The sequence below is a fragment of the Cupriavidus sp. KK10 genome, assembly GCF_018223725.1.
Classification (GTDB): domain Bacteria; phylum Pseudomonadota; class Gammaproteobacteria; order Burkholderiales; family Burkholderiaceae; genus Cupriavidus; species Cupriavidus necator.
Window position 1 is genome coordinate 333,610 of the sequence record NZ_CP073677.1, and the last position, 54,017, is coordinate 387,626.

At 65.1% G+C, this 54,017-nt stretch carries 62 protein-coding genes and 3 pseudogenes (2 of these 65 only partly in view); 37 read left to right on the forward strand and 28 right to left on the reverse strand.

The genetic code is table 11. From position 1 onward, the window contains the following. From KB879_RS01680 to KB879_RS01710, 7 genes are all read right to left on the reverse strand, one after another. Positions 1-363, reverse strand: the start of a protein-coding gene (locus KB879_RS01680; RefSeq protein ID WP_211980616.1) for a phage head-tail connector protein. The gene continues 486 nt to the left of window position 1, outside the view; only the first 363 of its 849 coding nucleotides appear in the window; it begins with the start codon at positions 361-363; the stop codon falls past the left edge of the window. 52 nt (positions 364-415) lie between these two features. Beyond that, a complete protein-coding gene (locus KB879_RS01685; RefSeq protein WP_211980617.1) occupies positions 416-850 on the reverse strand; it encodes a hypothetical protein in 435 nt (144 codons plus the stop codon). Between the two features lie 26 nt (positions 851-876). After that, entirely contained in the window at positions 877-2,169 is a 1,293-nt protein-coding gene (locus KB879_RS01690; protein ID WP_211980618.1) for a phage major capsid protein, read from the reverse strand. A gap of 104 nt (positions 2,170-2,273) precedes the next feature. Further along, on the reverse strand, positions 2,274-3,200 hold the full coding sequence (locus KB879_RS01695) for a S49 family peptidase (RefSeq protein ID WP_211980619.1): 927 nt from the start codon (positions 3,198-3,200) through the stop codon (positions 2,274-2,276). Further along, positions 3,197-4,744, reverse strand: coding sequence for a phage portal protein (locus KB879_RS01700; protein WP_211980620.1), 1,548 nt, complete (start codon positions 4,742-4,744; stop codon positions 3,197-3,199). The genes KB879_RS01695 and KB879_RS01700 overlap by 4 nt, the downstream gene beginning before the upstream one ends. A gap of 4 nt (positions 4,745-4,748) precedes the next feature. Then, positions 4,749-4,904: a hypothetical protein gene (locus KB879_RS01705; protein ID WP_172583286.1), complete on the reverse strand. Its 156-nt coding sequence runs from the start codon at positions 4,902-4,904 to the stop codon at positions 4,749-4,751. Continuing rightward, a complete protein-coding gene (locus KB879_RS01710; protein WP_211980621.1) occupies positions 4,901-6,604 on the reverse strand; it encodes a terminase large subunit in 1,704 nt (567 codons plus the stop codon). The genes KB879_RS01705 and KB879_RS01710 overlap by 4 nt, the downstream gene beginning before the upstream one ends. Positions 6,605-6,862: 258 nt before the next feature. Between KB879_RS01710 and KB879_RS01715 the strand changes: the two genes are divergently transcribed. Next, entirely contained in the window at positions 6,863-7,876 is a 1,014-nt protein-coding gene (locus tag KB879_RS01715) for a YaaC family protein (protein WP_211980622.1), read from the forward strand. 171 nt (positions 7,877-8,047) lie between these two features. Here the strand turns inward: KB879_RS01715 and KB879_RS01720 are convergent, their stop codons facing one another. The 11 genes from KB879_RS01720 to KB879_RS01770 all read right to left on the reverse strand — a co-directional run bounded on the left by KB879_RS01720 (position 8,048) and on the right by KB879_RS01770 (position 14,020). Then, complete coding sequence (locus KB879_RS01720) at positions 8,048-8,404, reverse strand: phage terminase small subunit P27 family (protein WP_249221238.1); 357 nt, start codon at positions 8,402-8,404, stop codon at positions 8,048-8,050. A gap of 138 nt (positions 8,405-8,542) precedes the next feature. Beyond that, on the reverse strand, positions 8,543-9,244 hold the full coding sequence (locus KB879_RS01725) for a protein Mom (protein ID WP_211980624.1): 702 nt from the start codon (positions 9,242-9,244) through the stop codon (positions 8,543-8,545). Next, complete coding sequence (locus KB879_RS01730) at positions 9,192-9,701, reverse strand: ParB N-terminal domain-containing protein (RefSeq protein ID WP_211980625.1); 510 nt, start codon at positions 9,699-9,701, stop codon at positions 9,192-9,194. Before KB879_RS01730 ends, KB879_RS01725 begins: the two co-directional genes overlap by 53 nt. 9 nt (positions 9,702-9,710) lie before the next feature. Next, complete coding sequence (locus tag KB879_RS01735) at positions 9,711-10,004, reverse strand: hypothetical protein (protein ID WP_211980626.1); 294 nt, start codon at positions 10,002-10,004, stop codon at positions 9,711-9,713. Between the two features lie 169 nt (positions 10,005-10,173). Next, on the reverse strand, positions 10,174-10,566 hold the full coding sequence (locus KB879_RS01740; RefSeq protein ID WP_211980627.1) for an HNH endonuclease signature motif containing protein: 393 nt from the start codon (positions 10,564-10,566) through the stop codon (positions 10,174-10,176). Between the two features lie 9 nt (positions 10,567-10,575). After that, positions 10,576-10,722 carry a hypothetical protein gene (locus tag KB879_RS01745; RefSeq protein WP_183282331.1) on the reverse strand — a complete coding sequence of 49 codons (147 nt, stop codon included), beginning with the start codon at positions 10,720-10,722 and terminating at the stop codon, positions 10,576-10,578. Positions 10,723-10,943: 221 nt separating this feature from the next. Then, positions 10,944-11,555 (reverse strand): hypothetical protein, encoded by a 612-nt coding sequence (locus KB879_RS01750; RefSeq protein WP_211980628.1) that lies wholly within the window; start codon positions 11,553-11,555, stop codon positions 10,944-10,946. Beyond that, a complete protein-coding gene (locus KB879_RS01755; protein WP_211980629.1) occupies positions 11,552-12,007 on the reverse strand; it encodes a RusA family crossover junction endodeoxyribonuclease in 456 nt (151 codons plus the stop codon). Before KB879_RS01755 ends, KB879_RS01750 begins: the two co-directional genes overlap by 4 nt. Further along, a complete protein-coding gene (locus tag KB879_RS01760) occupies positions 11,998-12,717 on the reverse strand; it encodes a replication protein P (protein WP_211980630.1) in 720 nt (239 codons plus the stop codon). Before KB879_RS01760 ends, KB879_RS01755 begins: the two co-directional genes overlap by 10 nt. Next, the gene (locus KB879_RS01765; RefSeq protein ID WP_211980631.1) at positions 12,714-13,595 is read right to left on the reverse strand and encodes a hypothetical protein; all 882 of its coding nucleotides are present in this window, start codon (positions 13,593-13,595) and stop codon (positions 12,714-12,716) included. The genes KB879_RS01760 and KB879_RS01765 overlap by 4 nt, the downstream gene beginning before the upstream one ends. Positions 13,596-13,729: 134 nt before the next feature. Continuing rightward, positions 13,730-14,020: a hypothetical protein gene (locus KB879_RS01770; RefSeq protein ID WP_211980632.1), complete on the reverse strand. Its 291-nt coding sequence runs from the start codon at positions 14,018-14,020 to the stop codon at positions 13,730-13,732. A gap of 330 nt (positions 14,021-14,350) precedes the next feature. Between KB879_RS01770 and KB879_RS01775 the strand changes: the two genes are divergently transcribed. From KB879_RS01775 to KB879_RS01830, 12 genes are all read left to right on the forward strand, one after another. Continuing rightward, positions 14,351-14,623, forward strand: coding sequence for a hypothetical protein (locus tag KB879_RS01775; protein WP_211980633.1), 273 nt, complete (start codon positions 14,351-14,353; stop codon positions 14,621-14,623). After that, positions 14,620-15,429, forward strand: coding sequence for a PD-(D/E)XK nuclease family protein (locus KB879_RS01780; RefSeq protein WP_211980634.1), 810 nt, complete (start codon positions 14,620-14,622; stop codon positions 15,427-15,429). The genes KB879_RS01775 and KB879_RS01780 overlap by 4 nt, the downstream gene beginning before the upstream one ends. Before the next feature lie 5 nt (positions 15,430-15,434). Further along, entirely contained in the window at positions 15,435-16,406 is a 972-nt protein-coding gene (recT, locus tag KB879_RS01785) for a recombination protein RecT (protein WP_211980635.1), read from the forward strand. A 159-nt stretch (positions 16,407-16,565) separates the two neighbouring features. Further along, positions 16,566-17,084 carry a hypothetical protein gene (locus KB879_RS01790; protein ID WP_211980636.1) on the forward strand — a complete coding sequence of 173 codons (519 nt, stop codon included), beginning with the start codon at positions 16,566-16,568 and terminating at the stop codon, positions 17,082-17,084. Between the two features lie 2 nt (positions 17,085-17,086). Beyond that, on the forward strand, positions 17,087-18,535 hold the full coding sequence (locus KB879_RS01795; protein WP_211980637.1) for an AAA family ATPase: 1,449 nt from the start codon (positions 17,087-17,089) through the stop codon (positions 18,533-18,535). Further along, positions 18,532-18,888, forward strand: a complete 357-nt coding sequence (locus KB879_RS01800) for a hypothetical protein (RefSeq protein WP_211980638.1) — start codon at positions 18,532-18,534, stop codon at positions 18,886-18,888. The genes KB879_RS01795 and KB879_RS01800 overlap by 4 nt, the downstream gene beginning before the upstream one ends. A 234-nt stretch (positions 18,889-19,122) precedes the next feature. Then, the gene (locus tag KB879_RS01805) at positions 19,123-20,520 is read left to right on the forward strand and encodes a hypothetical protein (RefSeq protein ID WP_211980639.1); all 1,398 of its coding nucleotides are present in this window, start codon (positions 19,123-19,125) and stop codon (positions 20,518-20,520) included. A gap of 502 nt (positions 20,521-21,022) precedes the next feature. Then, positions 21,023-21,406, forward strand: coding sequence for a hypothetical protein (locus KB879_RS01810; RefSeq protein WP_211980640.1), 384 nt, complete (start codon positions 21,023-21,025; stop codon positions 21,404-21,406). Continuing rightward, positions 21,406-21,615 (forward strand): hypothetical protein, encoded by a 210-nt coding sequence (locus KB879_RS01815; RefSeq protein WP_211980641.1) that lies wholly within the window; start codon positions 21,406-21,408, stop codon positions 21,613-21,615. The genes KB879_RS01810 and KB879_RS01815 overlap by 1 nt, the downstream gene beginning before the upstream one ends. Positions 21,616-21,651: 36 nt before the next feature. Beyond that, positions 21,652-21,885, forward strand: coding sequence for a hypothetical protein (locus KB879_RS01820; protein WP_211980642.1), 234 nt, complete (start codon positions 21,652-21,654; stop codon positions 21,883-21,885). A gap of 26 nt (positions 21,886-21,911) precedes the next feature. Continuing rightward, entirely contained in the window at positions 21,912-22,298 is a 387-nt protein-coding gene (locus KB879_RS01825) for a hypothetical protein (RefSeq protein ID WP_211980643.1), read from the forward strand. Positions 22,299-22,308: 10 nt separating this feature from the next. Further along, a complete protein-coding gene (locus KB879_RS01830) occupies positions 22,309-22,629 on the forward strand; it encodes an AlpA family transcriptional regulator (protein WP_211980644.1) in 321 nt (106 codons plus the stop codon). Between the two features lie 82 nt (positions 22,630-22,711). Here the strand turns inward: KB879_RS01830 and KB879_RS01835 are convergent, their stop codons facing one another. The 3 genes from KB879_RS01835 to KB879_RS01845 form a co-directional block, all read right to left on the reverse strand. Further along, positions 22,712-23,752, reverse strand: a complete 1,041-nt coding sequence (locus KB879_RS01835; protein ID WP_211980645.1) for a site-specific integrase — start codon at positions 23,750-23,752, stop codon at positions 22,712-22,714. 169 nt (positions 23,753-23,921) lie between these two features. Further along, positions 23,922-25,928, reverse strand: a complete 2,007-nt coding sequence (locus KB879_RS01840) for an ATP-binding protein (RefSeq protein ID WP_211980646.1) — start codon at positions 25,926-25,928, stop codon at positions 23,922-23,924. Between the two features lie 70 nt (positions 25,929-25,998). Further along, positions 25,999-27,294 (reverse strand): dicarboxylate/amino acid:cation symporter, encoded by a 1,296-nt coding sequence (locus tag KB879_RS01845; RefSeq protein WP_114133821.1) that lies wholly within the window; start codon positions 27,292-27,294, stop codon positions 25,999-26,001. 391 nt (positions 27,295-27,685) lie between these two features. On the opposite strand from KB879_RS01845, the gene KB879_RS01850 reads away from it, so the two are divergent. From KB879_RS01850 to KB879_RS40350, 7 genes and pseudogenes are all read left to right on the forward strand, one after another. Next, the gene (locus KB879_RS01850; RefSeq protein ID WP_010814863.1) at positions 27,686-28,006 is read left to right on the forward strand and encodes a ferredoxin; all 321 of its coding nucleotides are present in this window, start codon (positions 27,686-27,688) and stop codon (positions 28,004-28,006) included. A 147-nt stretch (positions 28,007-28,153) separates the two neighbouring features. Further along, complete coding sequence (locus tag KB879_RS01855; RefSeq protein ID WP_010814862.1) at positions 28,154-28,795, forward strand: alpha/beta hydrolase; 642 nt, start codon at positions 28,154-28,156, stop codon at positions 28,793-28,795. A 62-nt stretch (positions 28,796-28,857) separates the two neighbouring features. Further along, complete coding sequence (locus tag KB879_RS01860; protein WP_013955398.1) at positions 28,858-30,057, forward strand: D-alanyl-D-alanine carboxypeptidase family protein; 1,200 nt, start codon at positions 28,858-28,860, stop codon at positions 30,055-30,057. Between the two features lie 61 nt (positions 30,058-30,118). Beyond that, positions 30,119-30,427, forward strand: coding sequence for a YbeD family protein (locus KB879_RS01865; RefSeq protein ID WP_211980647.1), 309 nt, complete (start codon positions 30,119-30,121; stop codon positions 30,425-30,427). A gap of 210 nt (positions 30,428-30,637) precedes the next feature. Continuing rightward, entirely contained in the window at positions 30,638-31,834 is a 1,197-nt protein-coding gene (locus KB879_RS01870) for a class I SAM-dependent rRNA methyltransferase (protein WP_013955400.1), read from the forward strand. Between the two features lie 59 nt (positions 31,835-31,893). Then, positions 31,894-32,001, forward strand: a pseudogene (locus KB879_RS01875) (LysR family transcriptional regulator); the annotation flags it as partial. 160 nt (positions 32,002-32,161) lie between these two features. Further along, complete coding sequence (locus KB879_RS40350) at positions 32,162-32,581, forward strand: aldehyde dehydrogenase family protein (RefSeq protein WP_211980648.1); 420 nt, start codon at positions 32,162-32,164, stop codon at positions 32,579-32,581. Between the two features lie 9 nt (positions 32,582-32,590). Here the strand turns inward: KB879_RS40350 and KB879_RS01885 are convergent, their stop codons facing one another. The 3 genes from KB879_RS01885 to KB879_RS01895 form a co-directional block, all read right to left on the reverse strand. Beyond that, on the reverse strand, positions 32,591-34,690 hold the full coding sequence (locus tag KB879_RS01885; protein WP_211980649.1) for an ATP-dependent helicase: 2,100 nt from the start codon (positions 34,688-34,690) through the stop codon (positions 32,591-32,593). Between the two features lie 150 nt (positions 34,691-34,840). Beyond that, positions 34,841-35,377 carry a TlpA disulfide reductase family protein gene (locus KB879_RS01890; RefSeq protein WP_013955403.1) on the reverse strand — a complete coding sequence of 179 codons (537 nt, stop codon included), beginning with the start codon at positions 35,375-35,377 and terminating at the stop codon, positions 34,841-34,843. Positions 35,378-35,489: 112 nt separating this feature from the next. Further along, positions 35,490-35,996, reverse strand: coding sequence for a thioredoxin family protein (locus KB879_RS01895; RefSeq protein ID WP_211980650.1), 507 nt, complete (start codon positions 35,994-35,996; stop codon positions 35,490-35,492). Positions 35,997-36,144: 148 nt separating this feature from the next. On the opposite strand from KB879_RS01895, the gene KB879_RS01900 reads away from it, so the two are divergent. The 3 genes from KB879_RS01900 to KB879_RS01910 all read left to right on the forward strand — a co-directional run bounded on the left by KB879_RS01900 (position 36,145) and on the right by KB879_RS01910 (position 37,745). Next, positions 36,145-36,747 carry a hypothetical protein gene (locus KB879_RS01900; protein ID WP_211982099.1) on the forward strand — a complete coding sequence of 201 codons (603 nt, stop codon included), beginning with the start codon at positions 36,145-36,147 and terminating at the stop codon, positions 36,745-36,747. 83 nt (positions 36,748-36,830) lie between these two features. Then, on the forward strand, positions 36,831-37,478 hold the full coding sequence (locus KB879_RS01905; RefSeq protein ID WP_211980651.1) for a LysE family transporter: 648 nt from the start codon (positions 36,831-36,833) through the stop codon (positions 37,476-37,478). A gap of 78 nt (positions 37,479-37,556) precedes the next feature. Further along, the gene (locus KB879_RS01910) at positions 37,557-37,745 is read left to right on the forward strand and encodes a hypothetical protein (RefSeq protein WP_013955407.1); all 189 of its coding nucleotides are present in this window, start codon (positions 37,557-37,559) and stop codon (positions 37,743-37,745) included. Here the strand turns inward: KB879_RS01910 and KB879_RS39215 are convergent. Both KB879_RS39215 and KB879_RS39220 read right to left on the reverse strand, forming a co-directional pair. Continuing rightward, positions 37,727-38,140: a GntR family transcriptional regulator gene (locus KB879_RS39215; protein ID WP_249221239.1), complete on the reverse strand. Its 414-nt coding sequence runs from the start codon at positions 38,138-38,140 to the stop codon at positions 37,727-37,729. The two genes, KB879_RS01910 and KB879_RS39215, sit on opposite strands and share 19 nt — an antisense overlap. 52 nt (positions 38,141-38,192) lie before the next feature. Further along, positions 38,193-38,501: a GntR family transcriptional regulator gene (locus tag KB879_RS39220; RefSeq protein ID WP_249221240.1), complete on the reverse strand. Its 309-nt coding sequence runs from the start codon at positions 38,499-38,501 to the stop codon at positions 38,193-38,195. Positions 38,502-38,643: 142 nt separating this feature from the next. Here KB879_RS39220 and KB879_RS40160 point away from each other — a divergent pair, with 142 nt between their 5' ends. The 6 genes and pseudogenes from KB879_RS40160 to pgi all read left to right on the forward strand — a co-directional run bounded on the left by KB879_RS40160 (position 38,644) and on the right by pgi (position 44,899). Next, positions 38,644-39,090 (forward strand): porin, encoded by a 447-nt coding sequence (locus KB879_RS40160; RefSeq protein WP_256449281.1) that lies wholly within the window; start codon positions 38,644-38,646, stop codon positions 39,088-39,090. Beyond that, the gene (locus KB879_RS01920; protein WP_256449282.1) at positions 38,982-39,605 is read left to right on the forward strand and encodes a porin; all 624 of its coding nucleotides are present in this window, start codon (positions 38,982-38,984) and stop codon (positions 39,603-39,605) included. The genes KB879_RS40160 and KB879_RS01920 overlap by 109 nt, the downstream gene beginning before the upstream one ends. Further along, entirely contained in the window at positions 39,602-40,705 is a 1,104-nt protein-coding gene (gene nagA / locus KB879_RS01925) for an N-acetylglucosamine-6-phosphate deacetylase (protein WP_211980652.1), read from the forward strand. The genes KB879_RS01920 and nagA overlap by 4 nt, the downstream gene beginning before the upstream one ends. Then, positions 40,698-41,729: an SIS domain-containing protein gene (locus KB879_RS01930; RefSeq protein ID WP_211982101.1), complete on the forward strand. Its 1,032-nt coding sequence runs from the start codon at positions 40,698-40,700 to the stop codon at positions 41,727-41,729. Before nagA ends, KB879_RS01930 begins: the two co-directional genes overlap by 8 nt. Before the next feature lie 57 nt (positions 41,730-41,786). Beyond that, positions 41,787-43,274: a glucose-6-phosphate dehydrogenase gene (gene zwf / locus KB879_RS01935; protein ID WP_013955412.1), complete on the forward strand. Its 1,488-nt coding sequence runs from the start codon at positions 41,787-41,789 to the stop codon at positions 43,272-43,274. A 220-nt stretch (positions 43,275-43,494) separates the two neighbouring features. After that, a pseudogene (gene pgi / locus KB879_RS40355) lies at positions 43,495-44,899 on the forward strand (glucose-6-phosphate isomerase). Between the two features lie 10 nt (positions 44,900-44,909). Here pgi and KB879_RS01960 read toward each other — a convergent pair. Together KB879_RS01960 and KB879_RS01965 are read right to left on the reverse strand one after the other, a co-directional pair. Further along, positions 44,910-46,116 (reverse strand): annotated as a pseudogene (locus KB879_RS01960) (YifB family Mg chelatase-like AAA ATPase). 81 nt (positions 46,117-46,197) lie between these two features. Beyond that, the gene (locus KB879_RS01965; protein WP_013955417.1) at positions 46,198-46,476 is read right to left on the reverse strand and encodes an accessory factor UbiK family protein; all 279 of its coding nucleotides are present in this window, start codon (positions 46,474-46,476) and stop codon (positions 46,198-46,200) included. A 401-nt stretch (positions 46,477-46,877) separates the two neighbouring features. On the opposite strand from KB879_RS01965, the gene KB879_RS01970 reads away from it, so the two are divergent. From KB879_RS01970 to ptsP, 8 genes are all read left to right on the forward strand, one after another. Next, positions 46,878-47,675, forward strand: coding sequence for a TorF family putative porin (locus tag KB879_RS01970; protein WP_211980655.1), 798 nt, complete (start codon positions 46,878-46,880; stop codon positions 47,673-47,675). 49 nt (positions 47,676-47,724) lie between these two features. Further along, positions 47,725-48,063, forward strand: a complete 339-nt coding sequence (locus KB879_RS01975; RefSeq protein WP_010814843.1) for a P-II family nitrogen regulator — start codon at positions 47,725-47,727, stop codon at positions 48,061-48,063. A gap of 33 nt (positions 48,064-48,096) precedes the next feature. Next, a complete protein-coding gene (locus tag KB879_RS01980; RefSeq protein WP_211980656.1) occupies positions 48,097-49,662 on the forward strand; it encodes an ammonium transporter in 1,566 nt (521 codons plus the stop codon). A gap of 549 nt (positions 49,663-50,211) precedes the next feature. Next, complete coding sequence (gshA, locus tag KB879_RS01985; RefSeq protein ID WP_013955420.1) at positions 50,212-51,507, forward strand: glutamate--cysteine ligase; 1,296 nt, start codon at positions 50,212-50,214, stop codon at positions 51,505-51,507. An 8-nt stretch (positions 51,508-51,515) separates the two neighbouring features. After that, on the forward strand, positions 51,516-52,484 hold the full coding sequence (gshB, locus tag KB879_RS01990) for a glutathione synthase (RefSeq protein WP_211980657.1): 969 nt from the start codon (positions 51,516-51,518) through the stop codon (positions 52,482-52,484). A 67-nt stretch (positions 52,485-52,551) separates the two neighbouring features. Further along, positions 52,552-53,007, forward strand: coding sequence for a PTS sugar transporter subunit IIA (locus KB879_RS01995; protein ID WP_013955422.1), 456 nt, complete (start codon positions 52,552-52,554; stop codon positions 53,005-53,007). After that, entirely contained in the window at positions 52,976-53,245 is a 270-nt protein-coding gene (locus KB879_RS02000; protein WP_010814838.1) for an HPr family phosphocarrier protein, read from the forward strand. Before KB879_RS01995 ends, KB879_RS02000 begins: the two co-directional genes overlap by 32 nt. Positions 53,246-53,294: 49 nt before the next feature. Further along, positions 53,295-54,017: the 5' end (the start) of a phosphoenolpyruvate--protein phosphotransferase gene (gene ptsP, locus KB879_RS02005; RefSeq protein WP_153953190.1), read on the forward strand. Its footprint extends 1,050 nt past the window's final position; 723 of the gene's 1,773 nt are visible here — the first part of the coding sequence; the start codon lies at positions 53,295-53,297; its stop codon lies beyond the right edge, outside the window.

The window sequence follows — 54,017 nt, forward strand, 5'->3', positions numbered from 1 at the left end:
CATAGCGTTCTGGACTGTGTAGACACTCGCGTCGAGCGTTTGCAGCTCGCCGGCCATGTCGAGGTATTCGACTTTGACCACGTCGACCACAGGCGCGCGCGGCAGAACGATTGCGCTCGGCGGGATAGACACGACGCCACAAGCCGCCGGTGCCGCACCTGGAACGGGAAAGCGGTCAATGATGTACTGATAGCGCGCGTGTAAGAGCTGCTGCCGCGTCTTCTGTTCTGCTGCCTGACGAGCGCCGGCAAGCATGCTGCGGATAATCGCGTCTTGGCCGTCGTCTGTAACGCGCAAATGCAGCTTCGCGTCGGCGAGGTTGATCGGCTCGCCGCTTGGCGCTTGCACAAGGATTTCGGGCATACAAAAAAGCCGGGGCTTTTGGCCCCGGCCCTCTCTCTGCTGCGCTTCCGCGTTAAACGATCTGCGCGACGCTGGCCGCCGCGCTCGGCGGACCCTGACGCGCGCCGACACCCAGCAGCACGCCAGCAGTGAGCGACGCTGCGGTCCCCACGGTCACCGAAAGGCGAACGAAGGAGAAGCCGTTATTAACGTCGAGGTCTTGCGGCAGGAAGTTGATGAGCGCTTGGCGGTTGTTACCGCCGCCGGCTGCAAGCTGCGTGATGGACTTGCCGCTAACGTCCTTCGCGCCGGTGCCCGAACTGTCCTTCGCCTGCTGAATCTTGGCGTCGACGGTTGCGCTCGCACCGAATGCGCCGACCGCCACAAGCGCCAGAAAGGCGTGGTAGTCGTCGGCAGACACCCATGCGGTAGTGGCGGCGCCGGCGCCCTGCGAGGCAGGGTCAATCGTGCCGATAACCGCCTGATACTCGGTAGGTTTGGTAAACATGGCTGGTTTCTCCCAAATGAAGCGGGTTAGCGGGCGCCGAGCTGGATGAACGGCGAAAGCGTATTGCTACCCTTCGCCTGCACAATCGCTGCCGAAATCTTCGGCTGGCCGTCCACGCGGAACGTTGCGCGGAACGCGGTTGCGTCGGCGTCGAAGTAGAGATGCATCGACGTTGCCATCTGCACGCCGCCTGCTTTCGTGAGCGTCCGGTAGTAGCTCATATCAACCAGCGCGATATCGCCCTGCGAGCTGAACGCGGCGGCGTGCTGGCTCACAGTGATGGGGCGCCCCATGAGCGTGCCGTACGGCGAGCCTTGAGCGCCGGCAGACACCGGCAGATAGATCGGGTAATTGCCGAGCGTCAGACCGAACAGCGCCGGCAGCGCGTCGGGCGTGATGAGCCACAGCGATTTCGGGAAGCTACCAGGTGGAAGGCGGGCGATCATCTTCGTGATGTTCGCGAGCTGCACCGTCGACGCGGCCTGACCGGATTCCTTCGCCACGACCACAGCGGCAGAACCCGCGAACGCGCCTTGCGGCTGACCGGCACCGCTGCCGAAGAGAAGCGACTCGTTCGTCTTCCAGCGGATCGAGCGCGCCATCAGGCCGGGCAGGTACGACTGCAACGCGCTGGTGTCTTCCAGCAGCTCGTCAGTAACCGGCACCAGTGCCATGAGCTTATGCAGCCGCATGCTGTCGACACTGAATTTCGGTTTCGTCGCAGTCGCGACCGACGCTTCGGCTTGCCAGTAGGCTTGCACGCCGTCAGTGCCCCACGGCGTCGACTCGTCCTTCGGGAAAGTCATCCCGTTGCCCCGAACGTTGACATTGTCGGTCAGCGGCAGCAGGGCATCGTCTTCGAGCGACAGCGTAAAGATGCTGCTGGCGAATTCGGGAGGGATGAGATAGCCGCCATCGGCGCCGCTCGCTTCGTTCGCGTAGGTGCCGGGCGCTGCCGCGCCAATCAGCAGACGACGGTCGGGAATGCTGCCGCCGCGCGAGGCGGCGCGGACCACACTTGCGAACTCGCCGAAGCTCTGAAAGCCACGGCGCGGGTCTTGCTCGACGTTCTCTTCGACGGTCACGCGTGCGTCATCAGCCGCCGGGATGACGGCAACGCTGCGTTCAGCTTCGATAAGCGATTCCTCGCGGGAAATCTGCGCGCTGAGGCTGTCGATTTGCGCGCGCAGCTCGTCGTATTGCTTCGCTTCCTCTTCGTTGAGGTCGCGCTCGTCGGCGGCTGCGGCGTCAACCAGCTTGCGAGCTTCGGCGACAGCCTGTGCCTTGCGTTGCAGCAGGGCGCGGAGTTTCTTATTCATGATGCTGGCTCCAGAAATGAAAAAACCCGCACTCGGCGGGTTCTGTGTACTGCGCTGGTTTCGGCCAAAGGGCCGGGAGGTGTCGCCCCATAGGGGGCAATTCGTTACATGCCTAACAGGTCGATTTCGCGGCGTGCGAGCGCCGTCGCGCGCGTCTTGCTGCCGCTGCCGATGGCCTTCGCCATGCGGCGGACGACTTCGTCAAAAGTGGCGACGCCGTCGACCATGTTTTCGGTTCGCGCCGCGTTCGCGCTCAGCACGCGGCCTTGGCCCATGCCTTCGCGCACGACTTGCACCGTCACGCCGCGATTACGCGCTACAGCGCGCGTAAAGGCGCCGTAATAGCCGTCGACACGCTCCTGCATTGCTGTGCGCGCTGCGTCGTCAAGCGGCGCGTATGGATTGCCTTCTGTCTTGTACTTGCCTGCCGACACAAGCGTCGTCTTCACGCCCATTGCGTCGAGCGCTTTCGAGTAGTCCTCATGCGCGGCATAGACACCGATCGAGCCAGCCTCGCCACCTGGAGTAATGAAGAATTCGCCGGCGGGCGATGCGAGCCAGTACGCAGCGCTCGCGGCGAGGCTGTTCGCAATGGCGGTGATTGGCTTTTGTGAGCGGGCGCGGTAAATCTCGTCGGCAAGCTCTTGCACGCCGTACACGCTGCCGCCGGGGCTATCCACGTCAATCAGGATGCCGCCGACCGTGTCATCGGCGAGCGCGGAGCGGAACGCTTGTGCAAAGCGCTCAGTGCTCATCGAGCCGGGGCCGCTCAAGTCGTCGGCCATGTTCCCGCGCTGGGTCACGATGCCGTACATCGGCAAGACGGCGATTGCGCCATTCCCGGCGCGGTTCGCGCTCTCACGCCGCGCCGCCACGGCGGCAGCGTCAGCGCGCACGGATTCCATCACTTCGGCGCTCGCCGGCTGGCCGAGATGCCAGCGCGCGAGCACCGACGCCGCCGCGCTTAAGCGCTCGGGCATCAGCGCCCACGGCGTAGCAAGGAACTCGGAAATCAAAAGTTCGCTTTTCATAGCTTGCCCCTCAGTGCTAGACGTTCAAGGCGTGATTCGGTGAGCGCTTCAAGTTCGCCGTTGTAGAACGTCTTAACGTCTTTCATGTAGTCGAGCTGTTCGCAGCAATAAGCAACGGCAGATTCGACAGGGACGTTAAGCGCTGCTGCGACGAACTTCGCATGCTTCGCATATGCATCGGGTGCGCGCTCATAGAACGTCGGCCCGATGAGCGTTTCCAGCATCGCCATTTCTTTACGCGCGACACGCGCTGCGGTCGCTGTCGACAGCGCAACGAGCCGCGCGTCGGGGTCTGGCTGCACCTGGTCGGGCGGCTCGGTCGCTGGCGGCTCGTTCGGCTGCTGGCCTGTCTGGTCGGGCAAGTCTTCGGCTTCGCTCTCTTCGACCATGTTTAGCGGGCGAAGCGGCTCGTCCAGCCCTTCGAGCGGGTTAAGCGACTCCATCACGCGCGCCTCATTGCGCGTCATCCACCCATCAAGAATCCCGTTGTGGTAGTAAGTCGAACGCGCTTGCGCGTCGCCGCGAAGCAGCGCCGTTACGGGAAACTCGACATTAAGGTCGGTGTCCTCTTCAAGAAAGGTGTAGCGAATCGCTTCCTCCCAGCGCACCAGCCAAGGCCGCAGGGTGTTCGTGACGTACTCCAACGCCTGTTGCTCGATGTTCGAGAACGTCGCGCGCTCTAGGTCGCCGATCATGTGCGGCGGCACGCGGAACAGCCGCGCAATCTCGCTGATAGAGAACTTCCGCGTCTCTATGAACTGCGCGTCATCGTTGCTGACTTTGACCTCATGAAACTTCATACCTAGATCAAAGATCGCGACCTTGTGCCGGTTCAACCCGCTTTGCTGATCCTGATAGCGTTCGCGGAACAGGCGCCGCTGTTCGTCGTCTTTGAACTGGCCGGGGTACTCGATCCAGCCCGGCGGGCGCGCGTCGTTCAGGAAAAACCGCATCCCGTAGTCTTGCGCCGCGATGCCGGCAGACAGTGCTTTGCGCGCGCACTGAATCGGGCTGTAACCGCAGACACCGTCGCCGCTCAGGCCGCGCACATGGAAGACTTCGCCGCGCGTCAATACAAGTTCGGTGCCGTCGAGCTGGCGATACCGAAACCGCCAATTCGTGTCCGACAGCATTTCAATGGTCGTGCGGTCGGGGTGCATCGGAATGAGGTCCGTAACGTCGCCGCGACGGTCGCTGACGATGTGCGCATAGGCATTGCCCCGCAAGGCTAGATGCCCCTGCATCATTTCGCGGAACTCCATTGGGTTCTGAAACGAGTTGGGCCGGCGCGCGAACAGCCGATAAAGCCAGTGCTCGCGCATGCGTTCCTTCGCGCCGTCGTCACCCTCGCGGTACAGCATGAAAGGCAGAGTCGAAACGCCCTCAGCGAGCACGCGCACGCATGCATAAACAGCCGTGAGCTGTAGCGCCGACTCGCTGGTAATGGGGCCGCCAACGCGTGAGGGAACCGGCTCAAACCAGAAATTGCCCCACGGCGAGCGGTCCCCGTTTTCGCTGGCCTCGGCACGAATGGAGAGGAACATTTAGCTATTTCCTACGCGCCATTGCAGCGCCGAAGATGGTCAAGGCAATGACGAGCGCCCCGACTGTTGTCAGTGCGGCGGGCACACTGACGAGCGCGACGCCTGCACCGACCAGCGCGAGGCCGATAGCCAGCGCGAGGTTATAGGTAATGGCAGTCATAGAAAGCTCATCGAGTAGTTGTCCGGCATGACCGGGTAAAGCTCGGTACCGACGATGGCGCGACCGGCGCCCATGATGAGAGCCACCGGGCCGTCGATCTTGTTTTCGGGCTTTTCCTTGCGCGGATAGATGTTTTCCTTCGCATCCTCTTTGGCGACGACGTTAGCCATCATCCAATTGAGGACCGGGTTACCGTCGTGATGAAAGCGACCGGCCTTCACAGCGGCGCCGATTTCCTTCATGCCAGGCGACATGTTCTGCACCGTCTGCCGATACTCGACAACGGTCGCACCGTCTTTCGCTAGCTGGTGCGCGAGCTGCGTCGCGCGCCAAGGGTCATAGATGACCTCTTTCACCGCGAACCGCTTCGACATGTCCCGCACGTCTTCGCGGATCATGTCGAAGTCGATTTCGGCGCCATCAGTAGCCGTTAAGTACCCCTGTGCAACCCACTTGAGGTACATGTGCTGATTGAGCTTGTTCTCTTCGATGGTGTCTTCGGGCAGGTAGTAGCGCCCGAATGCGTAGTAATGATCTAGGCCGTTGAGCTTGCGGCGGAAGAGTTGCACGAATGCGCAAATATCGTTCTTGCTTGCGAGGTCGAGAATGAACCAGCAGTCATCGCCGGCAAACTCGTCAATCGTTAGCAGCGGGTCGGCGCATAGCTGCCATTGCTGCATATTCATCCACGCTGCGCGCGCTGAGCACCAGACGTTGAGGTGCTTCGTCTTGAAGCGGTTCGCCCCAATCGGGTTCATGACTGCGCGCCGCTGCTGCATGAGCAAAAAGTCTTCGAACACAGAGACGCCGAAATTCGGATTCGCCTTGCGCAAGACCTTCGGGTCGGCCCAGTCGTCGCCCTCGTCAATCGAAAAGATGATGCCGAAAAGCTCGTCGTTCTCAATGACGCCGTCGAGCACGCGCTTAAGCTCTAAGTGCTTGTCGTAGCAGGGGCCGCCGATGTTGTAGCCGCTCGTCGTGATGATGACCGTTAGCGGCTGTTCGCGCGCGCCCATGCCGGTCTGCATCGTGTCGATAAGGTCGGGCGTGTCGTGCTCGTGGAACTCGTCAATAATCGCGCACGACGGCGATGCACCATCACCCGGCTTGCCAATCAGCGGTTCGAACTTCGAGCCGTCAGCGTCGCAAACGATGGCTTTGGCCCACAGGTCGAGCTGCGCAGCTTCCCTCAGCTCTGGCGTGCGCTCGATCATGAGCCGCGCCGGCTTGAAAACTTCCCATGCCTGTTTCTCGGTCGTCGCGCCGCTATACACCTCCGCGCCGAACTCGTTGTCGCATGTCAGCATGTACAACCCAATCACAGCGCCGATGACTGACTTCCCGTTCTTACGTGGTATCTCGTCGTAAATCTCGCGGAAGCGCCGCATCCCGTCTTTCTTGCGCACCCAGCCGAAGGGCACCGCGAGCACGAAGCATTGCCAGCCCTGCAACGCGATTTTCTGACGCTGAGCGGCCCACTTGCCTTTGGTGTGCGGCAATTGCTCAGCGAACGCGCAGATACGCTCGCCGGCCGCCGCGTCGAACATGTACGGATAGCGCGACGAGCTGCACGCCTTTTCCAAGTCGCCCAGGTGACGGGCGCACGCGAGCCGCACGTATTTGCCGGCGGGAATCTTTCCCGCGACCACGTCGCGCGCGTACTTGTGCGCCTTATCTACATGGGGGCAACGAGTAGGCATTTGCAGTTGAATATACGGCCATGAAAGATCGTTCTAGACCTGGCCGGTGAGTGGGGTACTAGTTGTTTGTGTTGCCTGCAGGATGCGCCAACATTGGGATCCAGTAGACGCGGCGACGCATGAAGCATGGGATGCGTTGGGGCACGCCGTGTGTCATACTCGACGGCTCTTCAGCGAACAAACAACCCACCGAACTATGGACAGAAGAACGGCGTTTTTGGACACCTTGTGTGGCGTCGGAATTGTGGAGCGTCCTCTATGAGCCAAGCAAAGCGCTGGGAAACGCTAAAAAATTACGAGTCATTCGAGCTGGTCAAAAATGATTATTTCGAGCGACACGGACGCACGCCTAGCACCGCACACGCCCGAGAAATAGCTGCGGCTTTTTCGCACTCGCGTTCGTACTTCGCTGCCGCTCGCGAAGCTGAACAGACGGTGAAGCCACTGCTGTTGTACTACGGGATTGTCAGTATTTCGCGGGGTATGACGTTGGCATTGACACGGGGGCTACGAGAAGCTGCCTTGGCACCAGCCCATGGACTTTCAGTCAAGAGTTGGAACGACGAGCTGAGCAAGGATAACCCTGATTTTTCAGTGCTCGCTGTGGAGGTAAATCAGACCGGCTCTTTTCTCGATCTCGTTCAGGCCACGGGCCATCGCTCTCTTCTGAGACACAATAACTCTGGAGTGAACTACCATCACCACAACCCGCCGATAACGCCGCAGTCACAGTACACGTTGGGAGAAATCTTAGCTCGGCTGCCTGCATTGCAAGACCACTATCGCCGATGGCAGGCCACCTCCGCGTGCTGCAATTTTCAAATGCAGGTCTTGAACGAATCTAACGAGGTTATGTTTAAGGTCCTTCGGTTCGCTTATCTGCCGCACATCACGCGAGATTTCTCTGATGCAATGTTTCAGAACAGCGGGTACTCGTTTCATAGCGAAAGTCCCGACTTCTTTGCGTACCGTGGCCCGAACGACCAGAAAGTGATGCCTGGAATGACCGACTTTGCCAGTCATTGGAACATTGGCGATGTCTGGCTAACTCGCCGATATCCGAAAGGTTCAAACCTCTCCAGCGTAGCCACCCTGTTCCTGCTCTCCTACGTGCTAGGCATGCTCGTGCGGTATTTCCCAACAAAGTGGACAGCGCTCGTAAGGAGTCAGATTGGCGATGCCGCATTGCCGACAATCGCAGCCGCCATTGATGCGATTGAAAATGAGTATCCGCGGCTGGTATTGGATTTCATGCTCGACAAAGAGCGGTAATGGGGCAATCCCGTGGCGCCCATTCTGGTCGCTACTAATTGCGCCTGCCCTCAGTCAACTCCGAAGATCGGCGATGAATCTTTTTTTCCCGCCTACGGGGCGCGCAGATTGCTGCCATCAGCATCACCCATCCCCACATGAACAAAGCCAGCAGCGGCATCATTTCTGGCCTCAGCGGTTGTTTTTGACGAGGTCAGAAAACGGGTTCTTATCCGGTTTCTTTGCCGCCCCGGTCACGCGCGACCGACTCGACGGCGTCATCCCGAATTCAACGAGTAACTTCGTCATTTGCTCGAACGCCTTGTTGGCGATAGCTAGAAACGGCGATTGCACCGGGTAGCCGCTAGGCGCCTTCACCACGGCGCCGTACTTGACGACCTGCTCGTTTGCGTCTTTCCAGCGCGCGAACGCCTCGCAGTACAGCGCGAGCGCTTGCGCGTCCATCTCAGTCAGCACGCCCGCGTCATCGAGCTGCCGCGCGATCATGGGCCAGTGCTTCGCCGCTTCGGGCGACAGCCACTCTGGCATGGCCGCGCCGGCGTCCGGCTGCGGTTCAGTCTCTGGCAATGGGCGCCTGCCGGGATTTCCCCGAACGAGCTTGAGCGCGGTCGGTGTCGGTTTGCGTCCTCTCATGATTGCCTCTGTGATGGAGCGTGACGGTAGGCGCTACCCCTCCGCTGTACCGGTGGACCCGGCCATCGCTTGCTTGTCACGCGTAATCGGTTCGCTGCGCTTCGGGTACGGCAGCGCTAAGTGTTCCAGGCGGAGCCGCATCTCTTTGTCGAGCGGCAGCAGATAGCGGTATTTCCCTTCGGACTTGCGCTGCGGCAGCTTCGAAGGGTCCGCGACCCGGCGCGAGCCGCCGAACGCGCCGCCGCTCACCTCGCGGTTATGTTTCCACCTGCCTTCGTGGTAGAACTCGCGGCAAACTGCCGAGCGCCCCGCGTATATCCAGTTGCCGGCCTGATAGATGCCGCCGTGGTGCCCCTGCCGCGTATCGGCGAACGACACGATAAGCCGCAGATTCGGGCTGTTCTTTCGTAGAAACTTGATCGCAATGGCGACGATGCGGCTTACCGGCGTCTCATGCTTCGTGAGCGCGATTCGCACCAGCTCGCACACTTCAAACGGCGTCAGCCCGTACGGCCTGCCGAGGTGCGGCGAGGCGCCCCGCGCGAACAGCACGCAGCCGATAAACTTGCCGCGCTCCCAGACGCCAACCTTGACGAGCGGCGGCATCGGCATGCGGTGGCTGTAATGCCACGTTTCTACGGCATACTTCGCCGCCTCATGGGTGCACCAGTCGAGGCGCAGCTCAAGGGGTGAATTCGTGGCCGCAATTGGGGCAGGTGCATTGCTTTTTGGCATCTAGCTTGCCCTGTTCGTCTTCGCTGCCCGGCCCGAAGTCGCGACCGACGAGCGCTTCCTCTATCTCTTCCGGCTTGAAGCCGATGACGGTCAAGTCGAAGCCCTGCGTACTAAGGTCTGCCAGCTCAAGGCTAAGCAGGTCTTTATCCCAGCCTGCTTGCTCGGCGAGCTTGTTGTCTGCGAGCACGTAGGCGCGGCGCTGCGCTTCGGAGAGATGCGCGAGCGAGATAACAGGAATGCGGGCTTCGCCGAGCTGACGAGCTGCGAGCACGCGCCCATGGCCGGCAATGATGGTGCCGTCGCCGTCGACCAGCACCGGGTTAGTCCAGCCGAACTCGCGCAGGCTGCCGGCAATCTGCGCTATCTGCGCCTCGCTATGCGTGCGCGCGTTGCGGGCGTAGGGAATCAGCGCTTCGATTGGCCGGTACTCGACCGTGAGTGCATCCCGCTTGCTCATCGTCGCGCCTTAGTTCGCGTCGCGGCTGATGGTGCCGGCGCTGGCGGTAATCGAGGCGCTCGACAGCGGCACCGATTCTGGCGGTTCGGCAGTCTGCCAGCTCACGTACCCGCCGCAGGTAACCGAAATGTCCTTCGTGTCGTCGTCGCCGAGTAGGTCAATGACGGCGTACGCATTGGCAAGCACTGCGGCGCGGTCGCGCGCGTGTACCGGTTGGCCCGCGACGACCTTGTCGAACTCGACTTCGACTGCGGCAATTGCGTCGGCCTTGTTCGCGGCCCTAACGTTGAATGAATAGCTCATGGTCTCAAGCTCCAAGGTGCAAAAGGTGCGAAAGCCGCCGGAAGTGGCGAATCCGGCTCCCCCGATATCAATAACGCGACCGTAAAAATTGCAGCTCACGCGCGATCACCGCCCTGCAACATGCAGAGATCGCCCGCCCCCTCCCCCTATCGCGCGCCGCTTGCTGCACTCATGGCGCGTACTGGCGGCGGGGTCGACCGAAGCCGCCGTCGAAGCGCGCTGTCTTCCTGTCGTGACAGGGCTTGCTCATTGCCTGCCAGTTCGTGCGGTCCCAGAACAGGGACATATCGCCCCGGTGTGGCTTGATGTGGTCGACCACAGTCGACGGCAGAACCCGGCCCAGCGCTTTGCACTCGGCGCACTCGCATAGAGGGTGCGCACGCAGATAAGCAGCGCGAGCCTTGCGCCATGCGCCGCTGTATCCGCGTTCGGCAGTCTTGCCGCGCTGCGCATTCACGCGCTGTCGCATCTGTGCCAGGTGGACCGGGCAGAGACCGTCCTTGTTATTGACGAGCGCGCCGCAGCCGGGATGCCGACATGGGCGGTTCGGCTTCGCAGGCATGCAGCGCGACTAGCGCACGATCAGCGTAACGAGGAAGTACGCAGCAACGCAGGCAAGACCGCCAGCCATCAGATTGAAGCGCGGCGACGACGGCACGCCAACGGCAGCGAGCACGAACAGCACGAAGGCAGCGACCATCAGAATCAGGGCAAGCATGGCGACACCTCCATTGCACGGACGAAAAAAAACGCGCCTTTCGACGCGTTATTCGGGGGAGGGGGGACTGATTCCACGATGGCTGCAATGTAGTGGCCTTGTCCCACAACCGCAAGGGGCACATACACGTAGGCACAGTGCTATGCGATGCGTGCCGATGTTTGTAGACCGTGTTTCATTAGCTATCGCACATCGGTACACATCGCTTTAAACCGATAGCGCTAGTGCGAGGCTATTGCATGACCGTGTTCGCAGATTGCTGTAAAGGCCGGCGTGAGCAAGTCGAGCGCCCGCATTTCCAGTTTATTGAGCCGGTCGGCTATTTCGTCAGCGCGGCGGTGCGTCGTGCTGCGTGACTTGCCGAACAGCTCCGCCACGTCGCGGATCGTGATGGGCGTCTGGTGCTTGTCGCAGAAGTGGCGCGCGACGAGCAAGTCCATCATCGGCGGCGGTATGTCGTCGTGACCTGGACTGAGCCAGTCCGCCAGCGCCTTGATTGCCTCTGTGCGGTCGCGGTCGAAGTAATAGCGACGCTCGCCGGTGGCGTAATCGTGGTACTCGGTCAGGCCGTGCCGCGCACGCAAGCAGGATGACTCTGCCATCGGCAGCAGACGGCAAACCATGTCGCGAATGTTGGTGCACTGCTGGTGCACTTCGAGCGCGTGCAAGCCGTCGAACGATACTGTTTTTGGCCTGTTACCGTGCCAGACTTCGGACTCTTTGACGTTCTGCCGCATGATTTTCGCCATGATGCTTTCGGGGCAAGGCGGGTATGCGCGCATTAAGTAGGCAAAATGCACGGCCTGCGGAACCGACATGAAAATCGCCGTCATGACTGCACCTCCGATGTGGGATCAAGCTCGATGACTTCGAGCACGGCGCGAGGCCGGTCCGAATAGCGCTTGCTCATGACCACGTCAGTGATGAGAGCATCGTCGGCAAAAAGAATGCCGTTTGAGCCGTCTAGAACATTCTTAATCATGTTATCAAGATCAGGCCTATAGGTAGGTAGCACCAGCCCCGCCAAAGCGCTCCTAGCGCGTTTTTGGGACCAAGAGCGCGGAACAGGCAAGAACGCCACAAAGTTCACCTGCAGCGCGCCAGTGAGCGGCGGGCGCCCGGCCATCGCTTGTTCGGCGAGCGTGCGCACGACGGCGTCATAGCTGCGGGTCTTCTCGGGCGAGTACGTCTGCACGAACTCGACGCCGGTCGCCGTGCGCCGATTGCGGAAGCGCGGGCGGCCTTTGGCGATTGGCACGCCGGGGATGGTCAGCGTCACGCGCATGGGTCGACCTCCGAACGCAGTGCACGGCGCGCCATGTCGACGCACGCCGGCGAGATTTTTTCGCCGCGCTCGTACCGTTCAAGCAGGCGAACGGCCCACTGCCGACCGGCGGGCACAGTGCGCAGCGCGCGGAGCTGTTCCAGGTGCGCGGCCACCCGCTCGGGCGATGCAGTCGCCTTGCCCGGCGCCGGCAATGCTTCGGCGCGCGGCGGCACCGGCTTGACCTCGTCGCGCATCACGTCCGCCAGCGCCGCGGCAAAGCGCTTGACCAGCTGCACATGCGGCAGGTTGAGCATGTCGAACGTGCCGACGCGCAGCGCTGCCCAGTAGAACGCGGGGTTCGTCCACTGGTCGCGGCCTTCGTTGCGCTGGCGGAGCTGCTCGACCGCTTCGCAAAGCGCGGCGTCGACGTTGATCGCAGGGCGGCATGCTTTCACGAACTCCGCGAGCGACGGCGGCCAGTCGTAGCGCGTGCGGCATTCCGCCAGCCCGGCTTTGACCTCGGCAGGCGTCAAACCTTCAGCATCGAACGTCTCGGCCCACGACTCGCGCCAGTTCGCAATCGCTTGCTCGTTCGGGAACTGCTGGCGCCAGCGCCCCGGATAGGCGCCGTCGAGCCGGTTGTACAGGTGGTCCATCAACGAGATGCCAAGCGCGGGATGCACCGACAGCCACGCACTCAGCGGCGCAGTACTCGCGGGGGCGTTCATGCTGGCCTCCGATTGCGGTTGACGTACTCGGTCGGATCGAACTTCGGCGGTGGGGTGTCTGGCACCTGGCGATGCGTGGCCCACTCCATGCGCAGCTTTTCGGCATCGCGGACGAGTAAGCCTGTGGGATGGCCGGCGCGGACGTAGAGCGTGGCGTTATGGCCGACGTAGTAGCGCGCGACGTGCGGCGCTTCCTCGCCGCCGATGCGCCCGACGAGGTGCGCGAGCTGGCCGTTCACGGTCGCATTGCGCACTGGCTCGACGCCGTAGCGATCGAAGTACGCCGCCGCATAAGCCTCCCATGTGGCTGAGCTTGCGCCAGTCGCTTTCTTGCTCCGCCCGGCAGCTTTGCCGCCGGCCAAGCTCGCCGTTTTTTTGGCGGGCTTGGTCGGAAAGGAACCGTCAGGTTCCGTCAAGGAATCAGGAATCAAGGAATCAGAAGACAAGGAATCAGGAATCAAAGAATCAGCCGGAGCGCTACGGGAATCATCCGAAGCCGTACCGAGTTCGTCGGAAGTCGTACGGATTTCATCGGTAGTCGCGCCGACAGAATCGGGGCCGGGCAAGGTGCTAGCCGGCTCGTTCTTGTGCGGGTTCTGATGCTTGCGGAATTTGACGATGGCGATGTAACGCTTGTTTTCGACTGTGTAACGGGTGATAAAACCGCGCTGATAAAGCCAATTCAGCATGTCATCAAGATTGACGGCGTCGCGGTAAGGGAACACATCAGCCTTTATCCGTAGCGGGCGGTCCTCAAGCCGGCCTTCGCGGTCAGCCAAGAGCCACAACCCTTCGAATAACAGCGTATAGAGCGGATCGGCCAAGCCAAGAATCTCATTCCTGAATAGGCCGTGCTTGATGTTGCGGGCGCGTGGCATTGCCTGCACTCCATAGCTTTCGCGTGCTGTCTCGTCACGCTGGTCGGGGAGGTCGCGGCGGTGGTAGGGCTGGGAGGGTTGCCCTTGCGCCACTCATGCAAAGCAAAGTGGCGCGACCGACGCGCATTGACGCGTCAGGCGCCTTCGGTCGAACGAATTTTTTCTAGTGGTTTACGCGTACGCAGGCGTGCAGTGCGCACGCTCTTGATGCGCCTGTCATTGAGTAAACCAGTGTAAACGAGTGTATTTTCGCCGAGTAATTCGGGCCAATCCAATTCAGGCATTAAAGCGATTAAAAGCCGAATCTGGTGTGAAGGAATGTAATCGCGTGTACGGTAGTGTGAAATTTGCGGAAAAGAGAGACCCGTAAGCCTCTGGAATTCCTTGCTGCCGCCTGCCAATTTGATGATGCGCTTAGCGTCCATCCTTTGCCTCCCTTGTCAGTCTCTGTCCTACAGAAAAGCGAATAACGACGATTTACGACGACTGCCGGCTGATTTTTTTTTTCCGAATCATCTCCTATAGTCATCGCACGGATTTTTTTATAGGCGTCGCTAACGAAAGCGACAAGTCGATTGCGATAAACAGGAGGCGGAAACCGTGCTCAAGCTATTGCGTCATCGCGCATTCTTGCGCGGCCTGTCACGCGCACAGCGCCGCCGGTGGTTCGAACAAGCGAAGGCCGCAGCGCCGCGCGTGCCGATCGCCACGCTGCCGCAGCGCCTGCAACGCTCGTACGCGTACGTGAGGCTCGTATGAACTGCAAACCGAACGACCTCGCTATCGTCATCCGCGCCGACGCCGTGCCGGAACTCATCGGGCAGATTGTCGAAGTCATGCACCCATCATTGCCTGACAGCCCCTATGGCTTCGTGTGGATGGTCCGCTTTCAAACGCCGAAGCTCTTCCCCGGCTTGTTCCGTGGCTCCGTCATCGTGGACACGGACGCCAATTGCCCCGACGCGTGGCTCAGGCCGATCACTGGCTTGCCGATCCATGACGACGTTCCCGACGAGGTGACAGCATGACCGCGCCGACCATCTTCAAAGTTCGCGCGTCGTCGTGGGGGGCGCTCTTCGACTGCGCTTATGCATGGGAATGGACGCACATACTCGGTAAGGGCAAAGCCGCCGGCGTTCGCGCGCTGCTGGGTACCGCGTTGCACGCCAGTACCGCCGTCAATGACTCGGCGCTCGTCCAGGGGGAAAGCATCAAGCCGTCCGAGTCCGCCGCAGTGTTGGTCGACACGCTCAACCATCCCGAGTTCGATGTCGACTACACCGCCGATGACTTGAGCGTGCGCGATGCCGAGCGCATCGGCTTGTCGCTGCATGCGATGTACTGCGCGCAGGTCGCGCCGCGCATGCATTACACCGACGTTGAGACGGCGCTTGATCCGATGGACATTGATTGCGGCGGTGGCATCGTCGTGACGCTCACCGGCAGGATGGACCGCGCCCGCGTGTCGAAGACCGCCGCCGGCCTCGTTATCCCCGATCTGAAATCAGGCCGCGCTGTCATCTCGCAGGGCTACGTCAAAACGAAGGGGCGCAGCGCGCAGCTCGGCGCCTATCAACTGCTGTACGACCACACAAAGGGCGTGCGCACGACTGGCGCGCAAGTCGTCGGACTGAGCACGACGACTAAGCCCGCTATCGCAGTGTCGCCCGTCTTCGACGCGCGTCGCGTGATGGTCGGCGGAGACGGCACGCCCGGCCTCATCGAGTACGCGGCGGACATGTTCCGCAGCGGTCTGTTCCCGCCGAATCCGCAATCGAATCTGTGCAGCAGGAAGTATTGCGCTCGCTGGGACCATTGCCACTTTCACGAGTAGACACCATGACCACAATCTCAGAGTTGAAGGGCAGTAAGCAGCAACAGCAGGCGCCCGACGCCGCCGAGCTGCGCAAGACGAGCAAGATGGTTGCCCGCGACGCGGGCTTCGGCAACGTGCGCAAGTTCTTTGAGAGCCAGCGCAAAGCCATCATGGACGTTTTGCCGAAGCACATCAGCCCCGACCGGCTCATCGGCATTGCATTAGGCGCGCTGCGCGCCACGCCGAAGCTGTTGGAATGCAAAGTGGAATCGCTGCTGAGCGCGCTAGTGCAGTGCGCACAGCTCGGCCTTGAGCCGAATACACCGCTCGGGCATGCGTACCTGATTCCGTTCGAGAACCGCCGCCGCAACACGGTCGAGGTGCAAATCATCTTGGGCTATAAGGGGTTGATTGACCTGGCACGGCGGTCGGGTCAAGTCATCTCGATTGCGGCGCACGAAGTCTGCGAGCGCGACCACTTCGTCTATGAGTATGGCCTGTATGAAAAGCTCGAACACCGCCCGCCGCTGACAGGCGACCGGGGCAAGGTGATTGCGTTCTACGCGGTCGCGAAGCTCAAGGACGGCGGGCACGCGTTCGAAGTCATGAGCAAAGATCAGGTCGACGCGATCCGCGACGCATCGCAAAACTACGCGTTCGCGAAGGACAAAGCCGGTACGGTCTGGGCTAAGCACTACGTCGAGATGGGTCGCAAGACGGTATTGCGCCGCATTTTCAAATACTTGCCGGTCAGCATCGAATTGCAATCTGCGTTCGACTTGGACGACCGCGCCAGCCGCGCCGAGAACCAAATCGAGTTCGGCGTCATCGACGGCGAATTTACCGTCATCCCGGAAGACGAGCGCGACCAGCCCGACGAACGCGACGCCCCGCCACAGCTCACGGAGCAACAGCCCGAGATGGATCTGTCGCAGCTCTCGAAGACGCGCGCAGAGCAACCCGAGAAGGTCGAGCGGCGCCGCGCTATGGAATAGCTCACTGGCCGGCGCCCTAACGCTGCGCGGCCTGTTTCGCCGCCGTCTTGGGAGGGGCCATAGGAACGCCGGCCACCCGTTCCGATTGATCTAACAGTTATTCGCGCGCAGCAACTGCGCGCTAGCGGCAGCTTTTTGCCTAACCAAAGGGGACCAGTTATGAGCGCTGATGACGAAGTAGTCGAGATGACAAGCGAGACCGTAGCGGGCGACTTGCTCAAAGGCATTCTGCAAGAGCTGCGGCTGTTGCCAGATATCTGGCCGAAGCTCTCCGAAGACGAACAGCAGGCAATCATCGACCGTTGCCGCGAGCGGGTCACGCGCAACGTGCGCGAAGCGGTAAAGCTCATCGCGTCCGCCGGGCGCGTGACGGTCGTCGGTGACCTTAAGAAAGTCAGTCTCGCCGACAAGGTCGAAGCGGTGTTTTCGCTGCCGATGCGCGACCCTTCGCTAGCTGATCTGTGCGAGGCGCGCGGCAAAGCCTGCCTGATCGTGGTCGCGAACGCAGGCGAACACATGGGCGGGGTTGACGATGTATTGGTCGACCCGCGCCAGATGCAGCTCCCGAACGTAGGCCCCGACGCCGATGCCGGCTCAATCATCGAGCAAGCGCGCCGCCGGTCGAAGAAGGACAAAACCGATGACGACCAGGGCGAAGCCAGCCAAGAAGGGGAATAGCCATGCGCATTGATAACGTGACCGTCGAAAACTATTGCGGCGCCCGCGCCGTGTTCGCGTCGACCGATGAGCCAGTTACGCTGTTCTGCGGCGCAAACGGTGCCGGCAAGACTTCGATTGCCGAGGGCGTGCGCTTCGCGCTGACCGGCATTCCGTCCCGCGTGAGCGTGAAGGGCGAGCATCAGGCCATCGTGTCGACTGGCGCCAAGGTGGCGGCTGCCGCAGTCGAGTACACCAGCGAAGGCGCCGAAGGCGCCGAAGGCATCGCGGCTGCGGCGCTCCCGCCGCTCAGGCATGAAGTGCGCGGGCCAGCGCTGCCGCCGGCACCCGTAGTGCACTGCCTAACGAACCCGCGCGCGTTCGCACAGATGCCGCAGGACGAGCGACGGACGTTTCTTTTCGACCTGATGCGCGTCAGCCTCGCGCCGAAGGAAATCGCCGAACGGCTGCACCGGCGCGGCTGCGACAAGATGCTTGCCGAGCTGGCCGTCACTGTCCTGCATGCTGGTTTCCCGGCGGCGTGCAAGTTCGCGAAGGACCGCGCGACGGAAGCGCGCGGGGTGTGGCGCTCGATCACCGGCGAGGTTTACGGCCACAGGAAGGGCGGCGAGTGGTCCGCTGTGCAAGCTGAGCCGTACGACCGCGACGCCCACAATGCCGCGCTTGAGCATGTCACGCGCGCACAGGAAGCGCACGACCACGCGCTAAAGGAACTCGGCGCGCTTGAAGAACAGGCGCGGCAACAAGGCCTGTCACTGACCTGCCCGCACTGCGGGGGCGGCGTCAGCCTGAAAGACGATGCGCTCATCCCGGCGGCAGAAGCCGGCGACGCAGCCGAGCACCTGCCGCTGGCGCGTAGGCTCGTGGCGCAGTACGCCGACGAAGTTACAGCGCTCAATATGGAGCTGGCCGCGCACGAAGATCGCAAGCATAGCGCCGAGGTCTGCAAGAAAGCCACCGAGGCAGCAGCCGCCGCGCATGACGAAATCATCGACTGGACTGAAATCGCGAAGCACCTCGCCCCGGACGGCTTGCCGGCTGAGCTGCTGGCGACGGCGATCCGCCCCTTTAACCGTCTGCTGCTGGACTATGCGCAGCTCGCAGACTGGCCCCGCGTCACGCTCAATGACGACATGGCAATCGAAGCCGAAGGCCTGCCATATGCGCTGCTGAGCGAGTCGGAGCAATGGCGCTGCGACGCAGTGCTTAACCTGGCCATCGCCCATTTCTCGGGCGCGCGGTTCGCGCTGTTCGACCGCTTCGACGTGCTCGACATTGACGGTCGGGCGCAGCTCTTCAACTGGCTAAGCCTGCTGGCTAACGAACGCATCTTCGATTCGGTGCTGGTCTTCGGCACGCTCAAGGCGAAGCCGCAAGACGAACCCGGCTTCCTGCGCGCGTACTGGCTGGAAGGCGGGCAGGTCGGCAAGCAAACAAAGGAGGCAGCATGACTGGCGCAGAAATGGCCGAAGTCCTCAAGCTCATTGCGTTTGATGACTATACGTTCGGCATCTTTGAGAACAGCGGCGGCGCGCTGTACCTGCAAGCAATGTATGTGGCGCCAGACATTACGACTGGCGAGCTTGAGGCGCAGTACACCCGCAAATGGCAGCTATCCCAGCACATGACCAAAAGCGAGTTCGTGCAAACGGTCTTCAAATGCTGCCTCACCAGCTATGAGCACCGCGCGCGCGAGGCGTTTCTTTACAGGGGCGTTCGGGTGTACGGCCCTCACTTCGACGTTGAGGCGCTCGTCGCGCTCGCGAAGGCCGGCATGCATGACGTGCGGCAGCCGTTCGAGTAGTGGCCAAAAGCAGATATCAAGCCGCTTGAACCGCTGTAACAAATGGTGTCGGCAAGACTGTAAAAGTTACCTGTGCCGTATATTAAGTGCTTACTGGTAATTCAAAACATAACCAGTGGAAACTAGTGGAAACGAGTGGAAAGTAGTGGAAAGTAAGACCACTTTTTAACCGGGATTGTCACTGCGATGACATATTTAAGAATGAAGCCACGCACTGTCAAAGGGAGGCCCACTATGGCTGCTAAGCCTGATGCTGCAACGAATTCAGCTCGCATCCTCTGGACGGACGATGAGAAAAAAATCGTCGCGCGCGAGTCGCTAAGGCTAAAGGAAATTGATTCGAGTTTGAGCGATGCCCTTGCGTTACAAAATGCGCAAATGCTATTGCCCGAAGAAAGGCAACGCCCGAGTTTTAAGAACTGGAAGTCGACAGCGTCATGGTTAATGCCGCTGTGGCAAGAGTTCGCCGGGCAGGCTCACGATGGCCCGCATTCGAATGGCAGGCCCGTAGCAGTGACGGTGAAGAGGTCGAAGCTCGCTAACGCAATCCAAGAGACAGAACAAACGCCGGCAGCAGTTCAAGCCGCTGCGACCGAAGCAGAAGCGGTCGCGGAGCTGGTCGAGCCGATGCCGGCGGAGCGGGAGTCTACAGCAGATTTCGAAAGCGTGCCCGAAACTGGTGCGGAGTTCCGGTCGGGGCAAGAATCCAGCGAATCATTGCCAGTTCAGCAACAGGCGGAAATGGAAGCTACGGCACAAAAGCCCGTAGTTCGGTGGACGCAGGAAGAGCGCGAGCGCATCGCCAGACGGAGCCGCGAAATCATGTCACGTACTGATATACCTGCTTTAGATGCGGTGCGCGCCGCGAACATCGAGCTTGACGACGAGCGCCAGCGCGACATTTCGACAATGTCGCTGGTGTCGGAGTGGCTGTTGCCGATGTGGAAGCAGCTCGACAAGCAAGAACAGGACGCACGCGCGCAGGCTGAGCGCGAAGAGCGCGAGCGCGCCGAACGCGAAGCTGCCGAAGCCGAGCGCGTCGCCACGGAAGAGCGCGAGCGCCAAGCGGCGATTGATGCCGGCATCGCGGCCAAGTTCGAGAACGCATCGTTTGACGACTTGCTCAAGCGGCTCGGCCAGAAGATTGCCGGGGCTTTGATGGAGAGCATCAGCGAGTCGCTAGAGGCAGCCGTTGCGGCGCGCATCGCGTCTGTAGTCCAATCGCTGCCCGGCACGCTGCCGTCTAACGTCGCGGTCTTGAAGCCGAACGCGGAAGTCGACGGCGTCGGCACGGTGTCAGTAGCGCCGCGCGACCATAAGCCCCGCGTCTGCGTGGTCGGGCTGATGAATCAGCAGGCCGACGACGTGCGCCGGGCGTTCGGCAACGCGCTGGAATTTACGTTTATCAAGTCGCAGCAGACCGGCGGCAGTGGTGCGCACGGTGGCGCCGGCGTGGCCGCTCGCGCGCAAGGCTGCGACGTAGTCATCGGCATGACCAACTTTACCGGGCACGACGTAGACGATGCAGCAAAGAAGCTGCATGTCCCGTTCATCCGGCTCAACGGCAGCGTGTCGGCGCTTAAGCGCTGGCTCCAACACTGGCTTAACGGCGAGGTCGCCCTCGCTTCGTAACACCCGGCAACACATAGACCAGAGGCGGACAACGATCCAGCCCGGCCCCTAACAAAAAGAGGTAGTGGAAATGACACTCTCTGCCATTGATGCGGAAGTAAGCGCCGTCGAGCAATTCGAGGCGCGCGGGTGGCGCACGCCGCCGCAGTCGTTCCAGGTGAGCGAACCGGTCGGATAAGAAGAGAAAGCCCGAAGGCCTTTCGGGTTCCGACAAACGCTTTTTGGAGTGCAACAGGAGGGGCGCGATGCATCTTTGCGTCTTCTGCGGCAGGCAGGGCAACAGCCCTTTCCCGCCGGCACCCATGCGCAGACACGGTTGGGATTGGTTCACCGGCTACTTTGACGAGACAGCCTATTGCTGTCCAGAGTGCCGGCGGCCCCGTCACGCGCAATGGATGCAGCTATATGACTTGGCAATGGCCCCGGCACGCGCAGACGAGCGCCGCCGCTCTATGCGCGCGTCCGTGGTTGCTGTTCTCGAACGCAAGTAAGGGGGGGAAAGATGAGCGACGCACAAGCAAGAAACGCCGACCGTTACCTCTGGTTGACGCGGCATGTAAAGACGATGCTCGATGAGGGTCCGTCGCCTTTCTTTGTGCTGCACGTTGAGACGGACAAGGAAGCCAGCCCCGAAGGGTGCCCGGCTCTTGATGCGCTAGTCGACGCCGGCCTGCTGGCTGACGGTCGGCGCCCGCATCATTTTGAAGAGTTGACGCGGCGCGGCACGCTCAGCGACTTGAGCGCGTATCTCGACCGGCTGTGCGCCCGCTATGCCGAACTGCACCCTGATCCCACGGAGCCGCCAGCCGAAGGCAGCGACGCCGAGCTATTCGTCAGGTGCGAGTCCATCGCCCGTTACCTGCTCGCTATGCGAGGGGTGAAGTAATGCGCGAACGTCTCTACACCTTCGCAGTGAGCGGCGCGGGCGACATGTTCTGCCATCACTCCGTATCGGCGACTAGCGACCATCGCGCGTGGCGCAAGCTCATTGAATGCATCGACATGACCGCGACGGTCAAGGTGACGCTTATCCATGTGGAAAAGAGCCAGCGCCGCGCTGCGCCGGCTGACCGGAGGATGCCAGCAGCAGCATGAGCTAGCAGAGCCATAACTACTACATGAGGTGCACAAATGAAGAAACGCGAAATGATTAAGGCTCCGAGCGGCCTCACCTGGACAGCGGTGGTCGACTTGCTCAAAGAGCATGACCCGCAAGGGTTCACGAATTCGGAACTGGCCGACCACTTCGGCCAGCCGTATCAGCGCGTCGCGTCACTGACCCGCGTCATGTACGACGCCGGCGCGTTATCCCGTACCCATGTCGGCAAGACTGCCGGTACGACTTTTTACTTTCTGCCGCTCTAAGTGGCCGGGGGGATGGAATTATGCCATTGACCAACATTCAAGATGCCCGCTCGCTCGCCGATATGTGGGCCATGTTTCGCGCTGGCGCGATACCGCCGCAAGCTCCGAACTACCAAGTCGACAGCATGCGCGATGCGTTCTACGGCGGCGCGTGGGCGTTCTCGCTGCTGCTGAATCGCGCGTTCGCGCAAGAAGGCGATGGCGTCGGCGAGATGCTGGACAGGGTTCATGACGAGATCAACGCGCACACGATGGCGACGGTGCGTGCTGTGCGTATCTCGTCTGATGAAGCCGAGAGGGTGCTCGCCATCGTGAAGCATGGCATGCCGCTGTCCGATGCAGAGGAAGCCTACATTCGCACGCTGCTGGCGCGCGACGACGACGACGAAGAGCCACCTAATCAGGTGCGGTAAGGGTGCTGCGATGGACGAACAAGAAGACGAAGTTTGGGATGCTAAGAAGCTCGCCGGCTTCCTCGGCTACAGCGAGGAAACCGTGCGGGGTTATTCAACTGCGAAGCCCGAACGCCTGCCACCCCGTATCGCCGGTGTGCGTCGCCCGCTGTGGCTTAAGCATGTCGTGCTGAAATGGCTTGCTGATCGTTCCGGCATGCCTGACGTACATGCACCACGGCAACCCGACAACGAGATTGGGCCGACACCGCCGCCGGAGCTGCCGGCAGAGCCGCCGGCCCCGGTATCGCTCAAGATGAAAAAGGGGCGCCCGCGTAGGCCGCCACCCTAAAAGAGAAACGCCCCCGGCTTCGGGGGCGTTTTCGTTTGAGCGCTCGCGCTCTAGCCGAAGTACCAGACGATGCCGGCCTCCCTTATACGAGCTTGCGAGCCATTTCTGTCGCGGTCGGGTTGAAATAACGGTGCAACATCGCTAGCGACCTATGCCCGGTCACAGCTGCAAGCTCAAGGGTGTTAGTGAGCTTCTTCGCGAGTTGCGTAGTGGCTTCGTGCCGTGTGTCGTGCCAGTGCAGGTCTTTGATGCCAAGTTGCAATTTGACGCGGAAGAAATGGCTATCAGCAGTCTTGCGAGCCACCGGTACAAGTTTCTGAGCGCCTTTACCGTGCTTGAGCAGCGCCAGCAATTCGAGTGCGCGCGGGCTTAATGGCACATCGCGTGCAAAGCCGTTCTTGGTTTCCGGCAGGTGTATATACAGCTCGTCGGTGTGTACATGCTGCCACGTTGCGGCGAAAACTTCGCCTTTGCGCATTGCAGTTGCTAGGCAGAATTGGAACGCCCATGCGGTCCATTGCTTCCTCGTCTGCGGCGCAGTGCCGTCGACATAGTCAAGCTGGGCGCAAATCTGCTTGGCCTCATCGTCGCTGACGCGGCGTTTCCTGTGGTCTGGCATCTTGGGGCGATTGGTAATGTCCCGCACCGGGCTATCGCCATCTTGGAATGGCATCTTCCAACGCTTGATTGCGAACTTGAACGCGACCGACAAGACGCGAAGCTCACGAAGGATGGTGCCGCTTGTGTTCTTGTGGCCGAACTTATTAGTTACGTTGCTGCGCTGCTTAACGTAGGCCTCAATGTCTTCCGTGCTGAACTCCGACACGCGCTTGCAAAAGAGCTTTGGATAGTCACGCGCAGCCGCACGCAGAATATACGCCTCGGTCACACCGCCGCGTTTGGTCGGTGAAATCTCCCGAGCGTAACGTTCAAGAACATATGCAACAGAGGGGTCGGCTGAGTCATCGAACTTGCGTATTTGCTCGCCGCCGTTGATGCGCTTCTCGGTCTTCTTAGCCCAATCGCAGGCTTCCTTCTCAGTGTCGAAAGTAGCGCTAATGCGCTGACCTTTCATGCGGACCAGGGCGCGGACCGTCGTGCCCCTTTTCTCAAAATTAGCCATTTTTAGTGCACCCCTATATGTGTGTTGTTGGGATAGCCATCGTACGGCGGCAGTGCCCTAAACAGTCGGCTTGGGGCACCTAAAAACCATCAACACACACTGGGTAACACTGTATATAAGCGGTTCCAGTATCTATGCCCGCTTTTAAATCGTCATTGCATGGCAATACTCATTGAGAGGCGGAAACCGATGGTGCCGGATCGATGGCGGGGGCGCGTGCTAGCACCAGCGTGAACTGCGCGCCGCCGCCGGGCACGTTGGCCACGCTCAGCTGGCCGCCGAACTCGCGCACGATCGACGACGAGATCGCCAGCCCCAGCCCCAGGCCCTGCCCGGTTTCCTTGGTGGTGAAGAATGGTTCGAACAGGCGCGGCAGCGCTTCCGGCGCGATGCCGGTGCCGTTGTCGCGCACGACGATGGTGACGGCGTGGTCTTCTGCCTGCACGTCGAGATCGATCTGTCCCTGCGCCGGCGCGGCCGCCGCAATCGCATCCAGCGCGTTGCCGAGCAGGTTCAGCAGCACTTGCTCCAGCTTCAGCTCATCGGCGCGCACGGCGAGCCCGGGCAGGGCGTCCAGGCCGGTGACGCTGACCGTGACCGCGCCCAGCCGAGGCGCCAGCAGCGCCAGCACGTGGTCGACCGCCGCGCGCAGCGCCACCGGCCGGCGCACCGGGCGGGCCTTGCCGGCAAACAGCTTGAGCTGGCTGGTGATCTTGCCCATGCGCTCGGTCAGGTCAGCAATGGCGGTGAGGTTGCCTTCGGCCGCGGCCAGCTGGCCGCGCTCCAGCAGCACGCGGGTGTTGTCCGAGAACGTGCGCAGCGCCGCCAGCGGCTGGTTCAGCTCATGCGTGATGCCGGCCGCCATCTGCCCCAGCGCGGCCAGCTTGCTGGCCTGCACCAGTTCGTCCTGGGCCGCGCGCAGCTCGCTTTCCGCACGGGTGCGCTCGGCCACTTCATCTTCCAGCTTTTCATTGATCGCCATCAGGTCGGCGGTGCGGGCCTCGACGCGGCGCTCCAGCTGGTCGTAGGCGGCCTCCAGCAGGCGGCGGCTGTACTGCATGTCGCGCGCGCGCTGGCGGCGCTGGCGCCAGTTGACCAGCAGCAGGCAGATGCAGGCATAGGCCAGCGCCGCCGCCACGGTGGCGTTGCGCGCATTGGCCAGCACCGGCTCCAGCGGCGCCATCACCTGCATGGTCCAGCCAGCGGGGCCGACCGTGCGGCCCAGTTCCAGGTAGCGGTCGGCGCGCTCGGCGCCGTCCGGGGCAAAGGTGGTCCTGGTGGCGGGCGATTCGTCGCGCACGCGCACCAGCCGCGCGCCGTCGGTCAGTGTGGTGTCCGCCAGCCAGCGCGTGACCGGCGAGGTCAGCGGCTCCAGCGGCAGCGGCGTCACCGCGCGGCCGTGGTACTGGCGGGTGTTTTCCATCTCGGCCTGCAGCGCCGGCGGCAGCGGGCGCAGGGTGCGGTACTGCCAGGCCGACACCGACGACAGGAAGATCACGCCATGGTCGTCGCTGACCATCAGCGGCTCGGCGCCGCTGCCGGCGCGCTGGAACCACTCCAGGTTGAGCTTGACCACGGTCACGCCGATGACCTTGCCGCCCGACTCGACCGGCTGCGCGAGGTAGTAGCCGGGCTCCTCGCTGGTGATGCCGATGGCATAGAAACGCCCCATCTTGCCGCCCGCGGCGGCCTGGAAGTAGGGGCGGAAGCGGTAGTCGGTGCCGACAAAGCTGCCGGGCTGGCCGTGGTTGCTGGCCGCCAGCGCAATGCCGTTGGCGGCGATCACATAGGTGGCCGAGGCATGCGCGCGGCGATTGACCTCCGCCAGGTACTGGTTGGCGGCGGCCACGCGTTGCGGGTCGTTGGGGGAGTCCAGCAGCCCGCGCACGAAGGGGTGCAGCGAGACCAGCGCGGGCAGGAATTCGTAGCGGTCGAGGGTGCTTTCCAGCGTGGCGGCGTAGCGGTCGGCGCGCGTGGCTGTGCTTTGCTGGAGGGTGGCCAGGCCGCGCTGGACCGAGACCAGCCAGGTCAGCGCGCACAGCAGCAGCAGGCCCGCGGCCAGGGCGACCGCAAAGCCCCACCAGCGGCCGTTGCCGCTGTCCGGCGCATGGGCCGGATGCGCGGCAGACGGGGCGGCGGGGTCATGCACGGCGAGAAAGTCGTCTGAGTGTGGCATCGGCGCGCGCGAAGGCTGTCGCGCCGATGATACTCGCTGGCGGGTGGCCGGGGCAGCCACCCGCATGGCGTCAGACGTTCTGGCCGGCGTCGGCCAGTACTTCAGCATCGCGGCCGCCGTGTTGCAGCTCACTGTTGAGCTTCTTGCGGTCAAGCTCGCGCTCCCATGCCGAGACCACCACCGTGGCCACGCCGTTGCCGATGATGTTGGTCAGCGCGCGGCACTCGCTCATGAAGCGGTCGATGCCAAGGATCAGCACCATGCCCGCCACCGGGATGGTCGGCACCACCGCCAGCGTCGCGGCCAGCGTGATGAAGCCCGAGCCGGTCACGCCGCTGGCGCCCTTGGAGGTGATCATCGCCACCGTCAGGATGGTCAGCTGCTGCATCAGCGTCAGCTCGATGCCGGTTGCCTGTGCAATGAAGATCACCGCCATCGTCATGTAGATGTTGGTGCCGTCCAGGTTGAACGAATAGCCGGTGGGCACCACCAGGCCCACCACCGAGCGCGAGCAGCCGAGCTTTTCCAGCTTCTCCATCATGTGCGGCAGCGCCGCTTCCGACGAGCTGGTGCCCAGCACGATCAGCAGCTCTTCCTTGATGTACGAGATGAAGCGCAGGATGCTGAAGCCGGTCAGGCGCGCCACCGTGCCCAGCACGAACACCACGAAGACGATGGCCGTGAAGTAGAAGGTGCCGATCAGCTTGAGCAGCGGCACCAGCGAGCCCAGGCCGTACTTGCCGATGGTGAACGCCATCGCGCCGAAGGCGCCGATCGGGGCCACCTTGGTGATCACGTGGACGATGTGGAAGAACACCTTGGAGACCTGCTCGATCAGCTGCACCACGATGCGCGCGCGCTCGCCGAGCACGGCCAGCGCGGCGCCGAAGAACAGCGACACCAGCAGGATCTGCAGGATGTCGCCGTTGGCGAAGGCGCTGAAGACCGTGTCCGGGATGATGTGCATCAGGAACTCGACCGTGCTCTGGCCGTGCGCCTTGGACACGTACTGGGCAATGGCCTTGGTGTCCAGCGTGGCCGGGTCGATGTTGAAGCCCACGCCCGGCTTGAGCAGGTGCGCGGCGCCCAGCCCGATCAGCAATGCGAAGGTCGACACCACTTCAAAGTACAGCAGCGCCTTGCCGCCGACGCGGCCGACCTTCTTCATGTCGCTCATGCCGGCGATGCCGGTCACCACGGTACAGAAGATGATCGGGCCGATGATCATCTTGATCAGCTTGATAAAGCCATCGCCCAGCGGCTTCATGGCCACGCCGGTGTCTGGCCAGTAGTGGCCGAGCAGGATGCCGACGAAGATGGCGAACAGGACCTGCACGTACAGGATCTTGTAGAAGGGTTTTCTCATGATGTCGTCCTCGGTGTTGACCGTACCCGGCGGGGCCGCGCGGGCTGCGCGCCGTCACGGTTGCGGCGCGTTCAGGGAGGGAATTCGCAACCGCCGTGCCAGTCAAGCCGGCATTGCTAACTGGTTGATTCACAAGGAAACGACGGCCTGGCAGGGGCGCGCGGCCTCCGGGATTCCGGAAATCCGGATGGTGCGGCTCCGGGGTTTCGGAATGCCGGAGGCATCACAGGTGCGCGAAGCGCCACCCGCCGGGAGCCGGCGGCAACTTCGACGGCCGTGCCAGGGCGCCGCCATCGCGGACATGCCGCCGCGACACCGTATAATTCCGAGCTTCCGTTCAATGCCGTCCGGGCCGTGCCGCCGTCCGGGGCCGCCTTCTCACACCGTACGCATGAGCAGCTACTACCAGCACCACGTCTTCTTCTGCCTGAACCAGCGCGAGGCCGGCGAGAACTGCTGCGCCAACCACAACGCCCAGGCGATGCAGGAATACGCCAAGAAGCGTTGCAAGGAACTGGGCATCGCCGGCGGCGAAGGCCGGGTGCGCATCAACAAGGCAGGCTGCCTGAACCGTTGTGAACTCGGCCCGGTGCTGGTGGTCTACCCCGAGGCCATCTGGTACACCTTTGTCGATGAGCACGACATCGACGAAATCATCGACAGCCACCTGATGAAGGGCAAGCCTGTCGAACGGCTGATGGTGGACCGCTGAACGAACCGAGGCCGGCGCATGCCGGCTTGTTGTTTCCCTGTTTCGCCGCTTTGCCGTATTGCCCGCCGCCCGCCAGCCGGACGGTTTTTTCATTTTTGCCCGGGCTTGCCGCCGGGCGCTTGCTTCACCGCCATCCTGACCGCCATCATGAACGCGCATACCCAGGTACTTTCCATTGCCGGTCCCGCCGGTGCGATCGATCTCTCGGTAGACCTGCCGCAAGGTGAGCCGCGCGGCCTGGCGCTGGTGGCGCATCCGCATCCGCTGTTCGGCGGCACCAAGGACAACAAGGTTGCGCAGACGCTGGCGCGCAGCTTCGTGCAGCTGGGCTATGCCACGGTGCGCCCCAACTTCCGCGGCGTGGGCGGCAGCGCCGGCGAGCATGACAACGGCATCGCCGAGCAGGACGACCTGCTGGCCGTGGTGGCCTGGATGCGCCAGCAGACCGCGTGGTCGGCACAGGCCGCAACGCTGCCGCTGGCCATGGGCGGGTTCTCGTTCGGCAGCTTCGTCACCACCCACGTGGCACGCCGCCTGGCCGAGGCCGGCACGCCCGCGCAGCGACTGGTGCTGGTGGGCACGGCCGCCAGCCGCTGGCAGGTGGCCGAGGTTCCGGCCGATACCATCGTGATCCATGGCGAACAGGACGACACCGTGCCGCTGGCCAGCGTGTTCGACTGGGCCCGCCCGCAGGAGCTGCCGGTGATCGTGATCCCCGGCGCCGACCATTTCTTTCACCGCAAGCTGCATCTGATCAAGCAGCTCGTCGTCAATGCGTGGGACCGGTGAGGCCGGCACGCCGCCACCCGGACCATCCCCGCGCCACCTTCTTACTGTCGGAAAACAGAAACATGCTGAATAGAGCCACGACACGCCTTTCGTCCGCTTTTGCTCCCGCCGCCATCGCCGCCGCCGTCGTGCTGGCCGCCGCGCCTGCCGCCGTCCTGGCGCAGGGCGTGCCGATGCCGCAGGTCGCAGCCAAGTCGTGGATGCTGTATGACGTGACCAGCGGCCAGGCCCTGGCGTCGCAGAATGCCGACGCGCGCATCGAGCCGGCCTCGCTGACCAAGCTGATGACCGCCTACCTGGCGTTCGAGGCACTCAAGGAAAAGCGCCTGACGCTGGACCAGTCGGTGGTGCCGACCAGCCTGGTGCTCAAGGTCAAAAGCGACGAGTCGCGCATGTTCATCGAGCCCAACAAGCCGGTCACCGTGCAGGACCTGCTGCTGGGCCTGATCGTGCAGTCGGGCAACGACGCCGCGCTGGCGCTGGCCGAAGCCGTGGGCGGCTCGGAAGAGGGCTTCGTCGCGATGATGAACCGCGAGGCCCAGCGCATGGGCATGAAGAACACCCACTTCACCAACACCGACGGCATTCCCGACCCGAACCACTACACCACCGCGGTGGACCTGGCGACGCTGACCACGCGCCTGATCAAGGACTTCCCCGAGTACTACGCCATGTACTCGCAGAAGGAGTTCACCTATAACAAGATCAGGCAGCCCAACCGCAACCGCCTGCTGTATATCGACCCGACCGTGGACGGGGTCAAGACCGGCCACACCAAGTCCGCCGGCTACTGCCTGATCTCGTCGGCCAAGCGGCCGCTGGCCAACGTGCCGGACGGCTCGCGCCGCCTGATCTCAATCGTGATCGGCACCACCACCGAACAGGTGCGCACCCAGGAAAGCCTGAAGATCCTCAACTACGGCTTCCAGTTCTTCGACACGCTGCGCCTGTACGACAAGGGTCAGGTGCTGGCCACGCCGGACATCTACAAGGGCAAGAGCGGCACGGTCAAGATCGGCGTGCAGAACGAGACCTTCGTCACCGTGCCCAAGGGCACCGGCGGGCGCCTCAAGCCGGTGCTGGAGCGCCAGGAACTGCTGATCGCGCCGATCTCGGCGGGCCAGCAGGTGGGCATGGTCAAGCTGATGGACGGCACCAACAAGGTGGCGGAGTTCCCGGTGGTGGCGCTGGAAGAAGTGCCTGAGGCCGGCTTCTTCGGCCGCCTGTGGGACACCATCCGCCTGTGGTTCAAGCGCAAGTGACCTGAATGCGCGCAAGCTGGCGCGCCATGCGGCGCGCCGGTTTCGTGCCGGAGAATCCGACATGACAACCGACAACCAAGGCAGCGGCAACAAGACTGGCGATATCCCGCCGGAGCAGTCGCTGATCGAGTATCCCAGCCACTTCCCCATCAAGGTGATGGGCGCGATGCAGGACGGCTTTGCCGAGGCCATCGTCGAGCTGGTGCAGGGATTCGATCCCGACTTCCACGCAGGCAAGATGGAAATGCGCCCCTCGAGCGGCGGCAACTACCTGGGCCTGACCGTGACGGTGTGGGTCACCAGCCGCGAGCAGCTCGATGATTTGTATCGGGCGCTGACTTCGCATCCGATGGTGAAGGTGGTGCTGTAAAGGCCCTCCCTCCCGCTCTGTTTTCTCCCCTCTCCCGCGCGCGGGAGAGGGGCAGGGGGTGAGGGCAGGCGCTGGCATACCGACACGCATCACTTCGTCGACGCTCCCGCCCTCACCCCCACCCCTCTCCCGCAAGCGGGAGAGGGGTGCCGCCTTGATGCGTTCGCGCCAGTTTCAATTGCTGGTGGCCTGCAGTTTCCCCATACCAACATGAACACCATCACCCTGAAACCCGGCAAGGAAAAATCCCTGCTGCGCCGCCACCCGTGGATCTACGCCACCGGCATTGCCACGACCGAAGGGCGCTGCGAGCCGGGCGCAACCGTGATCGTGCGCGCCGCCGACGGCCGCTTCCTGGCCAAGGCCGCCTACAGCCCCGAGTCGCAGATCCGCGCGCGCGCGTGGACCTTCGATGAAAACGAGCCGGTCGACCACGCCCTGTTCAAGCGCCGCGTGGCCGCGGCCATTGCCTACCGGCGCCAATGGGTGAAGGACAGCGACGCGGTGCGGCTGATCTTCGGCGAATCCGACCGGCTGCCCGGCCTGATCGTCGACTACTACGGCAATGGTGAAAAGGGCCAGCTGGTGTGCCAGTTCAATTCGGCCGGCGTGGAACACTGGAAGACCGCGATCGTGCAGGCACTGGTCAAGGAGACCGGCTGCCCCAACGTCTATGAGCGTTCCGATGCCGCCGTGCGCCAGCGCGAAGGCCTGGAGCTGGTGACCGGCGTGTTGGCCGGCGCCGAGCCGGATCCGGCGCTGTCGGTCACGGAGCACGGCGTGCGCTACTACGTCGACGTGCGCAACGGCCACAAGACCGGCTTCTATGTCGACCAGCGCGACAACCGCAAGCTTGTGGGCGACCTGGCCGTCGGGCGCGAGGTGCTGAACTGCTTCTGCTATACCGGCGGCTTCTCGCTGGCGGCGCTGCGCGGCGGCGCCACCTCGGTGACCTCGATCGATTCATCGGGCGAGGCGCTGAAGATCGCCGCGGGCAATGTCACGCTCAACGGCTTCGAACCCGAGCGCGCCACCTGGCTCGATGCCGACGTGTTCAAGACCCTGCGTGAATTCCGCGCCGAGGGTCGCCAGTTCGACCTGATCGTGCTGGACCCGCCCAAGTTCGCCCCGTCGGCGCAGCATATCGACCGCGCCGCGCGCGCCTACAAGGAAATCAACCTGGTCGGCATGCAGCTGCTGCGCCCGGGCGGGCTGCTGTTCACCTACTCGTGCTCGGGCGCGATCAGCATGGAGCTGTTCCAGAAGATCGTGGCGGGCGCGGTCACCGATGCGCGCGCCGATGCGCGCATCCTGCGGCGGCTATCGGCGGGCACGGATCACCCGATGCTGGCCGCGTTCCCGGAAGGGGAGTACCTGAAGGGATTGCTGCTGGAAAAGGTGGCGTAGGCCAGCCAGGCCACGCATTCACGGACGGGCAGGCGCGAGTCACGAACAAACTCTCTGAAATGCATGCCTTCGTGGCCGTGGTCGATGCCGGCAGCATTACCGAGGCGGCACGGCGGCTGGACACGACCAAGTCGGTGATCAGCCAGCGTGTGCAGATGCTGGAGCAACGGCTCGGCGCCGTGATGCTGCAACGCGGGCGCGGTGCCGCGGCGACCGAAGCGGGGCAAGTCTTCCACGAATACTGCGTGCGCATCCTGGCCGAGGTGGGCGAGGCCGAGGACGCCGTACTGGCCGCCAATACGAGCCTGCGCGGCCTTCGAGGTCGGCATGGTGCCGGCCAAGCTGCGCTACTACGCCGGGCTCGCGCTCACCGAATACGGCCGCGCCGCCGAGCCGCGGCCGGGGCGGCTGTCGCTGGTGCTGCGCGAGCCGATGGGCGTGGCCGGCATCATCGCGCCGTGGAATTCGCCGGTGGTGCTGATGGTGCGCTCGCTGGCGCCGGCACTGGCGGCGGGCTGCACGGCGGTGATCAAGATGCCGGGGCAGACGGCGCTGACAAATGCGCTGGTGGCGCGCATCATGGCGCGCGCGCTCGAGGCGGGCACCGTGTGGATCAACAACTGGGCGTCGGTCTACGACGAATTCGAGGAGGGCGGCTACAAGCAGTCGGGGCAGGGCGGGCTCAACGGCGTGGCCGCGATCGATGACTTCGTCGTATACAAGCACATCGCGCTGGCGCCGGGGTAGCGCACAGGCTCAGCGCCACATATTCCGCATCCGGCTGGCCAGGTCCACCGGTGCCAGCGCCGGCCTTGTCGGCGCCGCGCCCGGCATCGGCGGCGGCGGCCAGGCACGGCTGTGGAAGTTGGGCATCACGCGATTCGGCAGGAAGCGCGTGCGCGACGCATACACATGCCGGTCGCCGAAGCCTACCTGCTGATGCACATAGAAGCGCTGCGGCACCACGATGTCCAGGTGGTCCTTGGCCCGCGTCATCGCCACATAGAGCAGCCGCCGTTCTTCCTCGATCTCTTCGGTGGTGCCGGTCGCCAGGTCGCTCGGCATGCAGCCGTCGACCGCATTGAGCACGTATACCGCCTTCCACTCCTGGCCCTTGGCCGAGTGGATGGTCGACAGGATCAGGTAGTCCTCGTCGCGCGAGGGCACGCCGGATTCGTCGCTGGAGGCGCTGGGCGGGTCCAGCGTCAGCTCGGTCAGGAAGCGCTCGCGCGCGCCGTAGGTGGCGGCGATGCGCTCCAGCTGCTGCAGGTCGGCCTGGCGCGCGGCGGCATCGTCGTGCAGGCGCTCCAGGTGCGGCGCGTACCAAGCCAGCACTTGCTCGAACTCCGACGGCCACGGCGAGGTGGGCGCCATCAGCGCGCGCGCCAGCGCCAGCAGGTCGGCCCAGGCGGGCGCGGCGGCCGGCGGCGGCTCGAATTCCTCCAGCGAGAACAAGGGCTCGGTGGCCAGCGCCATCGCATCCAGCACGCGCGCCGCGGTTTTGGGGCCGATGCCGGGCAGCAGCTGCAGCGTGCGGAAGCCCGCCATGCGGTCGCGCGGGTTTTCCAGCCAGCGCACCACCGCCAGCACGTCCTTGACGTGGGTCGACTCCAGGAATTTCAGTCCGCCGAACTTCACGAACGGGATATTGCGCCGGGCCAGCTCGATCTCCACCTGCGCACTGTGGTCGGCGGCGCGGAACAGCACCGCCTGCGCCATCAGCGTCAGGCCGGCCTCGCGCCGCGCCAGCACCTGCTCGACCACGTAGCGGGCCTGGTCGGCCTCATCGTTGACCACGATCACGCCGGGCTTTTCGGCCGAGGCGCGCTCGGACCACAGGTCCTTGGTATAGCGCTCGGCCGCCAGCCCGATCACGGCGTTGGCGGCCTGCAGGATCGGCTGCGTCGAGCGGTAGTTTTGCGACAGCGTGACCTGCTGCGCGGCCGGCGTGAATTGCGCCGGGAAGTCCAGGATATTGCGCACGGTAGCGCCGCGGAAGGCGTAGATCGACTGCGCGTCGTCGCCCACCACGGTCAGGCCGCGGCCGTCCGGTCGCATGGCCAGCAGGATCGACGCCTGCAGCGCATTGGTGTCCTGGTATTCGTCGACCAGCACATGGTCGAAGCGCGCGCCCATGTCCTGCGCGATGGTGGGCTCGGCCATGGCCTGCGCCCAGTACAGCAGCAGGTCGTCATAGTCCAGCACATGCTGCTTCTGCTTGGCCTCGACATAGCCGGCGAACAGGGTGCGCAGCGCATCGGCCCACATCGCGTAGCGCGGGAACTGCTGCCTGAGCACGTCTTCCAGCAGCGCCTGGGTGTTGACCACGCGCGAGTAGATCGACAGGCAGGTTTCCTTCTTCGGGAAGCGGCTGGCGGTCTCTGACAGCCCCAGGTCGTGGCGCACCACGTGCATCAGGTCGGCGGCATCGCCGCGGTCGCTGATGGTGAAGGCGGGCGACAGGCCCAGGGTCTCGGCGTATTCGCGCAGCAGGCGCGCGCCGATGGCGTGGAAGGTGCCGGACCATTGCAGCGCCGCGCGCCCCGCGCCGGTCTGGGTGCCGAGTGCCTGGTCGACGATGCGCTCGACGCGCCGTCCCATCTCGGCCGCGGCGCGGCGCGAGAACGTCAGCAGCAGGATGCGGCGCGGATCGGCACCGGCCAGCACCAGGTGCGCGACCCGGTGCGCCAGCGTATTGGTCTTGCCCGAGCCGGCGCCGGCGATGATCAGCAGCGGCGCGTCGCTGCCGTGTTCCACCGCGGCGCGCTGCTCCGGGTTGAGCCGGGACAGGTAGGCGGGGACGTCATCGGCGTCAGGGGCCGCGAGGTCGGCGGCGGGGGCTAGGTCCAAAGTCACAGGCGGGGCTCGGGGAAGGCTCAGAAAAGGCTGGCGCCAACTGTATATCCATACAGGGATGTCGCGCAACCTGCTGCCCTGGCGATCGTGCCTAAAAACAAAAAAAGGTGCTCAATGAGCACCTTTTCACTGCGGTTGCCGCCGGGAGCGTTACGCGGACTTTGCCAGCGCGCCATCCAGCAGCTTGTGCAGTGCATCCCACTCGGGCTCGCCCACATAGCGCTTCAGGATGCGACCGTCCTTGTCTACCACGAAGGTGGTCGGCGTCAGCTGCACATTGCCGAAGGCCTTGGCCGCGGCGCCGTCGGAATCCATGGCCACCTTGAACGGCAGGCCGCGCGTCTTGGCGTAGTTCATCACATACATGGGCGGGTCGTAGTTCATCGCCACGGCGACGAATTCCAGCCCCTTGCCCTTGAACTGCTCATAGGTGCGGACCATGTCCGGCATTTCCTTGACGCAGGTGGCGCAGCTGGTGGCCCAGAAGTTGATCATGTAGACCTTGCCCTTGAGGTCGGCGGTGCTGACCTTCTCGCCCGACAGCAGCGTGAAGGTGGCCGCCGGGGCCGTATTGGCCGGCGACAGCGCGCGGTAGCCGAACCAGCCCAGCAGCGCGAGCACGACCACGGCCACGACGATGGGCCAGGGCTTGCGGGAGGTTTTGATGGCAGGGGCAGCAGTGGTCATGGAATCCGGGTCAGGCAGGTTCGGGTCAGCATTGGGACATTCTAATGCCGCGGGCGTTCGCGCGCTGCGCGGGGCCGGGCTGCGGCAATCTGCCGCAAGCGCGCCAATCCGTTCAGCGCCGGGTGGCGATGGCGGCGCGTGCCTGGTCCAGCGCCTGTTCCAGGTAGGCGCCGTAGAAATCCGGCTGCATGCCGCGCAGCGGGCCGGCGGCGGCGCGGCCCTGGCGGTCCAGGAACAGCACCGTGGGCGCCACCCGCACCTGGTGCGCCCGCGCCCACGCGCGCGCGGTAGTCAGGCTGCCGTCGGCATCGCGCAGCGGGGTGTCGGAGGTCATGTCGAGTTCGCGCACGGCAATCTCGCCGGCGGCGGCCTGCGGGCCGAGGTAGTTGCGGCGCACGGCATCGCAATAGCTGCAGCCCGGCATCGACACCAGCACCACCAGCGGCTCGCCGCGGCGCGCGGCCTCGGTGCCGTGGGCGGCCAGGTCGGTGGCCGGCGGCAGATGAGCGGGGCTGGCGGCGGCGGGCATGCTGGTTGCGGCTGCCAGCAACGCGCTCGCGGCCACCCAGCGCAGGCTGGTGGTGGCAAAGACGTGGCGGGCGATGCGGGCGGCAGGCATGGCAGGAACGTGGGGGCAGGGGGTAGTGGGAGCGGCGCGGCAAGCACTGGCGCGCCGCTTTCGGGATAATACCGGTTTCCGCCCGCAGGCGATGGCGCCCGCCAGCGCCGCCCGCAGCCTGTGCGCGCCGTCCCCCCATGGATTCCCGATGCGTCTTGTGCCGCCCCCGCCGAGCTTTCCTGCCGCTGTCCGCCGGCCGCTGCTGTGCTGTGCCGCCGTGCTGGCATTCGCCCTGTGCGCCTGTTCGCCGCGCTATGACTGGCGCACCATCCAGTCTGGCGAGGGCGCCTATGCCGCGCTGTATCCGGGCAAGCCCACCAGCGCCGCGCGCGACGTGACCATTGCCGGGCGCAAGCTGCCGATGACGATGGAAGCCGCGCGCGTCGACGACACGCTCTTCGCCGTGGGCGTGGTGACGCTGCCCGCCGATGACGAAGCCCTGCGGCGCGAGGCGCTGGCGGCGATGCAGGCCGGCCTGCTGGCCAACCTTGGCACGCCGTCGGGCGAGCCGCGCGCGCGGCCGGTCACCATGATGAGTGCCGACCGTCCGGGCCGCCCGCTTGCCGGCGTGGAAGTGCAGGCCAGCGGGGTGTCGCCGCAGGACCAGTCGCCGCGCCGGCTGACGGCGCGCCTGGTGGCCGTGGGTACGCGCGCGTACCAGGCGGTGGTGCTGGAATCGGGCGATGCCGCGCGCGACGCGCGCCAGGCCGAGCAGGTGGAGCAGTTCCTGGGCGGCTTCCACCCGTTCTGACGCGCCGCGCCGCAGGAAAAATTGTTTGTGCCGTGGCTGCGGGATCGTGGCCCCGGCATCGTTGTCGTCAAAGGAGAGTAGGGATGCGTTGGGAAGTGTGGTTGGCTTATTTCGCTGCGTGCTGGGTGATCGCCGTGTCGCCGGGGTCGGGCGCGGTGCTGTCGATGAGCCATGGGCTCTCATATGGGCTGCGCAGGACCACCACCACCATCTTCGGTCTGCAGGCCGGGCTGGTGATCGTGCTGCTGGTGGCGGGCGGCGGGCTGGGCGCGCTGCTGCTGGCCTCGGAGCAGGCTTTCATGGTGGTCAAGACGATTGGCGCGCTGTACCTGATCTACCTCGGCGTGCAGCAATGGCGCGCGAAGATGGAGAGCGGGGCGGACCAGGGTGGCAGCGCCGCCCCCGTGCGCGTGGCGGTGATGAGCCGGCGCCGGCGCTTTGCCACCGGCCTGCTGACCAATGTGACCAACCCCAAGGGCATCATCTTCATGGTCGCGGTGCTGCCGCAGTTCATCGATCCCAACCGGCCGCTGGCGCTGCAGCTGGCGATCCTGGCCGCCACCATGTGCTGCGTGGACCTGGTGGTGATGCATGGCTATGCGCTGCTGGCTTCGCGCATGCAGGGGCTGTTCCGCAATGCGCGCGCGGTGCGCTGGCAGAACCGCTTCTTTGGCAGCGTGCTGATGGCGGTGGGCGCGGCGCTGTTCTTCGTGCGCCGGCAACACGCCTGAGCAGGGCTTGCATCATTACTGGCGCGCACCGGCCGGGTTTGCTTCAATGAGGAGGAAACCCGGCCACGGAGACCCCGCATGCCCGCCTTGCCGAACCCCCGCGCCGTTGCGCGCCTGCAGCCGCGCCATACCGTGCCCCCGGTCGAAGAGCCCGGGCCGCCGGGCATCCCCCCGGACTTGCCGTTGCCGCCAGAGGAAGACCCGACCCCGCCCCCGGTCGAGCCGCCGGTGGCCGGGCATGCGGGGCGCTACGGCGTCAGTTCGTAGAAGTCGTTCAGGTAGTACGCGTCGGTCAGTTCGACCGGCTGGTCGTCATGGGTGTAGCCGGTGCGCCGGATGTGCAGCAGCGGCTCGCCCGGCTCGATGCCCAGTCGTGCGGCCAGCTCCTCGGTTGCCACGATCGCGCGCAGCTTCTCGGTGACGCGCAGCACCGGCTTGCCGATCCGCTCCAGGTAGGCGTACAGCGATTCGCCGATGGCGCTGGCGTCGGGCAGCACGGCCAGCGCCAGCGTGGTCACATCCATCCAGAAAATCTGCCCGTCGGCCTTGCGCAGGCGGGTCAGCCTGACGATCTCATCGGCGTCCGGCAGTGCCAGCGCCGCGGCCTCCTGCGTCGTGGCGCGGCGGCGTTCGAACGCCACCAGCTCGCTGGCCGGCGTCATGCCGCGCCGGCGCGCCAGTTCGCTGAAGTTGTCCAGCCGCGCCGCCTTCGGCTCAGGGCGCGGCGATAAAGGTGCCCGCGCCGCGGCTGCGCGTGATCGCGCCTTCCTCCGCCAGCACCTGCAGGGCGCGGCGGGCCGTGACGCGTGAAATCCCCAGGGGATCGGCGATGACACCGCCCACATCGCCTTCGGCCATGCGGCTGACGGACACGCGGCCGCCTTCGAGCGCGCCCTGCAAGCCATGCCCACCTGCCCCCCGCCACCGCAGCCGTGCGCGGCTGCGGTCGACCTTCCCCATCGGCCACAACAACGACGGCCGCGCCGGTGGATACCGTCTGCCTATCCAGGAGTCATTGATCATGAAACGCATTGCTCTGACGGCGCTGCTCGCAGCGTCGGCGGGGGGCGCCTGCGCCCAGTCCGCCGGCACCGGCATCACCTTGTACGGCCGCGCCGTGGCCGGCCTCGACTAGGTCAACGGCATCGCCCGCCCGGGCGGCGACGTGGACACCTTCCGCTTCGGCAGCAACCAGTACGGCGTCAGCTTCTGGGGCATGCGCGGTGCCGAGGACCTTGGCGGCGGACTGCGCGGGGTCTTCAACCTAGAGGGCATGATCACCTCCGGCACCGGGCGCTACGATCCGCTATTCAACCGGCGCGCGCAAGTGGGCCTGGCCAGCAACGACTGGGGCACGCTGCCGCTGGGCCGGGCCATGAGCCTGACCGATGACGAGAGCGGCGCGATCGACCCGATGGGCCTGCAGGCCAGTTCGGTCGCCACCCTAGTCTATGGCCGCAACTGGGGCTCGCGCCTCAATGCCGCGACCTACAACTCGCCGGTGTGGGGCGGGCTGAGTGTGCGCGCGCAGGCCGGCAGCGACGGCATGGCGGGCAGCTTCAACAGCGGCAAGCAGCTGAGCGCGGCCTCAAGTACGCGCAGGGCAACCTGAACCTGACCGGCATCTACGAGGAACTGCGCGACGCGCAGAGCCGCATGGACAACCTGTACGCCAGTTCGCGCCAGTACACGCTAGGCGGCAGCTATGCGCTGAACAACCTGCGCCTGTTTGCCAGCTACAACCTGACCGTGTCCTCGGGCGATACCGTGGCCACGCCGGCGAACTCCTACGCCGCCACGCGCAGCCAGATGGCATGGGTCGGCGCCAACTACCGCTTGCTGCCGGCGCTGACGCGGCTGTCCGGCGTCTACTACGCCACCCTGAACAAAAGCGGCGGGCATGGCACGCTTGTCACACTGGGCGCAAAGTATGACTTGTCGAAGCGCACCTCGCCGTATGGCACGGTGGCGTCGGTGTTCAACTCGCGCATGCCACCGTCTCGGTGGAGGCGTCGCCGGACACCATGCCGCGCGCCGGGGCGAACCAGCAGGGCAATGCCGGCATCATCCACCGGTTCTGACGGTGGCTGGCCGGTGATTGAAATGTATTGGAGAGCATTGCCATGAAAGGAAACATCCTGACACCGGCCGGCTGGATCTTCGGAGAGATCCATGCCGGCCCGGACGGACGCATCGCGCGCATTGAGGGCGTGCCCGCCTCGCCTGAGCACAACGATGCCCCGTACGTGCTGCCGGGGTTTGTCGACCTGCTCAACCACGGCGGCGGCGGCAAGGACTTCATGGATGGCGAGGCCGCGGTGCCAGTGATCCTGCGCGCGCATGTGCGCTTTGGCACCTCCAGCCTGCTGGGCAGCACCATGACCTCGCCGCACGACGTGCTGCTGCCCGCACTGCAGGCGCTGGGCCGGGCCTGCGCGCAGCGCCCGCCCGGCGCGGCGCGCATGCTGGGCGTGCACCTGGAAGGGCCATATATCAACCCCGGCAAGCTGGGCGCGCAGCCGGATACCTCGGCCACTGCCACGCCCGAAGAACTGGAGCAGTACCTGGGCGCCGCGCCGCTGAAGGTGGTGACGCTGGCGCCCGAGCTGCCGGGGCATCTGGACATCATCCGCCTGCTGGCCGCACGCGGCGTGCGCGTGCAGCTGGGCCACACGCTGGGCACCTATGAGGACGCCGTGGCCGCGCTGGACGCCGGCGCCAGCGGCTTCACCCACCTGTTCAACGCAATGACCCCACTGCAGCACCGCGCGCCCGGCGTGGTCGCGGCAGCGCTGGCGCATGCCGAGTTTGCCGAGCTGATCCCCGACCTGCTGCACGTCCACCCCGGCGCCATCCGCGCCGCGCTGCGCGCGATTCCGCGGCTGTATGCGGTGACTGACGCCACCGCCGCCGCGGGCATGCCGGACGGCGTGTACCACCTGGGCAGCCAGACCGTCTACAAGGCCCACGGCAGCGTGCGCCTGGCTGACGGCACGCTGGCTGGCAGCGTGCTGACCATGGACCAGGCGCTGCGCAACTTTGTGTCGATCGGGCTGGACCTGGCCGATGCGTCGCGGCGCGTGTCGCTCTATCCGGCCCAGTACCTGGGCATGTCCGACCGCGGCATGCTGGCACAGGGCTGCTGGGCCGACGTGGTCGTGCTGGACCGCGCGCTCTCGGTGCGCACCGTTTATGTCGAAGGAGAATGCTGTGTCGAGAATGCTTGAAGAGGCGCTGAGCGCGCCGGCCGTGGTGGCCGCGCAGTTGGCGCAGGCGCCGCGCGTGGCCGCGCTGGCTGCGCAACTCGCCGCGCAGGCCTGGCCCGCGGCGCTGACCGTGGCGCGCGGCAGTTCGGACCATGCCGCCAGCTACTTCGCCACGCTGGTCACGCGCCGGCTGGGCGTGCCGGTGGCCTCGCTGCCGATGTCGACGGTGACGCTGCACGACAGCGCGCTGCGCGTGGCTGGGCAGCTGGCGGTGGCGTTCTCGCAGTCGGGCCGCAGCCCGGACCTGGTCGAGACCATGCAGGCGCTGCGCGACGGCGGCGCCGCCACCGTGGCGCTGGTCAACGCCCCGGATTCGCCGCTGGCGCAGGCGTGCGCGTATGAATTGCCCTTGCTTGCCGGGCCTGAGCAGAGCGTGGCCGCGACCAAGAGCTATATCGCCATGCTGTCGATGTCGGCGCTGCTGGTGGGGCATCTCGAGGCCGCGCGCAGCGGCGAGCGCGAGCTGGTCGATGCCTGCGCAGGCTTGCCGGCCGCGCTGGAGCAAGCGGCAGCGCAGGACTGGTCGGCGCTGGTGCCCGCGCTGCGCGACGTGGAGCGCATGATCGTGCTGGGCCGCGGCGCGGGCCTGGCGATCGCGCAGGAAGCGGCGCTCAAGCTCAAGGAGACCGCCGGCATTCAAGCCGAGGCCTTCTCCGGCGCCGAAGTGCGGCACGGCCCGATGGAAATCATCGGCGATGGCTACCCGCTGCTGGTGTTCGCGCCGCGCGGACCGGAACAGGCCGGGCTGCTGGCGTTGGCCGCCGAGATGCGCAAGCGTGGTGCGCGCGTGCTGCTGGCGGCGCCTCCTGGCACGGTTGATGCGGAGCTGCCCCCGGAGTTGCCACTGGTGCCGGCCGGCCATCCGCTGCTCGATCCGATCTGCGCCATCCAGAGCTTCTATGTCGCCGCGCAGGCGCTGGCGCTGGCACGCGGCCGCAATCCCGACCAGCCGCAGTACCTGCGCAAGGTGACCGAGACGCGCTGAGCCGGCCCATACTGCCCAATACCGCCCCACGCCGCCCCGGCAAGCAAGGAGTCCGTCATGCAAACCACCCGAACCGCCTCTTCCTCCGGTACAGCCGACGCGCGGCCGCTGGACCTCGTCATCTTCGGCGGCGCCGGCGACCTGTCGGCGCGCAAGCTGCTGCCATCGCTCTACATGTGTCACCGTGACGGCAACCTGCCCGACGGCACCCGCATCATCGGCGTGGGCCGGCACCGCTGGGACCGCGAGGCCTTTGTCAATTTTGCCGATGAAAGCGCGCAACCCTTTGTCGAAGCGCGCTATCTCGAGCCGGCCAAATGGCAGACCTTCCTGCAGCGGCTGGATTTCGTGCACGTTGACGCCTCGCAGTCCGGGGACTATCCGGCGCTGGCCGCGCAGCTGCGCCAGGACGCGCTGCGCATCTACTACATGGCGATGCCGCCCGGCTTGTTCGCGGCCACCTGCGACAACCTTGCCAGCCATGGCCTGATCGCCAACGACACGCGGCTGGTGCTGGAAAAACCGCTGGGCGTGGACCTGGCCTCGGCCATCGGCATCGGCGAGGTGGTCAGCCGCTACTTCAGCGAGGACCGCACCTACCGGATCGACCACTACCTGGGCAAGGAAACGGTGCAGAACCTGATGGCGCTGCGCTTCGGCAATTCGATCTTCGAGCCGCTGTGGCGCACGCCGTTCGTGCGCAGCGTGCAGATCACCGTGGCCGAGACCGTGGGCGTGGGCACGCGCGGCGGCTTCTACGACGAGGCCGGCGCCATGCGCGACATGGTGCAGAACCACCTGCTGCAGCTGGTCAGCATCCTGGCGATGGAGCCGCCGGCATCGCTCACCTCCGATGCGGTGCGCGATGAAAAGCTCAAGGTACTGCGCTCGCTGCGGCCGATGTCGCCCGAGGACGTGCGCCGCAACACCGTGCGCGGCCAGTACACCGCGGGCGCCATCGCCGGCGAGCTGGTGCGCGGCTACCTGCAGGAAGAAGGCATTCCGCCCGACAGCCGCACCGAGACCTTCGTCGCGATGCGCGCCGAACTGGGCACGTGGCGCTGGAACAAGGTGCCGTTCTACCTGCGCACCGGCAAGCGCATGCAGGAGCGCGTGACCGAGGTGGTGATCAACTTTGCCGAGGTGCCGCATTCGATCTTCGATGCCGGCAGCACGCTCCAACCCAACCGCATGGTGATCCGGCTGCAGCCGGAAGAGTCGGTGCGGCTGACGCTGATGGTCAAGCAGCCGGGCGAGGGCATGAAGCTGAAACCGCTGAGCCTGGCGCTGAACCTGGACTCGGCCTTCACCACCCGGCGCGCCGAAGCCTACGAGCGCCTGCTGCTCGACGTGATCCGCGGCCGGCTGGCGCTGTTCGTGCGGCGCGACGAACTGCAGGCCGCCTGGACCTGGGTCGACCCGATCCTGGAAGCGTGGCGCCAGCAGGACGAAGGCCCGCGCCCCTATACCGCCGGCACCTGGGGCCCGGCGGCATCGTCGGCGTTCATGGCGCGCGAAGGCGTGCAGTGGTCGGAGGAGGCGTGATGCGGCTGACCGAACGCCCTGCATGGCGGGCTCTCGCCGCGCTGGCGGTGCAGCCGCTGCCGCATCTGCGTGAACTGGTGCTCGAGCCGGGCCCCGGCGACTATGCGCGCTTGTCGGCTGCCGGCATCGAACTGGACTTCACGCGGCAACGCATCAACGGCACTGTCCATGAAGCGCTGCTGGCCCTGGCGCAAGACGCATCGAGGCGCAGCGCGACGCCATGCTCGCCGGGGAGCCCGTCAACGCCACCGAAGGCCGCGCCGTGCTGCACGTCGCGCTGCGCGGCGGCGCCGACGCGCATCCACCCTAGGGCCGCCAGCTGGCGGCGGAAATCGATGCGGAACTGACGCACGCCTGCGACTTCGCCGATGCCGTGCGCGATGGCCGCGTGCGCGGCTTCGGCGGCGCGCCGGTCCGGCATGTGGTCAGCCTCGGCATCAGCGGTTCCGATTTGGGACCGCGCATGGCCTGCGAGGCGCTGGCCGCGCAGGCCAGCGACGCCGTGCAGCTGCATTTCGTCTCCAACCCGGACCCGGCGCAGCTATGCGCCGTATTGCGCCAGGCCGATGCCGCCACCACGTTGTTCCTGGTCTCGTCCAAGACCTTCACCACGCACGACACGCTGATCAATGCCGCCTCGGCACGGCAATGGCTGCTGGACCACGGCTGCCCGGCGCAACAAGTGCCGGCGCAGTTCGCCACAATCACTGCCAACGCCGCGCGTGCCGTGGCCGAGGGCTACCTGCCGCAGCAGGTATTCCGTTTCTGGGGCTGGGTCGGCGGGCGCTATTCGCTGTGGTCGGCCATCGGCCTGCCAGTGATGATCGCCGCCGGCCCGCGCCAGTTCCGCGCGCTGCTGGACGGCGCGCACGCCATGGACACGCACTTCCGCAGCGCTCCGCTGGCACAAAACCTGCCGGTGGCGATGGCACTGTGCGGCATCTGGAACCGCAATTTCCTGGGCGCGCCGACGCAGCTGGTCGCGCCCTACGCGGCACCGCTGGCCAGGCAGCCCGCCTACCTGCAGCAGCAGGACATGGAGTCGTGCGGCAAGCGCGTGGACGCGGCGGGCAGGGTAGTGGAACACGATACCGGCCCCATCGTCTGGGGCGGCCTAGGGCTGGACGGCAGCACACCTACTTCCAGCTGCTGCACCAGGGCACGCACCTGGTGCCCGCCGACCTGATCGGCACGCGCCGCTGCGAGGTGCCGCTGCTGCGGGCGCAGAAGCATCACCAACTGGTGCTGGCCAATCTGCTGGCGCAGGCCAGCGCGTGTCTTGCGGACGCAACCACGATGAGACGCTGGCCGCGCTGTCGGCATCCGGCCTGCCGCCGCAGGAGGCCGCACGGCTGGCACCCCATCGCACCTTCACCGGCAACGTGCCGGTCAGCCTGCTCTGGCTGGACATGCTCGACGCCGCGTCCCTGGGCGCGCTGATCGCGCTGTACGAGCACAAGGTCTTCGTGCAGGCCGCGATCTGGGGCATCCACGCCTATGACCAGTGGGGCGTGGAACTGGGCAAGGCGATCGCGTCGGCCATGCAGGCGTACCTGGCGCGGCGCGAGGTGCCCAAGGAGATGGATCCGGCGGGGGCGGCGACGCTGGCTTCGCTTGTCGGTTAGGCCGAGGCATTCAACCGCCCGCCATCCGCAACGCCCGCCGGTACTGGATCGCCTCGCCCACGTGCGCGGCGGTCAGCACCTCGGCACCTTCCAGGTCGGCGATGGTGCGGGCTACCTTCAGCACGCGGTAGTACGACCGCGCCGACCACGCCAGCCGCGTCATCGCGCCGCGCAGCAATGCCTGCGCCTGCGGTTCCATCGCGCAGTGCAGTTCAATCTCCCGTCCGCCCAGTTCATTGTTTGGCTTGCCCTGCCGGGCCAGCTGGCGCTCGCGCGCGGCCAGCACGCGGGTGCGCACCACGGCGCTGGGTTCGCCGGGCGGGCCGTCGAGCATCTCGCCCTGGTCCTGCGCGGGGACTTCCACCTGCAGATCGATGCGGTCGAGCATCGGGCCGGAGATGCGGGACTGGTAGCGCCGCACCTGGTCGGGCGTGCAGCGGCAGGGGCGGTCGGGATGGCCGAGGTAGCCGCACGGGCAGGGGTTCATCGCGGCGACGAACTGGAAGCAGGCGGGGAAGTCGGCGCGGCCGGCGGCGCGGGTGACGGTAATGCGGCCGGATTCCAGCGGCTCGCGCAGGACTTCCAGCACCCTGCGGTCGAATTCGGGCAGCTCGTCCAGGAACAGCACGCCGTGGTGCGCCAGCGAGATCTCGCCCGGGCGCGGGTTGCCGCCGCCGCCGACCATGGCCGGCCCGGATGCCGTGTGGTGCGGCGACCGGCACGGGCGCTGGCCCCATAGCGCGGTGCGGAAGCCGCCCGGCGTCAGGCTCATGACCGCGGCGGATTCCAGTGCTTCCTGCAACGTCATCGGCGGCAGCAGCCCGGGCAGGCGCTGCGCCAGCATCGACTTGCCGGTGCCCGGCGGGCCCACCAGCAGGGCGGAGTGCTGGCCGGCGCCCGCCACTTCAATGGCCCGGCGTGCCTGCGCCTGGCCGCGCACGTCGCGCATGTCGGGACCGCGGGATGGCCAGGTCGAAGTGGCCGGATTCCTTGGGCAGGTCGGCCGGGGCCAGGTTGACGGTGATGCGGTGGTTGGGAAACTCGTAGCCGCTGTTGAGGATGGCGGCGCGCACGCGCTCGCGGCTTTCGCTCACGCCGGTGTCGGCCAGGCCGACGATGGTGAAGGCCGGCAGGCCGTTGGCTAGGTGGGTCTCGACCCGCACCGGCGGCGCGGCGATGCCGGTCAGTGCCCGGCTGCGTAGGACGGCAAGGCTCATGTCATCGAACCGTTAACGAAAAAGGCCGCCAGGAGTGGCGGCCTTCAGGCAGGCTGGCGGGATCGGGCAGGTCCGGCGTGCTCACGCGCCCCCGGTCGAGTCCACCGCGCCGGCGCCGGGCGGGATGCCGGCGCGGCGCTCAAGCTCCGCCACGCGGCCCTCCAGTTCCTCCAGGCGGGCGCGGGTGCGGGCCAGCACCTGCGACTGGACGTCGAATTCCTCGCGCGTGACTAGGTCCAGCCTGGCAAAGCCCTGGGTCATCATGCTGCGCACGTTTTTTTCGATGTCCCTTGCCGGCGAGTTGCGCAGCGCCTCGCTGACCTTGTTCTGCAGGTCGTTGAAGAGATCGGTCGGTTTCATGGTTTCTCCTTTGCGCACCTAACTGGTGCCAATCCGGGTGGGCATCTGGCGTATAGCGCGCTTTCGCACAGGATTTGGGCGCCCCGATTGCGGGCGCGCGGCCTTGTGTGTCGCGGCACGCAGCCACCGTCAGGACTCAATTATCGCCCGTGAGGCACGTGGACGAAAGCTCCGGCGTATCCGCGTTCACACCTTTTAACCCGATCTGGCTTCGCTGCAGGGCAGATTCAAGTCTGGCTTTGGTCACGGCACGAGATTACGGCCGACATGCATCGCCGACTTGCATCGCCGACTTCAGCGGAGCTGGCATGGCAGTTGCAGTAGTGGGTACGCCTGCCTCATTGAATCACCGAAATCCAATAAACGAAATCCGAGCCATCAGGAAAAGGGAGAAGAAATCCATGAAGAAGTTGGCCCTTGCAGTCAGCGCGGTTGTCCTGACCAGTGCCGCTGCCACTGCCTACGCGCAAAGCACGGACGCGGCGGCCCCGGCACCTGCCGCCGCCGCGGCCGAGCCGGCATCGCCGCATACGTTCACGGCCAACGTGTCGCTGGTCTCGGACTACCGCTATCGCGGCATCAGCCAGACCAACCTGCGCCCGGCCATCCAGGGTGGCTTTGACTACGCCCACGAAAGCGGCTTCTACGTGGGCAACTGGAACTCCAGCATCAGCTGGCTCGAGGATGCCAACCCGGCGGTTTCGGCCCCGGTCGAGATGGATTTCTACGGCGGCTTCAAGAACACCTTCAAGGTTGCCGGCACCGAATTCAACTATGACGTGGGCGTGCTGGAGTACTACTACCCGGGCGGCTACAACAACCCGCGCCCTTACACCACGGAACTGTACGCCGGCATCGGCTGGGGCCCGGTGTTCCTGAAGTACTCGCACGCGGTCACCAATCTGTTTGGCTGGGCCGACAGCAAGAACAGCGGCTACATCGACCTGAGCGCCAACGTGCCGCTGAACTTCTGGGACCTGACCCTGAACGCGCACGTCGGCTACCAGGACGTCAAGCACAACAGCGATGCCTCGTACACCGACTGGAAGATCGGCCTGACCAAGGATCTGGGCAAGGGTTTCGCGCTGGCCGTAGCCTATGTCGATACCAACGCCAAGCAAGCGGCGTACACCAGCGCCAACCGTGGCCGCTACCTGGGCAAGGCGGCGGCGTGGGCCTCGATCACCAAGACTTTCTAACTCTGACGCAGCCCGGGCGAGCTGCCGGCCCGCCCCCAGGAGAATCCTGATGAAACTCATCATTGCAGTGATCAAGCCGTTCAAGCTCGACGAGGTGCGCGAAGCGCTGTCGGACGTGGGCGTGTCCGGCATCACCGTGACCGAAGTGAAAGGCTTCGGCCGCCAGAAAGGCCACACCGAGCTGTACCGCGGCGCGGAGTACATCGTCGACTTCCTGCCCAAGGTGAAGATCGAAGTGGCAGTCCCCGACGACGTGGTCGAGCGCGCCATCGAGGCGGTCGAGAAATCGGCCCGCACTGGCAAGATCGGCGACGGCAAGATCTTCGTGGCCCCGATCGAGCAGGTCATCCGCATCCGCACCGGCGAGACCGGCGGCGATGCACTGTGACCCCGAGACAGCACAACACAAGAGGTTAAGCACATGAAAACCTGGTTCAAGCGATTCCTGACGGCCGGCGCGATGGCGCTGGCCATCGGCACGGCGGGCGTGGGCATCTCCACGCCGGCCGCCGCACAGGACAAGCCGGCCGCCGAGGCATCCGCCCCGGCCGCCTCCGCCGCCCCCGCTGCAGCCGCTGCCGAAGCGTCGGCGCCGGCTGCTCCCGCCGCCGCTGCGCCTGCCGCGGCCGCACCGGCCGCCGCCCCCGCGGAAGCCGCCGCCGCGCCGGCCGCTCCGGCGCCCAACAAGGGCGACACCGCCTGGCTGCTGGTCTCGACCGCCTTCGTGATCCTGATGACGCTGCCCGGCCTGGCGCTGTTCTACGGCGGCCTGGTGCGCTCCAAGAACATGCTGTCGGTACTGATGCAGTGCCTGGTGATCTTCTCGCTGGTGGCGCTGCTGTGGGCGATCTACGGCTACAGCTTTGCCTTCACCGAGGGTAACGCCTTCTTCGGCGGCACCGACCGGCTCTTCATGAAGGGGCTGACGGTCGAGGCCGTGGCGGCGACCTTCAGCAAGGGCGTGGTGGTGCCGGAACTGGGCTACTTCGCGTTCCAGTGCGCCTTCGCCTGCATCACCTGCGGCCTGATCATCGGCGCCTTCGCCGAACGCGCCAAGTTCTCGGCCGTGCTGGTGTTCGTGGTGCTGTGGTTCACCTTCTCCTACATCCCGATGGCCCACATGGTCTGGTTCTGGCCGGGTCCGGACGCCTACACCGACGCCGCTGCCGGCGCCGCCGCGACCGCCAAGTCGGGCTGGCTGTTCCAGAAGGGCGCGCTCGACTTCGCCGGCGGCACCGTGGTGCATATCAACGCCGCCGTGGCTGGCCTGGTGGGTGCCTATATGTTCGGCAAGCGCATCGGCTTCGGCCGCGAGGCGATACGTCCGCACAGCCTGACGTTCACCATGGTCGGCGCTTCGCTGCTGTGGTTCGGCTGGTTCGGCTTCAACGCCGGCTCGGCGCTGGAAGCCAACGGCTCGGCCGCACTGGCCTTCGTCAACACGCTGCTGGCCACCTGCGCCGCGGTGCTGGCGTGGACCTTCGGCGAGTGGATCGGCAAGGGCAAGCCGTCGATGCTGGGCGGTGCCTCGGGTGCGGTGGCCGGCCTGGTGGCGATTACCCCGGCTGCCGGCTTCGTCGGCCCGATGGGCTCGATCGTGATCGGCCTGCTGGCTGGCCTGCTGTGCCTGTGGGGCGTGACCGGCCTGAAGCGCATGCTGGGCATGGACGACTCGCTGGACGTGTTCGGCGTGCACGGCGTGGGCGGCATCCTGGGGGCGCTGCTGACCGGCGTGTTCGCCTCGCCCAGCCTGGGCGGCACGGGCATCTACGACTACGTGACCAACAAGGTGGCGGATGACTATTCGATCGCCGGCCAGCTGTGGATCCAGTTCGAAGGCGTGCTGACCACCGTGGTGTGGTCCGGCGTGGTCGCCTTCGTGGCCTACAAGCTGGTGGACATGCTGATCGGCCTGCGGGTGCCGGAAGACGAAGAGCGCGAGGGCCTGGATATCACCTCGCACGGCGAGACCGCGTATGAAGTCTGACCGCAAAAGTGTTGTGCTGGAGAGCTGATTGGGAATCTTCTCTCAGGAGCTTTAGCCCGGCCGTGTGCCGGGCTTTTTTCTTTCTGGCATTGCCTGCGATTGCAGACATTTGCCGGTCAGGCGTGGCCGAGCCACTTGTGTTGCGCATGCTCGGGGAGGACTCCCGTAGCTCCTCGCAAAACCCGCCAGCCGAGTACCGGCAAGGGCTGCCTGGCGATCCCCCCACGCGCCGCGCGGGCTTTTCGCAAAGTGCTTAACTCCGATCTTAAAAAGCTTCAATTGTCTTTAATGTGCTGGGCACATACATTGCCAGTGAGGCAGTTTCCTCCACCTGCAGAACGCTCCCCGTATCTGTCAGGCCATTCAAGAGCGCGGCATCGCCGCGCTTTTTTTTGCCTGTGCGGCCGGCTCTTTATTTCGCGCCGCCCATCCCCATATCGTTATCCCTCAGGCCCGGCCGTGCATATCCTTATAAGGGGGGGGGCCAGCGCCTGGTTGGCCGTTCCTCTACAATCGGGGCGAACGATAAAGACGATCTATAGGATGGATATGGTCCCGCATCTCATCACCGCGCTGAACGGTCCGCTGCTCGAACTGGAAAAGAAGATCCTGGACGCCACGCCGTCTATCGAGCGCTGGTTCAGACTGGAATGGCAGGAGCATACCCCTCCGTTCTACTGCTCGGTGGACCTGCGCAATGCCGGCTTCAAGCTGGCGCCGGTCGATACCAACCTGTTCCCGGGCGGCTTCAACAACCTGGCCCCGGAAATGCTGCCGCTGGCGGTGCAGGCGGCGATGGCGGCGATCGAGAAGATCTGCCCGGACGCCAAGAACCTGCTGCTGATCCCCGAGCGGCATACCCGCAACATGTTCTACCTGCAGAACGTGGCGCGGCTGTCGCTGATCATGCGCCAGGCGGGCCTGAACGTGCGCCTGGGCTCGCTCTCCGAGGAAATCACCGAACCGACCCCGATCGAGCTGCCCGACGGCCAGACCCTGGTGGTCGAGCCGCTGGCGCGCCTGGGCACCAAGGGCCGCCGGCTGGGGCTGAAGGACTTCGATCCCTGTTCGATCCTGCTGAACAACGACCTGTCGGCCGGCATCCCGCCGATCCTGGAAAACATCAACGAGCAGTACCTGCTGCCGCCGCTGCACGCCGGCTGGTCCACGCGCCGCAAGAGCAGCCACTTTGCCGCCTATGACGAGGTGGCCAAGAAGTTCGCCAAGCTGATTGACATCGACCAGTGGATGGTCAACCCGTACTTCGCCCGCTGCTCCGGCGTGGACTTCCACGAGCGCGTGGGCGAGGAAGAACTGGCCGACGCGGTCGAGGGCGTGCTCAAGAAGATCGCCAAGAAGTATCGCGAGTACGGCATCAAGGAGACGCCGTACGTGGTAGTCAAGGCCGATGCCGGCACCTACGGCATGGGCATCATGACCGTGCGCGACCCGTCCGAGGTCAAGGGCCTGAACCGGAAGGAGCGCAACAAGATGAGCGTCGTCAAGGAAGGCCTGGAGGTCAGCGACGTCATCATCCAGGAAGGCGTGCACACCTTCGAGAAGGTCAATGAAGCGGTGGCCGAGCCGGTGGTGTACATGATCGACCGCTACGTGGTCGGCGGCTTCTACCGCGTGCACACGGGCCGTGGCAACGACGAAAACCTGAACGCGCCGGGCATGCATTTCGTGCCGCTGGCGTTTGCCCCGAACGGCATCCCTGACAGCCACGCCAAGCCCGGCGCGGCCGTCCCCAACCGGTTCTACATGTACGGCGTGGTGGCGCGGCTGGCGCTACTGGCGGCGTCGCTGGAACTCGAGAAAACCGACCCGAACCCGATCCTGTGACGAGCCCAATGCGCATCCTCTTCATCACTGACCCGCTGGAGACCTTCAAGACCTACAAGGACTCCACCTACGCCATGATGACCGAGGCCGCCGCGCGCGGCCACGAGCTGTACTGGTGCCTGCAGGCGCAGCTGGCGCTGTCCGGCCGCACGGTCGAGACCGTGGCCACGCGCCTGCACCTGACCGGCGAGACCAGCGACGCCGACCACAGCGCCTGGTACCGCGAGGGCAACAGCGCGCTGGAGCCGCTGTCGGCCTTCGACGCGGTGCTGATGCGCAAGGACCCGCCCTTCGACATGGAGTACGTCACCAGCACCTGGCTGCTGGAGCTGGCCGAGTCGCAGGGCGCGCGCGTGTTCAACAAGCCGCGCGCGATCCGCGACCATTCCGAGAAGCTGGCCATTGCCCAGTACCCGGAATACATCACGCCGACGCTGGTCACGCGCGACCTGGCGCGCATCCGCGACTTCCACGCCGAGCATCGCGACATCATCGTCAAGCCGCTGGACGGCATGGGCGGCATGGGGGTGTTCCGCGTCGGCGCTGACGGCATGAACCTGGCCGCGATCGTCGAGACGCTGGGCCACGACGGCGCCCGCACGCTGATGGTGCAGCGCTATATCCCGGCGATCAAGGACGGCGACAAGCGCATCCTGCTGATCGGCGGCGTGCCGGTGCCGTATTCGCTGGCGCGCGTGCCGATGGCCGGCGAAGTGCGCGGCAACCTGGCTGCCGGCGGCACCGGCCGCGCGCAGGAACTGAGCACCCGCGACCGCGAGATCGCCGAAGCACTGGCGCCGGGGCTGTGGGAGCAGGGCCTGCTGCTGGTCGGCCTGGACGTCATCGGCGACTACCTGACCGAGGTCAATGTGACGAGTCCGACCTGTTTTCAGGAGATCACCCAGCAAACCGGTTTCCATGTGGCGGCGATGTTCATCGACGCGCTGGAGCACGCCGTCGACGCTGCCGGCCGCTGAGCCGGGCCGGCAGCGGGAGCGCGGGGGCCGCCTGCTACAATCGGGGCAATCCAACGGATTCACCATCATGGCAGGCATTCTGATCATCGCGCACACGCCGCTGGCTTCGGCCCTGCGCGATTGCGCCGCCCACGTCTACTGCGGCCAGCCGCAGCGGCTGGAAGCCATCGACGTCCTTCCCGATGCCGATCCCGCCGTCGTGCTGGCCGAGGCCAGGCGCCGGCTGGCTGCCATCTGCGAAGACAACGGCGCGCTGGTCCTCACCGATATCTTCGGCGCCACCCCCGCCAATATCGCCGCACGCCTGGCCGAGCCGGGCCGCGTGCGCGTGCTGGCCGGCGTCAACCTTCCCATGCTCGTGCGCGCGATCTGCTACCGGGGCGAAAAGCTCGACCAGCTGGCCACCAAGGCCCTGGCCGGCGGCTCGCAGGGTGTACTGCAGGTCGGCACCACGACTGTCCAGAACCAAACCGCAAACCATCCCGACAAATATGCTGCAGAGGGACACCACCATCATCAATAAGCTTGGACTGCATGCACGCGCGTCCGCCAAGCTGACCCAGCTCGCCGGCAACTTTGTCAGCCAGGTCAAGATGTCCCGCAATGGTCGCCAGGTCGACGCCAAGAGCATCATGGGCGTCATGATGCTGGCCGCCGGGATCGGCTCGACGGTGACCCTCGAGACCGACGGACCCGATGAGCAGGAGGCGATGGACGCGCTGCTGGCGCTGATCGCCAACCGCTTTGGCGAGGGAGAGTGAGGCCGGCGGCCTCGACCCGAATTCTTAAACGTTCCTGACGGAGCGGTACATGCCTTTCGCCCTGCACGGCATCCCGGTCTCGCGCGGCGTCGCCATCGGGCGCGCGCACCTGCTTGCGCCCGCGGCGCTGGATGTGTCGCACTACCTGGTCGATGAAGACCAGCTCGACGCCGAGGTCGAACGGCTGCGCGCCGCGCGCGCCGCGGTGCGCGCGGAACTGGTCGCGCTCAAGCGCGACCTGCCGCGTGACGCGCCCGAGGAGCTGGGCGCGTTCCTGGACGTGCACGCGATGATCCTCGACGACGAGGCGCTGGCGCGCGAGCCCGAGGCCCTGATCCGGGGCCGGCGCTACAACGCGGAGTGGGCACTTACCACGCGCCTCGAAGAGCTGATGCGCCAGTTCGACGAGATCGAGGATGAATACCTGCGCGAGCGCAAGACCGATATCCGGCAGGTGGTCGAGCGCATCCTGAAGGCGCTGGCCGGGGCCCCGGTGCTGGTGCCAGCGCCGGTACCGGCGCTGGCCGCCGACGGCGAGGCCGCGACCGGGGTGATCGTGGTGGCCCACGATATCTCCCCGGCCGACATGCTGCAGTTCCGCCATACGATCTTCCACGGCTTCGTCACCGACATGGGCGGGCGCACCTCGCATACCGCCATCGTCGCGCGCAGCCTGGACATCCCGGCCGCGGTCGGCGTGCAGAGCGCGAGCGAGCTGATCCGCCAGGACGACTGGATCATCATCGATGGCGATGCCGGGCTGGTGATCGTC

Excerpts from the sequence above, each read along its gene's own strand:
- KB879_RS01685 (WP_211980617.1), bottom strand. The coding sequence starts at position 850 with ATGTTTACCAAACCTACCGAGTATCAGGCGGTTATCGGCACGATTGAC.
- KB879_RS01690 (WP_211980618.1), bottom strand. The coding sequence starts at position 2,169 with ATGAATAAGAAACTCCGCGCCCTGCTGCAACGCAAGGCACAGGCTGTC.
- KB879_RS01695 (WP_211980619.1), bottom strand. The coding sequence starts at position 3,200 with ATGAAAAGCGAACTTTTGATTTCCGAGTTCCTTGCTACGCCGTGGGCG.
- KB879_RS01700 (WP_211980620.1), bottom strand. The coding sequence starts at position 4,744 with ATGTTCCTCTCCATTCGTGCCGAGGCCAGCGAAAACGGGGACCGCTCG.
- KB879_RS01705 (WP_172583286.1), bottom strand. The coding sequence starts at position 4,904 with ATGACTGCCATTACCTATAACCTCGCGCTGGCTATCGGCCTCGCGCTG.
- KB879_RS01710 (WP_211980621.1), bottom strand. The coding sequence starts at position 6,604 with ATGCCTACTCGTTGCCCCCATGTAGATAAGGCGCACAAGTACGCGCGC.
- KB879_RS01715 (WP_211980622.1), top strand. The coding sequence starts at position 6,863 with ATGAGCCAAGCAAAGCGCTGGGAAACGCTAAAAAATTACGAGTCATTC.
- KB879_RS01720 (WP_249221238.1), bottom strand. The coding sequence starts at position 8,404 with ATGCCAGAGTGGCTGTCGCCCGAAGCGGCGAAGCACTGGCCCATGATC.
- KB879_RS01725 (WP_211980624.1), bottom strand. The coding sequence starts at position 9,244 with ATGCCAAAAAGCAATGCACCTGCCCCAATTGCGGCCACGAATTCACCC.
- KB879_RS01730 (WP_211980625.1), bottom strand. The coding sequence starts at position 9,701 with ATGAGCAAGCGGGATGCACTCACGGTCGAGTACCGGCCAATCGAAGCG.
- KB879_RS01735 (WP_211980626.1), bottom strand. The coding sequence starts at position 10,004 with ATGAGCTATTCATTCAACGTTAGGGCCGCGAACAAGGCCGACGCAATT.
- KB879_RS01740 (WP_211980627.1), bottom strand. The coding sequence starts at position 10,566 with ATGCCTGCGAAGCCGAACCGCCCATGTCGGCATCCCGGCTGCGGCGCG.
- KB879_RS01745 (WP_183282331.1), bottom strand. The coding sequence starts at position 10,722 with ATGCTTGCCCTGATTCTGATGGTCGCTGCCTTCGTGCTGTTCGTGCTC.
- KB879_RS01750 (WP_211980628.1), bottom strand. The coding sequence starts at position 11,555 with ATGACGGCGATTTTCATGTCGGTTCCGCAGGCCGTGCATTTTGCCTAC.
- KB879_RS01755 (WP_211980629.1), bottom strand. The coding sequence starts at position 12,007 with ATGCGCGTGACGCTGACCATCCCCGGCGTGCCAATCGCCAAAGGCCGC.
- KB879_RS01760 (WP_211980630.1), bottom strand. The coding sequence starts at position 12,717 with ATGAACGCCCCCGCGAGTACTGCGCCGCTGAGTGCGTGGCTGTCGGTG.
- KB879_RS01765 (WP_211980631.1), bottom strand. The coding sequence starts at position 13,595 with ATGCCACGCGCCCGCAACATCAAGCACGGCCTATTCAGGAATGAGATT.
- KB879_RS01770 (WP_211980632.1), bottom strand. The coding sequence starts at position 14,020 with ATGGACGCTAAGCGCATCATCAAATTGGCAGGCGGCAGCAAGGAATTC.
- KB879_RS01775 (WP_211980633.1), top strand. The coding sequence starts at position 14,351 with ATGAACTGCAAACCGAACGACCTCGCTATCGTCATCCGCGCCGACGCC.
- KB879_RS01780 (WP_211980634.1), top strand. The coding sequence starts at position 14,620 with ATGACCGCGCCGACCATCTTCAAAGTTCGCGCGTCGTCGTGGGGGGCG.
- recT (WP_211980635.1), top strand. The coding sequence starts at position 15,435 with ATGACCACAATCTCAGAGTTGAAGGGCAGTAAGCAGCAACAGCAGGCG.
- KB879_RS01790 (WP_211980636.1), top strand. The coding sequence starts at position 16,566 with ATGAGCGCTGATGACGAAGTAGTCGAGATGACAAGCGAGACCGTAGCG.
- KB879_RS01795 (WP_211980637.1), top strand. The coding sequence starts at position 17,087 with ATGCGCATTGATAACGTGACCGTCGAAAACTATTGCGGCGCCCGCGCC.
- KB879_RS01800 (WP_211980638.1), top strand. The coding sequence starts at position 18,532 with ATGACTGGCGCAGAAATGGCCGAAGTCCTCAAGCTCATTGCGTTTGAT.
- KB879_RS01805 (WP_211980639.1), top strand. The coding sequence starts at position 19,123 with ATGGCTGCTAAGCCTGATGCTGCAACGAATTCAGCTCGCATCCTCTGG.
- KB879_RS01810 (WP_211980640.1), top strand. The coding sequence starts at position 21,023 with ATGAGCGACGCACAAGCAAGAAACGCCGACCGTTACCTCTGGTTGACG.
- KB879_RS01815 (WP_211980641.1), top strand. The coding sequence starts at position 21,406 with ATGCGCGAACGTCTCTACACCTTCGCAGTGAGCGGCGCGGGCGACATG.
- KB879_RS01820 (WP_211980642.1), top strand. The coding sequence starts at position 21,652 with ATGAAGAAACGCGAAATGATTAAGGCTCCGAGCGGCCTCACCTGGACA.
- KB879_RS01830 (WP_211980644.1), top strand. The coding sequence starts at position 22,309 with ATGGACGAACAAGAAGACGAAGTTTGGGATGCTAAGAAGCTCGCCGGC.
- KB879_RS01835 (WP_211980645.1), bottom strand. The coding sequence starts at position 23,752 with ATGGCTAATTTTGAGAAAAGGGGCACGACGGTCCGCGCCCTGGTCCGC.
- KB879_RS01840 (WP_211980646.1), bottom strand. The coding sequence starts at position 25,928 with ATGCCACACTCAGACGACTTTCTCGCCGTGCATGACCCCGCCGCCCCG.
- KB879_RS01845 (WP_114133821.1), bottom strand. The coding sequence starts at position 27,294 with ATGAGAAAACCCTTCTACAAGATCCTGTACGTGCAGGTCCTGTTCGCC.
- KB879_RS01850 (WP_010814863.1), top strand. The coding sequence starts at position 27,686 with ATGAGCAGCTACTACCAGCACCACGTCTTCTTCTGCCTGAACCAGCGC.
- KB879_RS01855 (WP_010814862.1), top strand. The coding sequence starts at position 28,154 with ATGAACGCGCATACCCAGGTACTTTCCATTGCCGGTCCCGCCGGTGCG.
- KB879_RS01860 (WP_013955398.1), top strand. The coding sequence starts at position 28,858 with ATGCTGAATAGAGCCACGACACGCCTTTCGTCCGCTTTTGCTCCCGCC.
- KB879_RS01865 (WP_211980647.1), top strand. The coding sequence starts at position 30,119 with ATGACAACCGACAACCAAGGCAGCGGCAACAAGACTGGCGATATCCCG.
- KB879_RS01870 (WP_013955400.1), top strand. The coding sequence starts at position 30,638 with ATGAACACCATCACCCTGAAACCCGGCAAGGAAAAATCCCTGCTGCGC.
- KB879_RS40350 (WP_211980648.1), top strand. The coding sequence starts at position 32,162 with ATGGTGCCGGCCAAGCTGCGCTACTACGCCGGGCTCGCGCTCACCGAA.
- KB879_RS01890 (WP_013955403.1), bottom strand. The coding sequence starts at position 35,377 with ATGACCACTGCTGCCCCTGCCATCAAAACCTCCCGCAAGCCCTGGCCC.
- KB879_RS01895 (WP_211980650.1), bottom strand. The coding sequence starts at position 35,996 with ATGCCTGCCGCCCGCATCGCCCGCCACGTCTTTGCCACCACCAGCCTG.
- KB879_RS01900 (WP_211982099.1), top strand. The coding sequence starts at position 36,145 with ATGCGTCTTGTGCCGCCCCCGCCGAGCTTTCCTGCCGCTGTCCGCCGG.
- KB879_RS01905 (WP_211980651.1), top strand. The coding sequence starts at position 36,831 with ATGCGTTGGGAAGTGTGGTTGGCTTATTTCGCTGCGTGCTGGGTGATC.
- KB879_RS01910 (WP_013955407.1), top strand. The coding sequence starts at position 37,557 with ATGCCCGCCTTGCCGAACCCCCGCGCCGTTGCGCGCCTGCAGCCGCGC.
- KB879_RS39215 (WP_249221239.1), bottom strand. The coding sequence starts at position 38,140 with ATGACGCCGGCCAGCGAGCTGGTGGCGTTCGAACGCCGCCGCGCCACG.
- KB879_RS39220 (WP_249221240.1), bottom strand. The coding sequence starts at position 38,501 with ATGATCAATGACTCCTGGATAGGCAGACGGTATCCACCGGCGCGGCCG.
- nagA (WP_211980652.1), top strand. The coding sequence starts at position 39,602 with ATGAAAGGAAACATCCTGACACCGGCCGGCTGGATCTTCGGAGAGATC.
- KB879_RS01930 (WP_211982101.1), top strand. The coding sequence starts at position 40,698 with ATGCTTGAAGAGGCGCTGAGCGCGCCGGCCGTGGTGGCCGCGCAGTTG.
- zwf (WP_013955412.1), top strand. The coding sequence starts at position 41,787 with ATGCAAACCACCCGAACCGCCTCTTCCTCCGGTACAGCCGACGCGCGG.
- KB879_RS01965 (WP_013955417.1), bottom strand. The coding sequence starts at position 46,476 with ATGAAACCGACCGATCTCTTCAACGACCTGCAGAACAAGGTCAGCGAG.
- KB879_RS01970 (WP_211980655.1), top strand. The coding sequence starts at position 46,878 with ATGAAGAAGTTGGCCCTTGCAGTCAGCGCGGTTGTCCTGACCAGTGCC.
- KB879_RS01975 (WP_010814843.1), top strand. The coding sequence starts at position 47,725 with ATGAAACTCATCATTGCAGTGATCAAGCCGTTCAAGCTCGACGAGGTG.
- KB879_RS01980 (WP_211980656.1), top strand. The coding sequence starts at position 48,097 with ATGAAAACCTGGTTCAAGCGATTCCTGACGGCCGGCGCGATGGCGCTG.
- gshA (WP_013955420.1), top strand. The coding sequence starts at position 50,212 with ATGGTCCCGCATCTCATCACCGCGCTGAACGGTCCGCTGCTCGAACTG.
- gshB (WP_211980657.1), top strand. The coding sequence starts at position 51,516 with ATGCGCATCCTCTTCATCACTGACCCGCTGGAGACCTTCAAGACCTAC.
- KB879_RS01995 (WP_013955422.1), top strand. The coding sequence starts at position 52,552 with ATGGCAGGCATTCTGATCATCGCGCACACGCCGCTGGCTTCGGCCCTG.
- KB879_RS02000 (WP_010814838.1), top strand. The coding sequence starts at position 52,976 with ATGCTGCAGAGGGACACCACCATCATCAATAAGCTTGGACTGCATGCA.